The organism is Rhizobium sp. L43, from assembly GCF_002531725.1.
GTDB lineage: Bacteria > Pseudomonadota > Alphaproteobacteria > Rhizobiales > Rhizobiaceae > Rhizobium.
Genome location: NZ_NWSQ01000006.1, coordinates 173,015 through 230,685, shown reverse-complemented (window position 1 = coordinate 230,685; position 57,671 = coordinate 173,015). Strand labels below are relative to the sequence as shown.

Here is a 57,671-nt window from a genome sequence, read left to right as displayed (position 1 = left end):
CGCGTCCTGCTCCGGCGCGCTCGACGCCGCCGATCAATCCGTCGACCCCCAATCCTTTCAATCCCGAGCAGGAGCGTTAAGCCATGCTGGCGAAGATCGTCGCCGAACTCGGTCCGTGGAGCTGGTGGGTCGCGGGCCTCGTGCTGCTCGCCGCGGAAATGATCGTTCCCGGCTTCTTCCTGGTCTGGATCGGCCTTGCCGCCCTGATCGTCGGCGCGCTGTCGCTGCTCTTCTGGGACAGTGCTTTCTGGGTCTGGGAGTTGCAGGCGATCCTCTTTGCGCTGCTCGCCGTCGCCACGACCTTCGCCGGCCGCCGCCTGACGCTGCGCAACGCCGAAACCGACGAGCCCTTCCTCAATCAGCGCGGCGAGAGCCTCGTCGGCCGCACGGCAACGCTGCACGAGCCGATCCGCGAGGGCCGCGGCCGCATTCGCCTCGACGATACGCTATGGCAGGTGATGGGACCCGACCTTCCCGTGGGAACGCAGGTGAAGGTGGTTTCGTGTCACGGCCGCGACCTGAGGGTCGAGCCGATCTGATCAAACCAGCCTGATCAGGCGACGCCGATCCGCAGCAGGTCGTGGAAATGCACCAGTCCAACCGGCCGGCGCTCGTCGTCGACGACGATCAGCGCGCCGATGTGATGCTGGTTGAGCAGCGCCAGTGCGGCGGTCGCCAGCACCGTCGGCTTCACCGTCTTCGGCGTCTTCGTCATGATATCGTCGACGGCAAGCTCGGCCAGATTGCGTGTCAGGTTGCGCGCCATGTCGCCTTCGGTGACGATGCCGCAGAGCCGCCCATCGTCATCCAGCACGGCGACGCAGCCGAAATGCTTGCGCGACAGCACCGTGATCGCCTCCGGCATCGGCGTGCCCTTGGCAACGAGCGGCAGCCGCTCGCCGGTATGCATGACATCGGCGACATGCGTCAGGCTGGCGCCCAGCTTGCCGCCGGGATGGAAGACGTGGAAATCCGTGGCGGTAAAGCCGCGTGCTTCGAGCAGCGCCACCGCCAGCGCGTCGCCGATCGCAAGTTGCATCAACGTCGAGGTCGTCGGCGCCAGGCCGTTGGGGCAGGCCTCCTGCTCGTTCGGCACCAGCAGGATGATATCGGCGGCGGTCGCAAGCGAAGACCGTTCGCTGCAGGTGATCGCGATCAGCGGAATGGAGAAGCGCCTGGTATAGGAGATGATGCTCTTGAGCTCGGCGCTCTCGCCGCCCTTGGAAATCGCCAGGACGACGTCGTCCTGCGCGATCATGCCGAGATCGCCGTGATTGGCTTCAGCCGCATGCACGAAAAAGGCGGGAGTTCCCGTTGAAGCGAATGTCGCCGCGAGCTTTGCGCCGATATGCCCGCTCTTGCCGACGCCGGTGACGATAACCCGTCCGGAGATGTCGCCGACGACTTCGACGGCCCGTGTGAACGGCCCGGCCAACCCGTTGTCAAGGGCCTGTTCGAGCGCTTCGAGACCACGTCTTTCGGTCTCTATCGTGCGTTTTGCCGATTCAAGCACGCTGTTTTCGACGAGATTGATCGCTCTTCTGTTCATGAAGTTGCGTTAGACCTTTTCACTTTCCAAGTCCACCCCGCACTCTTTCCGACCCGCACTCTTTCCAAATTGCAAACAGCGCCCGCCGCCGGCAACGAATGATTAACCACGAGGCTTTACCTTTGGGTAAGAACCGAAAGCATGTCAGGCGCGAATTGCATGGGCCAACCAAAACAGACGAGCAGTGTGACGCCGCTCCGCGCCATGAGCCGTGCCGTCTCTTTTGCTGCGTTCGGCTGCTTGCTTCTCGGCCAGACGGCAGCCTTAGCGCAGTCCGCCTCGGCAGGCACGGCAAACAGCCGCTCCGCGGCCTCTGAGAACAATCGCGCCACGAACAACGCCGCATCCACGACCGGTTTCGATGACGAGACCGGCGATACCGCCATTCCCACGGCAAACGGCACGACCGCGAATGCGGACGATGCCCAAAAGCCCGCCATCGATGCGCAATCCGGCGACGACATTACCGGCTCCATCCTCGACGAGGATATCCGCCGGCTGAACACCCGCGAAGCGCCGATCGACGAGACGCTGCCGCGCCGCAGGTCTGCCGAAAGCGCCTCGACAGCCGAGACGCCGGGCATTCCGATCGGCACGTTTGTGCTCCGCCCGAGCGTCACCCAGAGCATCAACACCGAGACCACCAAGGACGGCAATACCAGGCAGCGCCGAGCCTTCCTCGAAACCGATGCGGCCGCAACCCTGACCTCGGACTGGGGTCGGCACCAGCTGAGCGTAACCTCGGAAGGCGCCTGGCAGCGGAATATCAGCGGCGAAGGCGAAGAGCAGCCGTCCTTCAAGATCAATGGCGACCTCAGGCTGGACCTTGCCGACGATACGGTTGCGCACATCACCGCCGGTTATAATTTCTACCGCGAAGATACGGACGACCCCGACGCCATTGCCGATGCCGCGCAGCAGTCTGACGTCCAGGAGTTCACCGCCGGCGCCTCCGTCCAACGCGATTTCGGCATCCTGCGCGGCACGACGGCCCTGGCGCTGAGCCGCTCGATCTATTCCGATGCCACGCTTTCGAACGGCACGACCGTTGCCCTCAGCGACCGCGATCAGACGACGGGCACGCTGCGCGGCCGCGTCGGCTATGAGCTGTCACCCGCGCTCATCCCCTTCATCGAAGCCTCGATCGGCCGTACCCTCTATGACGAAACGCGCGACTCCGCCGGTTACGAACGTTCCGGCCATAGCTATGGCGCCAAGGCGGGCGTCGAGGTCGATCTCGGCGAAAAACTGAAGGGTGAAGTCGGCGTCGGCTACGAGATGGCTGACTTCGAAGACAGCCGCCTGTCCTCGATCGACACGGCCACGCTCGATGCGAGCCTGCTCTGGTCGCCGATCCGCGGCACCGATGTCAATCTCGACCTGCAGACGAGCATCCAGCCCTCGACCACGGCAGGCGAAAGCGGCTACGTCTCGCACGCGCTGACGACAACGGTCACCCATCAGCTTCGCGACAATCTGGTCGGGACGATGATCGGCGGGGTGACGTGGCGCGATTATCCCACCGACAGCACCATCAACGACGAACTCGTCTATACCGCGTCGACCGGACTGACCTGGAATATCAATCGTTATCTCGATCTGACCAGCACGCTCGGCTACGAGCTGACGACGCGGAAGGAAGGCACCGATTCCCAGCAATGGCGGGCCGGCGTCGGTCTCAAGCTGAAACGCTGATGCATGTCGGCCAAAAGTGCCAAGCGGTTTTGGAACAAGGACAGGCATAAAACAAAAAACCAAAACGCCGCGCATCTGGCAGGATGCGCGGCGTTCGATCACTTATATGCTGTGCGGGAAGCTTACTTCAGACCGGCCAGCAACTCCTTGAAGCCGCCTTCGACGGTCGGGCGGATATCGGCGCGTTCGAGGGCGTAGGCGACGTTTGCCAGGATGAAGCCGTCCTTGGCGCCGCAGTCGTAGGTCGTGCCGCGGAAGTGATAACCGGCAAAATCCTGTTCCTTCAGCAGCTTCAGCATGCCGTCGGTGAGCTGGATCTCGTTGCCGGCGCCGCGCTCCTGGGTTTCCAGAATCCTGAAGATCTCCGGCTGCAGGATGTAGCGGCCGTTGATGAAGAAGTTGGAAGGCGCCGTCCCCTTGGCGGGCTTTTCCACCATGCCGGTGATTCGGAAGCCCTCGCCGATCGCTTCACCGACGCCGACGATGCCGTATTTATGCGCCTGATCAGGCGCGCATTCCTCGACGGCGATGATGTTGCCGCCGCTCTGGCCGTAGAGGTCGATCATACCCTTCATGCAGCCCTTGTCGCCCTTCATGATCATATCGGGCAGCAGCAGCGCGAAGGGCTCGTCACCGACGATCTCGCGGGCGCACCAGACGGCGTGGCCGAGGCCGAGCGGCTCCTGCTGGCGGGTGAAGCTGACCGTGCCGGCCTTCGGCAGTTGCTGGGCGAGAAGGGTGATCTCCGCCTTCTTGGCGCGTTCGCGCAGCGTCTGTTCCAGCTCGAAATGGATGTCGAAATAATCTTCGATGACGTGCTTGTTGCGCCCGGTGACGAAAACCAGATGTTCGATCCCGGCTTCGATCGCCTCATCGACGACATACTGAATGATTGGCTTGTCGACGACGGTCAACATTTCCTTCGGAACAGCCTTTGTCGCCGGCAGGAATCGCGTCCCCAATCCGGCCACCGGAAATACTGCTTTACGAACTTTGTTGTGTTGAGCCACACCGGCCTCCTGCTTCGATCATATCGCTTTGGAAATAGGGCTTTTTAGCCTTAACTAGTATAGAATTGCTACTGTTTTGCAATGGTGACCGCAGCGGATCGCTATGGTAAAGAATTTGTTGACTCCGTTCCTGTAGTCTTGGGTCTGGCGCGGACATGATGCCTCGCTGTCCCCGGAAACTGAAGATGACGGATACGACTGTCGATGACCCAGAATCACAAAAACTCCCTTCGTGGTCTTGCTCTCGCCCTCATTGTCGCCGCCCAGGTGGGGCTGGTTCCCGACAACGCTAGAGCTGATTCCCGGTTCCAGAAATGGATCGCGGATTTTTACCAAACAGCCGCTCAGAGTGGCATCAGTAAGGCAACCTATCAAAAGGCCTTTTCCGGGGTGAGCGAGCCTGATCCGACCGTGCTCGAAAAGGCGGCCTATCAGCCGGAATTCACCTCGAAGATCTGGGACTATGTCGATTCCCGCGTCAATCCCTACACGGTCAAGATCGGCCGCCAGATGGCCGCCAAGCACGCAAGAACGCTCGATGCGATCGAGCAGCGATTCGGCGTCGACAAGACCATTCTGCTCGCCATCTGGTCGATGGAATCGAATTATGGCGCGATTCTCGACAAGGACGACCGGCTGCACTACGTGCCGCGCGCGCTGGCAACGCTGGCCTATGCCGATCCGAGCCGCGCCAAATTCGCCAAGAAGCAGCTGGTCGCCGCGCTGAAGATCCTGCAGAACGGCGACGTGCCGGCCCGCGAGATGACCGGCTCCTGGGCCGGCGCCATGGGCCATACCCAGTTCATTCCGACAAGCTATCTGCTTTATGCCGTCGATGCCGACGGCAACGGCCACCGCGACATCTGGAACTCGGTGCCCGATGCGCTGGCGACCTCGGCCAATCTCTTGATGAAGAACGGCTGGGACACCGGCAAGACCTGGGGCTACGAGGTCGTCGTTCCCGCCGCAGCCGCCAAGCAGGTCGGCAAGACCCACACGCTGGCCCAATGGGCAGCACTCGGCCTGACGCGCCCGAACGGCAAGGCCTTCCGCGAAAGCGCCAGCAAAGCGGTGCTGAAGATGCCGGCCGGGCCTGGCGGCCCGGGCTTCCTGATGACCGCCAACTTCTTCACCATCAAGAACTACAATGCCTCGGACAGCTACGCGCTTGCCGTTGGCCTGCTGGCCGACCAGATCGCCGGCTACGGCGGCATGCAGCAGCGCTGGCCGCGCCCGGACGGCGCCCTCGATATCACCGAGAAATTCGAGTTGCAGACCCGTTTGAAGACGCTCGGCTATTATAATGGCGAGGTCGACGGCAATTTCGGCTCGGGCTCGAAGGCGGCAATATCGGCCGTCCAGTCGCGCATCGGCATGCAGCCGGACGGCGAGCCGTCGCTGCCGCTGCTGAACGCACTTCGTCGCTAGAGCAGACGCCAAAAAAGCAAGTGCTGGTTGGAAGCGGGAGAACCGTGACCTAGATAGTAGCGGGAGTGGACGCTGGCCTACCCCGCGTGCAAGATGCCGGCAGATGCGGAACTGCCCATGACGACGAAAACAGATCGCACCCCAATCCGTTGGCTTGCGCTCGCCCTGGCGGCGGCTTCGCTATGCCTCAGCGTGTCTGCGCCGCTGCATGTCGCCCAAGCCCAGGAACAGCGTTACCAGCGCCGTTCGATCCTCGATTTTTTCCTCGGCCGGCGCTATCTCGACGACGGGCCGCAAACCCCGGACGTCCAACAACCGAGGCGCCAGCAGCGCAAGCGCCCGCCGGCGCAGAAAGCCATCGTCAATACTCGTACCGCGCCGCCGGTCCGCGCTCCCGTACAGGAAGAGCCAACCGTCCAGAAGCTGGGCGACGCCCGCAAGATCCTGATCGTCGGCGATTTCCTGGCCAGCGGCCTCGGCGACGGCCTTACCGCCGCCTTCGAGACCTCGCCGGGTGTCGTGGTCGAAGCCCGCGGCAATGTCTCATCGGGCCTCGTCCGCGACGATTATTACGATTGGCCGGAACAGCTGCCGAAGATGATGGACGAGCTGAAGCCTGCCATGGTCGTCGTCATGATCGGCGCCAACGACCGCCAGCAGATGGTGACCGATACCGCCAAGGAGAAATTCCGCACCGACGGCTGGTTTGCCGAATACCGCCGCCGTGTCCTCTCCTTCGGCAAGGAGGTCACCGACCGCAAGATCCCGCTGCTCTGGGTCGGCCTTCCCGCCTTTGAATCCGATCAGATGACGGCCGATGCCGTCCAGATGAACCAGCTCTACCGCAACCAGGTGGAAAGCATCGGCGGCGAATTCGTCGACATCTGGGATGGTTTCGTCGATGAAAACAGCAATTTCATCGTCACCGGTTCGGATGTGAACGGCCAGCAGGTGCGTCTGCGCACCTCCGACGGCATCAACCTGACCCAGGCCGGCCGGCGCAAGCTCGCCTTCTATGTGGAAAAACCGGCGCGACGTCTTCTCGGCACGCAGGCCAGCCCGGATCTGGTGCGCCTGGACGAAAGCAACCTGCCCGGTCTCGGCCTTCCCGCCAATCCGGTCGAACATACCGTGCCGATCAGCCTCTCCGATCCCAATCTCGACGGCGGCGCCGAGCTTCTCGGCGCCAGGCCGCCGCCCATAACGTTGACGCGGTCGCCGCGCGACCTGCTGGTCGAGCAGGGCGAGATGACGGCAGCCCCTCCAGGCCGCGTCGACGACTACCGCCTGCCTGCGGCAAAGACACCGGCCGAAGTCTCGGTCAAATGAAGGGGCCTCTTCGTTCCGTTTACGCCGTCGCCTGCGGCCAGCTCAGATAATAATAGTCCGAGCCGATCAGGCCGAAGTAGGCATTGCTGTCGTTCGTCTGGTCGACATAGCTGCCGTTCTCCTTGACGAAGGCAGCGTCGGCGCCGCGCGCGAGATGCGCATCGAGGAAGTCGCTCCAGCCGCTGACGTCGATCGCCTTGCCGGTCTTGCTGTCCGTATCGGCCTCATCGGGATCGTCGACGTCCCAGGCGGCGATCGATACGCCCTGCGTCGGATCGGAGATGGTGAGCGTACCGGCTTCCAACGCAGCCAACATATCGTGAGGCTTGCCGCTCTCGCCTTCCGCCGCAGCCGCATCCTGCAGCTGCTTCTTCAGCATCGACATGAAGGAGGCGCTGGTCACGTCGGCGCCGTCGCCGGTCGCTTCGGTCTCCTCAGACGTATCGCTTTGGGATGAAAGCGTGTCGAGCAGCCCTGACAGGGCGTTGTTGGAAAGCAGCGAGGCCGAGCTCGAATCAAGCCCGTAGCTGCTCAAGATACTGGCCGCCGACGAACTCTGCTTGTCCTGCGAATTGTCGTCGGAGGTGCGAAGGTTTTTCAGGGCATATTGGGCCGAAACCAGCCGAGTGCTGTCAAGTGCGGAAACCATTTGAAAAATCCTGGTAAAATGCCGTGCGGCCGAAACGGCCGGGCACGTCCGCTTCGGTCGCCGCCGGCTCTTCCTGAGCCCGCGTCCAGTGGGAAATCTCGCTTCCCGGCATTGCTTGAGGCTTGCGGCGCAAGCCGGCGCGGCAAGCGGTCGCACCTACCCTGCAAACAAAAAACTCCGCCGGAAAGGCGGAGTTTTGTCTCGGAAACTTTATGCAGTCTGCGATCAGTTCGGCAGAACGGTTGAGCCCATCAACGCCTCGTCGATGGCGCGCGCCGCCTGGCGGCCTTCGCGGATCGCCCAGACCACCAGCGACTGGCCGCGGCGCACGTCACCCGCCGTCCAGAACTTGTCGACCGAGGTCTTGTAGTCGCGGTCGTTGGCGACGACATTGGTCGAGCCGCGCTTGTCGGTGTTGAGCGTCAGCTTGCCCTCGAGTTCCTTCAGTACGCTTGTTGTGAAGGGCCCGCGGAAACCGATGGCGATGAAGGCGAGATCGGCCCGAATGACGAATTCCGTGCCGGGAACCGGCCGCCGGCGCTCGTCGACTTCGCAGCACTTGACGCCGGTCAGCACGCCGTCTTCGCCGACGAATTCAAGGGTTGCCACCTGGAATTCACGCACCGCGCCCTCGGCCTGCGAGGAGGAGGTGCGCATCTTCGTCGCCCAGAAGGGCCAGACGGCAAGCTTGTCTTCCTTCTCCGGCGGCTGCGGCCGGATGTCGAGCTGGGTGACCTTGACGGCGCCCTGGCGGAACGCCGTGCCGACACAGTCCGAAGCCGTATCGCCGCCGCCGACGACGACGATATGTTTGGCGCCGGCCAGGATCGGGTCCGACGGCCAGCCGACGCTGTCGATGTTCTCGCGCCCGACGCGGCGGTTCTGCTGCACCAGATAGGGCATCGCATCATGCACGCCCGCAAGATCCGTGCCCGGAATGCCCGCCTCACGCGGCGTCTCGGAGCCGCCGCAGTAAAGAACGGCGTCGTGATCGGCGAGCAGCTGCTCGACCTTGACGTCGACGCCGACATTGACGCCGCAATGGAAGGTGACACCCTCGCCCTTCATCTGCTCGACGCGACGGTCGATGAAGTTCTTCTCCATCTTGAAATCGGGAATGCCGTAGCGCAGCAGGCCGCCGGGCTTGGTCTCGCGCTCATAGAGATGCACCTCGTGGCCGGCGCGGCCGAGCTGCTGGGCAGCCGCCATGCCGGCAGGGCCCGAGCCGATGACGGCAACCTTCTTGCCGGTATGGACCGTCGCCGGTTGCGGCCTGATAAAACCGAGCTCATAGGCCTTGTCGGCGATCGCCTGTTCGACCGTCTTGATGGCGACCGGCGCATCCTCGAGATTCAAAGTGCAGGCTTCCTCGCAAGGAGCGGGACAGACGCGGCCGGTGAACTCCGGGAAGTTGTTGGTCGAATGCAGGTTCTGGATCGCCGCTTCCCAATTGTTGTTGTAGACGAGGTCGTTCCAGTCGGGGATCTGGTTATGAACCGGGCAGCCGGTCGGGCCGTGGCAATAGGGGATGCCACAGTCCATGCAGCGCGCGGCTTGTTTCTGCACTTCCGGGTCCGACATCGGGATCGTGAACTCGCGGAAATGACGGATACGATCCGACGCCGGCTGGTACTTCGCCACCTGCCGGTCGATTTCCAGAAACCCTGTTACCTTGCCCATCTCTTCGTCCCTTACCCTCATGACCGCCTCACCGCGGCCAGTTGTCTGTCGTCAGTCCCCGGTGTTCCGGGCGGGTTGCTTGTCTTGACCGTCATTGGAACAGATCTCCTGAAGGACACCGCGCGATCCGGACGGCCTATCGCCGTCGTCATGTTCGTCACGAGTCATCGAGATGCTTCCGTCATTCGCCACCTGCGGTCGCAGGTGGCGAATGCTCCGGTTCAAATCATTCCGCGGCGATGCCCATCCGGCTGCGCTCCATTTCCTCGAGCGCACGCCGGTATTCCACCGGCATGACCTTGCGGAATTTCGGGCGGTAATCGGCCCAGTTGTCCAGGATCTGCGTGGCGCGGGCCGAGCCCGTATAATGCAGATGGTTGGAGATCAGCTGGTAGAGGCGCTCCTCGTCATGGCGCGTCATGTCGCCGGAGACGTCGACGCGTCCCTTGTGCATGAGGTCGCCGCCGTGATGATGCAGCTTCTCCAGCATGTCGTCCTCCTCGGGCACCGGCTCGAGCTCGACCATCGCCATGTTGCAGCGGCTGGCGAAATCGCCGGTTTCATCGAGCACGTAGGCGACACCGCCGGACATGCCGGCCGCGAAGTTGCGGCCCGTGGCGCCGAGCACGACGACGACACCGCCGGTCATATATTCGCAGCCATGGTCGCCGACACCTTCGACGATGGCGATCGCACCCGAATTGCGCACGGCAAACCGTTCGCCCGCCACGCCGCGGAAGTAGCATTCGCCCTCGGTCGCACCGTAAAGCACGGTGTTGCCGACGATGATCGAGTTTTCGGCGACGATCCGCGAATTCTCCGGCGGCCGGATGATGATCTTGCCGCCCGAAAGCCCCTTGCCGACATAGTCGTTGCCGTCGCCGATCAGGTTGAAGGTGACGCCGCGCGCCAGGAAGGCGCCGAAGCTCTGACCCGCCGTGCCGCGAAGCGTCACATTGATCGTGTCTTCCTTCAGCCCGCGATGGCGGTAACGCTTGGCGACCTCGCCGGACAGCATCGCGCCCGCCGAACGGTCGACGTTCTTGATGTCGACCTCGAAGGCGACGGGCGTCTTGGCGGTCAGCGCCGGCTGTGCCTGCTCGATCAGCACGCGGTCGAGAATATCGTCGATCGGGTGCTGCTGCCGGCTCGTCCAGAAGGTCTCCTCCTTGGGAGCGTCGACCTTGTGGAAGATGCGGCTGAAGTCGAGGCCCTTGGCCTTCCAGTGCGCCAGCATCTCGTCCTTCTCCAGCAGCTCGGAAGCACCGATGATCTCGTCGAGCCGGGTGAATCCGAGCGAGGCGAGGATTTCGCGCACTTCGTTGGCGACGAAGAAGAAGTAGTTGATGACGTGCTCCGGTGTGCCCTTGAAGCGCTTGCGCAGCACCGGATCCTGCGTCGCCACGCCGACCGGACAGGTGTTGAGATGGCACTTGCGCATCATGATGCAGCCGGCCGCGATCAGCGGCGCGGTGGCGAAACCGAACTCGTCGGCGCCGAGCAGCGCCCCGATGATGACGTCGCGGCCGGTCTTCAGACCACCGTCGACCTGCAGCGCGACGCGCGAACGCAAGCCGTTCAGCACCAGCGTCTGCTGGGTTTCGGCAAGGCCGATCTCCCAGGGGCTGCCGGCATGCTTGAGCGAGGTCAGCGGCGAGGCGCCCGTGCCGCCGTCGAAACCGGCGACCGTGATGTGGTCGGCGCGCGCCTTGGCGACACCGGCGGCCACCGTGCCGACGCCGACTTCCGAGACCAGCTTGACCGACACATCAGAGGTCGGGTTGACGTTCTTCAGATCGTAGATCAACTGCGCGAGATCTTCGATCGAATAGATGTCGTGATGCGGCGGCGGCGAAATCAGGCCGACACCCGGCGTCGAGTGGCGGGTCTTGGCGACCGTCGCATCGACCTTGTGTCCGGGCAGCTGGCCGCCTTCGCCGGGCTTTGCGCCCTGCGCCACCTTGATCTGCAGCACGTCGGCATTGACGAGATATTCGGTGGTGACGCCGAAGCGGCCCGACGCGATCTGCTTGATCGCCGAACGTTCCGGGTTCATCGAACCATCGGCCAGCGGCATGTAGCGGTCGGACTCCTCGCCGCCCTCGCCGGTGTTCGACTTGCCGCCGATCCGGTTCATGGCGATCGCCAGCGTCGTATGCGCCTCGCGGGAGATCGAGCCGAAGGACATTGCCCCCGTCGAGAAACGCCTGACGATATCGGCCGCCGGCTCGACCTCGTCGATCGATACCGGCGTGCGGCCGAGCGCCTCGGCGCTCTTCATCTTGAAGAGCCCGCGGATCGTGTTCATGCGCAGCGCCGAATTGTTGACCATATCGGCGAATTCGCGGTAGCGATCCTCGGCATTGCCGCGCACGGCATGCTGAAGGGCCGCAACCGCATCCGGCGTCCAGGCATGGCTTTCGCCGCGCATGCGGTAGGCATATTCGCCGCCGATATCGAGCGTCGTGGCCAGCAGCGGATCGGTGCCGAAGGCCGCATTATGGCGGGCGACGGTCTCTGCGGCGATCGCCTCGAGGCCGATGCCTTCGATCATCGTCGCGGTTCCGAAGAAATACTTGTCGATCAGTTCCGACGACAGGCCGATCGCATCGAAGATCTGCGCGCCGCAATAGGACTGGTAGGTCGAAATGCCCATCTTCGACATGACCTTGAGGATGCCTTTGCCGACCGCCTTGATGTAGCGGTAGACGACTTCGGAAGCATCCACTTCCTTGGGGAATTCGCCCTTGGCATGCATGTCGAGCAGCGTGTCGAAGGCGAGATAGGGGTTGATCGCCTCGGCGCCATAGCCGGCGAGCAGGCAGAAATGATGCACTTCGCGCGGTTCGCCGGTCTCGACGACGAGACCGACCGAGGTGCGAAGCCCCTTGCGGATCAGATGATGGTGGACGGCGGCCGTCGCCAGCAGCGCGGGAATGGCGATTCTATCCGGCCCGATCTGGCGGTCGGAGAGCACGATGATGTTGTAGCCGCCCTTGACGGCGGCTTCCGCACGCTCGCAGAGCCGGTCGAGCATTTCGGGCATGCCTTCGGCGCCGCGCTCGATATCATAGGTGAAATCGAGCGTCTTGGTGTCGAAACGATCTTCCGTGTGACCGATCGAACGGATCTTTTCGAGATCGCCATTGGTCAGGATCGGCTGACGGACCTCGAGCCGCTTGGCGTTCGCCGCACCCTCGTGATCGAGAATGTTCGGCCGCGGCCCGATGAAGGAGACGAGGCTCATGACCAGTTCCTCGCGGATCGGGTCGATCGGCGGGTTCGTCACCTGCGCGAAATTCTGCTTGAAATAGGTGTAGAGCAGCTTCGGCTTTTCCGACATGGCCGAGATCGGCGTATCCGTGCCCATCGAGCCGATCGCTTCCTGGCCGGTCGTCGCCATCGGCGACATCAGGATGCGTGTATCCTCGAGCGTGTAGCCGAAGGCCTGCTGGCGGTCGAGCAGCGACACGTCGCGGCGCAGCGCCCGCGGCTCCACCGGCTTCAGCTCTTCGAGGATAAGCTGGGTACGGTCGAGCCAGCTGCGATAGGGATGCGCCGTCGCAAGCTGCGACTTCACCTCGTCGTCGGAGATGATGCGGCCTTCTTCCATGTCGATCAGCAGCATTTTTCCCGGCTGCAGACGCCACTTCTGGATGATCCTCTCCTCCGGGACCGGCAGCACGCCGGCTTCGGAGGCCATGATAACGCGGTCGTCATCGGTGACGAGGTAGCGCGCCGGCCGCAGGCCGTTGCGGTCGAGCGTCGCGCCGATCTGCTTGCCGTCGGTGAAGGCGACGGCAGCCGGCCCGTCCCACGGCTCCATCAGTGCGGCATGATATTCGTAGAAGGCCTTGCGTTCGGCCGCCATCGACTGGTTGCCGGCCCAGGCTTCCGGGATCAGCATCATCACCGCATGCGCCATCGAATAACCGCCGCGCAGCAGGAATTCCAAAGCGTTGTCGAAGCAGGCCGTGTCCGACTGTCCCTCATAGGAAATCGGCCAGAGCTTGGAGATATCCTCGCCGAACAGCGGCGAAGAGACCGACGCCTGGCGCGCCGCCATCCAGTTGACGTTGCCGCGCAGCGTGTTGATCTCGCCGTTATGGGCGACCATGCGATAGGGATGCGCGAGCTTCCACGATGGAAAGGTGTTGGTCGAGAAGCGCTGATGCACCAGGGCGACCGCGCTTTCGAAGCGCGGGTCCGACAGGTCCTTGTAATAGACGCCGACCTGATAGGCCAGGAACATGCCCTTGTAGACCACCGTCGTCGACGACAGCGACACCGGATAGAAATTGCTCTCCTCGCCGTCGAACTCGTCATAGATGCGGTTGGAGATCACCTTGCGCAGCGTAAACAGCCGGCGCTCGAACTCGTCGTTGTTTTCGGCATCCTCGCCGGCGCCGATAAAGACCTGCACATGATGCGGCTCGGTGGCGGCAATATCAGGCGCCTTGGAGAGCGAGGAATTGTCGACGGGCACGTCGCGGAAGCCGATGAAGACCTGGCCCTCTTCGGCGATGACGTCCTTGATCACCTTCTTGAAATGCTCGATCTGCTTTTCGTCGCGCGGCATGAAGATATGGCCGACGCCATATTCGCCGGCCGGCGGCAGGGTAATGCCCTGCGCGGCCATTTCCTCGCGGAAGAAGCGGTCGGGGATCTGCACCAGGATGCCGGCGCCGTCGCCCATCAGCGGATCGGCGCCGACGGCGCCGCGATGCGTCAGGTTCTCGAGAATGAACAGGCCGTCCTTGACGATCTGGTGCGACTTCTGGCCCTTCATATGCGCGACGAAGCCGACGCCGCAGGCATCATGCTCGTTGCGGGGATCATAAAGGCCCTGTTTCTTCGGCAGGCCGGAGGCGAATTTGGACGTATTGGCCGTAGCGCGCACCTTAGCAGCAGCAAACCGGTCAAATTCCATGGATGGCGTCTTCGTCATCATCTTTCCTCCTGTCGAAACCCGCGGGGCCGCGGGCGGCTTTTCGTCCCGCACCGCAACCAGAATAGGTTCGGCGCATGACAGCGCTGTTGCATTGTGAAGATCGGCCGCAGACATCTGCTTTAGGGAAAGCAAACCGTCGCGTTCCGCGCCTGCCATTTGCCCCCGCACGCCGCCCGTCCACGGGGTTCGACGCTCGCAAGAACTATAGCGTGAAAGCCCGGCTGTTCCAGGGTTTTCGGCGCCTCTTCGGCCGCAAGGGCCAAAATAGGACAGCAACACTGTCCTAATTCATCTGTTCTATGCCAGAAAGCATTCGGCTCCGCAAGAGCGCGCCTTCAAAAAACGTCAATTTGCGACGGAAGATTACCGAATCGGTCGCCGAAGCGAAATAAAATTACGCTGTGAGGCATTATTTTATTTATTGATTGCGTAGTTCAATTTTTGTGATGTGTCGGGAGCAACAGCCTTGATCCTGTGAAGCTTTGGCGTAATCTCCGCTTCGGCCCCGCCAAACCTTTTCTTCCCCATGGTTCCCCTCATGTTCTTTGCTTCCGATAACTGGGCCGGCGCCCATAGATCCATTGCCGAGCGACTGCTCGCGGAATCGGCCGGTTTTGCTCCAGCCTATGGCGCCGGCGATCTCGACAAGAAGGTCGAGGCACGCTTCTCCGAAATCTTCGAGCGTGAGGTTTCGGTTTTCTTCGTCGCCACCGGCACGGCCGCCAACTCCCTGGCGTTGGCAAGCGTGCAGCGCCCCGGCGGCATCACTTTCTGCCATTCGGAGGCCCATGTGATCGAGGATGAATGCGGCGCGCCGGAATTCTTCTCCGGTTCCGCCCGTCTCATTGCCGTCGACGGCGAAGCCGGCAAGATCGATCCGGCCGGACTCTCGGCAAAGATTGCGCATTATCCCGAAGACGCCCTCCGTCATGGCCGCGCCAGCGCGGTGACCATCACCCAGGCAACCGAGATCGGCACCGTCTATTCGCTGCCGGAGATCGGCGAGATCGCCGCAATATCAAAAAAGCGCAACCTGCCGCTTCATATGGATGGCGCCCGCTTCACCAATGCGCTGATCGCGCTCGATGCAACCCCGGCCGAAATGACCTGGAAGCGCGGCGTCGACATGCTCTCCTTCGGCGGCACCAAGAACGGCTGCTGGTGCGCCGAAGCGATCGTCTTCTTCAACCCGGATCAGGCAAAAGAAATGCCCTTCATCCGCAAGCGCGCCGCCCAGCTCTTCTCCAAGTCGCGTTTCATCGCCGCCCAGTTCGATGCCTATTTCGAAAACGGCCTCTGGCTCGATCTCGCCCGCCATTCGAACGGCATGGCCGACCGCTTGCGCGCCGGCATCAGAGACAGCAGCGCCGCCCGCCTCGCCTGGCCGACCGCCTCCAACGAAGTCTTCGCCGTCGTCGGCAAGAATGCAGCAAAGGTCGCGGAGGAAAGGGGCGCGAAATTCTACGAATGGCCGGTGCCGGCGGCAACGCCCGAGCTCGTTTCCGAAAACGAGATCCTGATCCGCCTCGTCACCAGCTTTGCGACGACGGAAGCGGAGGTGGATGGTTTCCTGAAGTGCCTGGCCGCCTGACCGTCACCAAAAGGCCGGCCTCCGGCGGGCGCTTCGAGTGACGGCTGTGGCTTACGCTGCCCTCAGCCTTCTCACCTTTTGCAGAATATCCTCCGAAAGGGCGGCGACCAGCGCCTGATCCGCGCCCTTGCGCGGCACCAGCACGAATTCCACGTCCTCCAGCACCGGAAGTTTTGTCGCGGCGATCTCTCTCAGCCCTGAGGGCGCCATGCTGCGCGGCTGCACCAGCACGCCCATCCCCGCCCGCGCCGCAGCCGTCAATCCGCTGAGACTGCCGCAGGTGCAGACGATCCGCCACGCCACGCCGTTCCGCGCCAGCGCCTCGAGCGCGATCGCCCGCGTGACGCTCGGCGGCGGAAAGGCGATCAGCGGCAAGAGGCCGGAGGCGAGCACATGCTCCGGATCGCGCGCCAGCCAGACGAGCGGTTCGCGATAGACGAGTTTTCCGCGTGCATCGCCGAGCCGCCGCTTGGCGAGCACCAGATCGATCTCGCCATTGTCCTGCATCTCGTAGAGAACACCCGATAATGCCACCGTCAGCTCTAGGTCGACAGACGGATGAGACCGAACGAAATCCTCCAGCACCGCCGGCAGCTGGCTGGTGACGAAGTCCTCCGACACGCCGAGCCGCAGGCTGCCGCGCAGGCTGTTGCTTCGAAACAGCGACTGCACCTGCCCCTCGATCGAAAGCATGCTGCGCGCATGCGACAGCAGCGCCTCGCCATCGCCGGTCAGTATGACCTTATGCGTATCACGCGCCAGCAGCTTGCGCCCGAGTGCCGCCTCCAGCCGTTGGATGTGCTGGCTGACCGTCGACTGGCCGAGGCCGAGCCTTTCTGCGGCAAGCGTGAAACTGCCCATCTGCTCGACGGCGACGAAGCTGCGCAATTGCGAAAGGTCCAGCATGGAGATCCAGTTTCTTAATAACTGTTATTCCTTGCATCCTGGATCATAATGCACGACAAAACAACGATTGTTTTATCACCCGCGAGACTGCCATGCGCCGCTTTCTGCCAGATACCTTCACGATCCTGCTCGTCTGCACGGTCATTCTCGCCTCGCTGCTGCCGGCGAGCGGCACCTTCGCGGGCTATTTCGGCATCGCCACCGATCTTGCCATCGCGCTGTTATTCTTTCTGCATGGCGCCCGCCTCTCGCGCGATGTCGTCGTCGCCGGCCTGTTGCACTGGCGCCTGCATCTCGCCATCCTGCTGACGACCTTCGGCATCTTCCCGTTGCTTGGCCTCGGGCTCGGATTGATCCCCGACACGATCCTGCCGCAGCCGCTTTATCTCGGCATCCTCTTCCTCTGCGTGCTGCCGTCGACGGTGCAGTCGTCGATCGCCTTCACCTCGATGGCGGGCGGCAACGTGCCTGCCGCCATCTGCTCGGCCTCAGCATCCAACATCTTCGGCATGTTCCTGACGCCGCTGCTCGTCGGCCTGCTGTTTTCCGTCGGCGGCCATGGCGGCTTCTCCTTCGACGCGCTGGAGCAGATCCTGCTGCAGCTGCTCGCCCCCTTTGTCGTCGGCCAGATCCTGCAACCCTGGATCGGCGACTGGATTCGCGGCAAGAAGAAGATCCTGATGCCGGTCGACCGCGGCTCGATCCTGATGGTCGTCTATCTCGCCTTCTCGACGGCGGTGGTGGAGGGCCTATGGCATACCTTCTCGATCGCCGATATCGCCGTCGTCATCGTCGCCGATATGGTCCTTCTGGGCATCGTGCTTGTTTTGACGATGTTCGGCAGCCGCTGGCTGGGCTTCGACAAGGCCGACGAGATCACCATCACCTTCTGCGGCTCGAAGAAGAGCCTGGCAAGCGGCGTGCCGATGGCAAACGTCATCTTCGCCGGCCAGTCGATCGGTGCGATCGTTCTTCCCTTGATGCTGTTCCACCAGATCCAGCTGATGGTCTGCGCCGTCATCGCCCAGAAATACGCCGCCGCCGCGGCCCGCCGCGCAACGGAAAAAGAGATAGAGGAAGCCGCCAGCCCGGCCTGAGCCGCAACAAAAAACGGCGCCCCGATCGGAGCGCCGTCCATTTACCCATCAGAGATAATGATCAGCCGTTGATGATTTGCGCTTCGATGGCCTTCGGAGCCTCGACCGGTTCTGCGGCAATCGCGATCTTGCGGGGCTTCATGGCCTCGGGAATATTGCGCAGAAGGTCGATATGCAGCAGGCCGTTCTTCAGCGAAGCGGCGGTCACCTCGACATGGTCGGCAAGCTGGAAGCGGCGCTCGAAGGCGCGCTTGGCAATGCCGCGGTAGAGGAATTCGCCGCCTTCGGCAGGTTCCTCGTTCTTTTCACCCTTCACGGACAAGACATGGGCATGGGCTTCGATCGAAAGTTCGGTCTCGTCGAAACCGGCAACCGCCATGGTGATGCGATAGGTGTTTTCACCGGTGCGCTCGATATTATAGGGCGGATAGGTCTGTGCCTGCTCCGGTTGGGCAAGGCTGTCGAGCATGGTGAAGAGCCGGTCGAAACCGACGGTGGAACGATAAAGGGGAGAGAAGTCTACGTGACGCATGATGTCCTCCTGTGGAAGCGACGTGTTGCGATAAAATGCCCCTGAAACCCCATCTTTGGCGGCCTCGGAGCGGTTGCGCAGGCCCTGTCTGGCGCCTGCAGAAAGGAGATGGTGATGAGATTTGGCGAGTTCAAGACCTTTTTGGAATCGCCTTGATCGGCCCCATGAACCCGGCATGAACGACCGGTTCGGAACGCATTCAGGCGCATCCGCCTAGAGATTGCAGCGTCGGGTGAATCTGGTCCCGATGGCTGAAGTGCATCGTCCCTTCTTCTTCAGTCTCAACTTCGGCCGGCCGCGAGCACCCTCATGCTCCTGCCGGCCCTTTTCTCGCCGCCCGCCTTGCGGGCGCGCCGCTTTCCAAGCCGGATGCCATGCGCTATCCCTGAAGGCGAAACAGTCAGCAGCGGCGCATTGGCAAAGTCATGGATCAGGTTCTCTATTCGACGCCGGACAATCCCGCCCCGGAAAACCGCGCGGAGGGGTTCTTCGAAACCCATGACGGCCACCGGCTGCGTTACGCCGTTTTCCGCTCCAGCGCCCAGGTCGCCAAGGGCACGGTCGTCATTATCCATGGCCGCAACGAATATATCGAGAAATACTTCGAAACAATCCGCGACCTGACGGCCAAAGGCCTCTGGGTCGCCACCTTCGATATGCGCGGCCAGGGCGGTTCGCCGCGGCTCTTGAAGCGCCGCAACCACGGCCACATCCGCCGCTTCGCCGATTACGAGCGCGATCTCGACACCTTCCTCGAAAAGGTGGTGCTGCCGGACACCCGCCTGCCATTCTACCTGCTCGCCCATTCCACAGGCGGTCTGATCGCGCTCTCGGCCGCGCCCTATCTCACCACTCGTATCGATCGCATGGTGCTGTCGGCCCCCTTCATCGGCCTGACCGGCCAGGCGGCTTCGCCCCGCGTCATCCGCACCCTTGCCGGCACGCTGAACGCCGTCGGCCTCGGCTTCCTGCCGCTGACGTCGAAACTGAAGGAGCCGGATTTCCGCGACAATCCGCTGACCTCGGACGAACATCGCTTCGAGCGCAATGTCGCGATGATGAAGGCCCATCCGGAGCTGACGCTCGGGCCGCCGACGGCCCGCTGGCTGATCGAGGCTTTTCGCACGATGGACCGGGTCACCTCGCCCCACCATCTCTTCTCGATCACCGTACCCACAATCGTCATTGCCCCGACGCGGGACGGTGTCGTGCCCTACACGGCGCAGGAGCGGCTCTCGCGTTATTTCCGCGCCGGCCAGCTGGTGCCGATCAACGGCGCCCGCCACGAGATCTTCCAGGAACGGGATACCTACCGCGCCGCCGCCCTTGCCGCCTTCCACGCCTTCATTCCCGGCAGCGATGCCGAAGAAAACCAGGACGTTGCTGCCCTCGGCACGTGACCGGCCAGCGTGATCATCTAGCCGGCCGATGGGATCCAATGACAAGCTTCGCTATAGGCGCGAAGATTGGGCACTTTGAGAACCAGCGCGCGCCGTAACAGAGAGCCAGAAACCTATTCCGTCAATCACGAAAGCCGTGGGCCATTCGTTGCGCTCACAAGTAAATTGCACCGCCTCGTTCTTCTTATCCCATGATTGGATGGCCGGGCCCATCCCGAAGAGAAGCAGGGGGGCTGTAAAGGACATCAAAGGCCGGCGAAGGGAAACCTTTGAAAATGCTTGACGCAACCACGCCAAATAGAGAAGACAACATTCCGCAAGACTGACTATTTTACGAGAACTCGAGCCTTACTCCATAGCTCGCAGCACAACGACAGATGACAACACCTCTCGCCGAGTACCGCTTGCCGCCCAATGTATTTGGCATCGCAGAGAGCACCAAAATTGATAGAGTATGCTGCACAGTCTGATATTCCGTGAAACAATGGATGTCTCTTTTCGTAACGAAAGCCATCGTATGCCCGACATGAAAATTATTTGGAAAAGAGTTGAATTACAGTTGTTTTCTATTTACGCGACCACCCATCTTCCCATTTTTCTCTTATCAGATGCCAGGTATTGGGATGACTGGAGCCTTTCTGGTGCCAGTAAAGATATGCTTGTTTCTGTGTTTACGCAGGCTGGACTGCCGATTATCGGATACTATCACTATGCTATACAGCTGGTCGGCTGGTGGCTTTACGCTATCTCTACCTTTTCGCTAGGCTTTCTTATCGTTCACGTATTTTATCTCATTCTAAAAGCCTTCAATTTTTCGAAATTTGACGCAATGGCCCTATCGTTTCTTGTGGCGGTCCTACCTCTCAACCATGCTAGAATTGCAGCAATCAATAATCCCGGGCTTATTTTCATATTGATCTTCGTCTTTGCTATTTATATTTTTGTTATATCGGTAAAGGAGAATAATAAGTATAAAGAATACTTTTCATATGCATTGTTTATGCTTTCATTCCTGTTAAATTCCTTAGTCCCGGCGTTTTTGCTGGTGCTATTTTTAGCTGCTTACCTCCTTTACAAAAAGGAAAATGCTTTGGAGGATGCATTTTATCAGCGAAAATATTTAAAAATAATCAAATATATCACAAAGAATACATATTTTATTATATTACTTCCGTTCATTTATGCTATAATTCAGCATTTTTTGTTAAAAACAAGCGGCATGTTTGCGGCTGATTACAACATCATCGAGATAAAATTCTCGACGCTAATCTCAGATATTAAGGTAATATTTTTTTACTTATTTCCACTTGATGGAGTTTATCTTGGGAAGAGGCTTCTCTTACTAGTTTTCGTAGCTGTCCTGATGGTGGTTTATTCCATCACCTCTTATCAAGTGTCCAGCAGCCCCGAGGTCGAACACAGTGGAAGAGGACTGATCGGCATGGGTGTCGTGCTGCTGGGGCTTGGCGCGTCGGCCTATGTGATGGTCGGGAAGGAGCCATCCTATGAGCCTTGGACCGCGACCCGTTTTCAGGTACTGCTTCCGTTCGGAGCGGCCTTCTCGACGCTGGGTCTATTCAAGATCATGTGTGCCGTTTTTCCGGCGATGAATCCCGATAAACGTCATCGGATGAAAGTGGCCTCTTTTGGCGGCTTAATCGCGGTGTTCATTGTGAATTGGTGGTTCGTCTATGGCACCTTTTACCTGGACCACCTTTGGCAGGAAGCTTTTGCTGACACCATCAGGAACACTCCTGCCCTGCAGAGCCGCAATTCCGTGATCCTCGACCGATCGGGCCTGCAAGCCTTCGATACCACAGCCGGATTGGGCGAATACGCCGGGCTGTATGAATCCGCGACCGGGAAGCGTGATACATTGATCCTGAATTATGATTCCATGATCGCTTATGGCGGCTGGTCTGGATTTGTGAGTAAATTCGGAAGGTTCTTAGGCGCCTGGGCGAAAGTCGAAGACGCGGCCTTTGATGTTCCAGGATGCCTCTATATCATTCACCGCGGACGCGCCGGGCAAAACAAATGGTCCTATGCGGCCAATGCTTTTATTGTCAAGATAACGTATCCTGAACGCTACATGGCAAGAGATCTCTTGAGTTTTGACGGTCCCTTTTGCCAATCGACCCGGTGAAAATTGAAGGCGATGCGGCGGCAAGTGCTCTGACAGATCCGGACCATCTGTGCGCTTCCTTCCAATCCAGCGGTAGAAGCCATCGGCTATCGAATCTGCCCCAGACGTCCGCGCTTATATCTGCCAGCCTGTACACATTTGCACCAATCGAGTTTGTCGAGATACCAGTGACCTGCAAGCTTAATTCTGTCGATCCGCTCGCCTATCTGACCTCCACGCTCAAGGCTATCGTCAACGGCCACAAGCAGGGCTATATCGACGATCTGTTACCATGGGCATATACCGCAAAGCTCGAACCCGCAGCCAAATAGAACCACTTGGGCTTCACTCGCCGTAGATGCCAATTCCAATGGTGGCAGTGGCGACGTAGACGCAGAATCCAACGGCTACCCCAGCAAAAACTCCAGCAGCCAAGCTTGTCCTCTTGGTGACAACGATGGCGGCAGCAATGGTCCAAGCAGCAAGCCGAGCGTTTGCGCAACACCTAGCGCTCCATAGTTCATAGTGTGGACTGTCTGCTGGACAACACAAATCCAGACAAATATGCCCCCGAAGACGATTAAGCCGGCACAGGCTCCCAAAATCCAGCCATGCCGTCTCCACACAATCCGTAATTCCCAAAGAGCGGGAGGCAGCGCAAACGTCCACGGTATAAGATCAGTTATGGTCCACATTTACGAAACTTCACATGAAGATGTTTCTAGTCTGTGAACCAACCGTTCGAAGACGTGGCCTGGGAACAGCGTTTACTTTCGACAAAGGCTGCCGGGCCGTCGATGGAACGGTCCACGTGGCTCTCCGCGGCCAGGTGCATGATGGCATCGGACTATGCTGAGCAAATATCCGTTCCAACTCGGTACGGTTGCATATATCGGCTGCTCCAACGCATAGCGGTCTGAGCCATCGCCATCGCCCAGTTTTCAAGCATAGGTCAGCTTGTCGACGTTGATGATCGAGCCGCCGGTCTTCTGGATGATGTGACGGATAACTGCCGACCCGATAAAGCCGGCCCCGCCCGTCACCAGAATTTCCATTCCCGTCGATGCTCTTGATGGGTCAGCCGATGGCATCTTCCAAAACCCTTACAACGCGTTCCTGCTGCTCAGCAGTCAGATCAACCCACAAGGGCAGACGCACCAGCCTTTCTGACTGGATGTTGGTCACCTGCAAGTCGCCCTGTGTGCGGCCATACCGTTTTCCGGCGGGCGAGGAGTGCAGGGGCACATAATGGAAGACCGAGAAGATATCGCTCCTCTTCAGCTCACTAAGTACCTTCTGACGATCGATCTCCGGCGCCAGCAAAACGTAGTACATGTGGGCATTGTGCTGGCATTCGTCCGGGACGATGGGCCGGCGAAGCAATCCTTTTGCCTCGAGCGGTTCAATAAGCGTGTGATAATGTTGCCAGATGCCCAAGCGATGATTGGTGATGCGCTCGGCTTCTTCAAGCTGGGCAAATAGGAAAGCCGCGATCAGTTCGCCCGGCAAGAACGAAGAGCCCACCTCCTGCCAAGTGTATTTATCGACCTCTCCCCGGAAAAAACGACCACGGTCCGTGCCTTTCTCGCGGATGATTTCGGCGCGCACCGCCAGAGCGGGGTCGTTTACCAGCAGGGCCCCGCCTTCCCCTGAAATTACATTTTTGGTTTCGTGAAAGCTGTAGGCCCCGAGATCACCAATGCTGCCCAGTGCCCGGCCTTTATAGGCTGCCATCACGCCCTGTGCCGCATCTTCCACGACCCTGAGGCCATGGCGTTTGGCAATGCTCATGATAGCGTCCATCTCGCAGGCGACACCCGCATAATGAACCGGGGCGATAGCGCGAGTGCGCGAGGTGATCGCCGACTCGATCAGGCGTTCGTCCAGGTTCAAAGTGTCTTCCCGGATGTCGACGAACACCGGCACACCGCCGCGCAGCACGAACGCATTGGCGGTAGAGACAAAAGTATATGAGGGCATGATGATCTCGTCACCAGGCTCGATGTCGAGAAGCAAAGCCGCCATCTCCAGCGCGGCGGTGCATGAGTGCGTCAGCAGCGGTTTTGCACATCCACTCTTATTTTCCAGCCACTCGTGGCAACGCTTCGTGAAAGGCCCGTCACCAGCAAGCATGTTGCCGAACTTCGCTTCCGCGATGTAATATAGCTCTTTACCGGTCATGAACGGCCGGTTGAACGGGATTTTCTCGCTCACTGCTTATCCTCTTGAAGCCTGTGCCACTCGTCGGCGACGCCGCGCAGATAGTCGCTGTACTCGCATGCCGGCATGCGCCCAATCAAGGTTTCAAATTGGGCAATGCTGAGGAACCCTCGAACCAGCGCCGCCTCTTCCGGACAACCGATTTTTACGCCTTGCCGTCGCTCTATTGCCTCGATGTAGGAAGAAGCTTCGTGCAGCGCAGTACTGGTACCGGCGTCAAGCCAGGCAAAGCCGCGGCTCAAGCGCCGCACCTGCAGCTTGCCCAGCCTCAGGTATTCCAGATTGATATCCGTGATTTCCAGTTCCCCCCGGATGGACAGCTTCACGGCCTTCGCAATGCCCAACACGCTGTTGTCGTAGACATACACGCCAGGCACGGCGTAGTTGCATTTGGGGTGCTGGGGCTTTTCTTCAATGGAGATTGCCTTTCAGTTCCGGTCGAACTCCACCACGCCATAGCGCTCTGGGTCCTTGACATGGTAAGCGAAAATTGTTGCGCCACCCGTAAAGCTGGAGACTGCCCGGGGGAAATCGTCCCCACCGGAAAAAATATTGTCGCCCAGCATCAGGATCACATCATCGGAGCCCACAAAATCCGCCGCAATCAAAAATGCCTGTGCAATCCCTTCGGGTCTCGGCTGCTCGCGATACTGGATTGCCACTCCCCATTGTCTGCCATCCCCAAGCAAATTCTGATACCGAGGCAAGTCATGCGGCGTTGCAATGAGGCAGAATTCTCTGACCCCTGACGCAATCAGAACGGTCAAGGGATAATAGATCATAGGTTTGTCGAATACAGCCTGGAGCTGCTTACTGGAGACTTGCGTCAGAGGATACAGGCGCGACCCTGCGCCGCCAGCAAGAACAATCGCTTTCATTCATGTCTCCCCACACGATAGCCTCGCCGCGATCGGTGTCCGTTAGATGAATGCTCTTCCACTCGACAAAATGGAAAGGGACAACATCAGCCTCACATCTTTCTGGCGACGAGCAGTCGCGAACCACCTAAAGGGAAATCCAAACCAGTTCCGATGAGAGCGCTTTCCGCACGCAATATCCATCTGAAAGCGTTATTGAGCAGGCTTGGCAGTTGCATCTCGGTTCGAACGTCGATTTCGTCAACCGATTTATTTCGGCTTAGCAAACGCGAAGCAAGCATCGCCGGCAGCAGGAACGAGACGAAGGAGGTGTTGCGAAGGATGGTGAAACCCGCGGCAGTAACTTTCCTGCTCAATTCGCTGGCCGTATAGCGGCGGCAATGGTGAGCATAATCGTCAAGAGGGCTCCACAGCCATGGATGTTGCGGAACGGTCACCAGCAGCGTCCCTTGGGGTTTCAGTGCAGCATGCATTTGCTGCAGGACGGTTTCATCTTCCTCGATGTGCTCAAGGACATCAAATGCGCCGATGGCATCAAATTCCTCCGCGAATGGAATTGCCCTTGCATCCATTTGCATGAGCCGTGCATTAGGCAATCTCTGAGAAGCGAATCGCAGACCCTCGATAAATATCTCGCTTCCGAAAATCTCAGCTTCAGGATATTTCCCGGTGACGCCGGAAAGAACAAAACCCGTCCCACAGCCGATTTCCAGAAAAGAGCGGAATTTGGGATGGTACTTGCGTAAAGCCCACAGGATAAGATCGTTTCGGGACCGGAACCAGAAATTTCTGGCCTCTAATTCCGACAGAACTTTGAAATAGGAAGCCTCAAATCCACCTCCTTGGTTAGCAAACTGTGGAGCGTAAGCTGCTATTCCGCCTATTTCTTCAGGCTCCCAGCGGCAAGCGGGGCAACGAGGCCTGCCGGCTTCGCTGTCGAATTTAGTTCCACAACCCAAACAACGGGAGCTCACGGGTTTTGTTTTCTCTTGCTAGTGGACGGGAAGGCATAAATGTTGGACGCCAGATATACGAATGCGGCCACAGCAACTATACCAAATGCTTGCACATAGAAGTGCGCGTAATGGAGCCTATCCACAAACACGTAGAGGATGCTGTAGTTCAGCGCGTAACCAATGCCATAGATGATTCCATATCGGACTAGGGCCCCCTGCTGCTCCGCAGCCTGAATAAAAACCCAGCGCCGATGGGCGGCAAAGCTCATCAAAACTCCGACCAAATAAAGTATAGTCATCGCCAACTTTGGCGGAACCCCAGAAAAGGTGACAATGAGGTAAAGGATATATCCGAAGCCGTTGGTCAATAAGCCGATAAATCCAAAACGGGCCAGCTGCAACATACTATTTCTAGACAGAATCAGATCTCTCCACCTTATTGTCGTCCAGAACAGCCAAGCCAAAACCCGTTTTACCGTAGCCATCGCCATTGTATAGCATATAGGTATTGTCCTCGTGCCGAAACACGTAAGGGTACTCGATCATCGCGCTATCCCAGCCGTTTTCGGAAACGTCTATACCCACCTGGTCCAATTTCAAGATCCACGCGATTCCGTCCCGGCTTTCAGAATACCCGATCCGGTAGGCTTCGCCCTGACCGCTGCGATAAGAAAACCACATCCGGTAACCACACGCCGCATCAATGAGAACCGTGGGCCTGGAGAAGGCTTGCGCCCTACCAATTTCATAGGGAATTGCCACACCTTCCTTGTGCCATATATGGCCATCCCTTGAACTTGCGGACTTGATAACATGGAGCATTTCACCGTTGCCCGCGTCCCAGGTTACGGTGGACCCATACCACATCCTGAACGTTTCACTATCCGTCTTTTCAACCCATGGATAGGAAAGACTGACTGAATCTTCCTCATCCGAAGCCATGAACGCTACGTCGGCGTCCAGCTCAAGCGTTAGATCGGGTCGAACCTTTATACGGCCTATATCGCCACGCCAGTGCCCTCCCGGAGGCCTCTGCCATCCCATGAATAGCATATAGCGCTGCACCCCCGCATAATAGCAGTTACCGATGCTGATACCCGCTTCAAAGAAACTGCCGCCAGCACCGTGTACCAGAAAGGGCTGCTTGTGTTCGTGAACGACTTCTCGCGTCAAGAGATTAATATCAACGGCGCCCACAGAGGAACGATTCTCGCTGTCGCGCCCGCTAAAAAACACCCTGTATGTGTCACCTTCAAGGTGGAGTGCGAGCGGGTTGGCAGCGTGACTCCTCAGCTTCGGGTGCAAACCGGACGGTTTGAAGAGCAGGCCGGTTTTAATCCATGCGCCGGTCATATCTTGCGCAATTTTGAGCTGGGAACACGCGAGCGTTCAGAGGCGCTAGCTACGTAAACTCCATCAGCCTCGGCATCGGACAGTATGAGTGCTGCGGCACCGATAACGCACTTTGCCCCGATACTAACGTGATCACGAAGAGTGGCATTGACCCCTATGAAACATTGCTCGCCGATCCTGACACCACCGGACACCACAACATGGGAGGATATGAACGTGTGACTTCCGATATCCGAATGATGACCTATGTGGTTACCGCTCCACAACGTGACATTATCGCCGATATGCGAAAATGGTTGGATCGTATTGTCTTCAAGAATAAAACAATTACGCCCGAAGGAATGCCCGTTGAGGACTGTTGCGCTAGAACTGATATAGCTTGCAAGATCGTAACCGAGAGCCAGTCCGGCCTCGAATTTCTCCTTGCGGATTTGGTTCAGCTTGGAGTAGCTGAGTGCGACGAAAAGGGCATGGTCGGCCGGTGGATAGAGATCAGCGACGTTTTCGAAGGCAACGACCGGCAGGCCACAAAACTCTCGATCAGTTAAATAGGCTTCGTCCACAGTGAACGCGACCACATCATAATCGCTGTCATTTTGGAAATAGTAATGCGCGAGTTGGGCGATATCACCAGCCCCAAAAATGACGAGCTTCCGCATCATAGCAACTTCCTCACGATCATCGTAAACTCGTATAGCTCATAGTCATGCAACAAAGCTACCTGCCGTGAATAGCGCCGTTTGCAAAGATCGAATAAGTCCAGCGGGTTGGCGTAGAAAAGATCACCCCGCATCCGGTCTGCGTCAGAATAGGATGTTAGACAATTGAAAGAAAAACCTGTCTCGCTGGATATGTTCATCATGTCCAGTGTTTCCACCAGATACGCAAGCCACTCCTCGTCCGTCCGACCAAGCCGCACATTGAAAATTCCCGACGCTACAGAATAATCGACGATCTCACCTGGCGAGTTACCCAACCTAAAAGTCACGTCCGGCGACGCGGCGATACGCGAACGGGCGGCTTCAATCATCGGCAGAGCAATGTCGACACCTATATACCGAGCGGCGTGTCCCAACTGCGAGAGGTGGTCAAGCAACGCTCCATATCCGCATCCTATATCGGCGATAGAATATGGTTGCGAAGAATCGACCACTTTGAGAAGTTGATTGAAGCGCATGATTTGGCCGGCTTGGCTGTTCCAGTCAACACCTGCTGCGGTTTGGCCATGTTCAGCGATCCGTCCCGAATAATAGTTAGCCACATCCTTCAGGATGTCATCACTCGATTCAACCATGAATGTCCCACCACGTGTCAGGGCGCTGATGTTTAGCGGCGCTAATTGTTCTCAAAAATCCTATAAACACACTACCAGCCCGCCACTCAAAGAAATATGAGCTCTTCCTCCGATCTTCGTTATCGCTTTCAGCGCTCGCATTTGTGAGGGACCAGCAACATCTCGTATCCCAATTTTGGTCATTTCCCGTGAGCCGGTTACCGCGTCCGAATACTCACGTGACGGGTATCTGCGATTGACTCGGGCGATCGTCAACATGAACTCCAGGTAGGTCACGCCAGGTGGTAGCCATTCCAGCAATATCTACTCCAACACCCGCGACACCATATACCGCCCGGCTGACGACGTTGGAACGCCCCTCCAACTTTTGTAAAGCGCGTGAGTATTTTTCGGAATAGATCGGCTACGTCTCTGAGGAATTCCTTTTAGAATAGATGTCTTGAATGATTGAGCGGGGTCTATCCTTCACCTCCTCCAGGATCTGTTTGACATAAAGGCCCATCAGCCCGGTAAAAACAGCATTCAAGCTGAAGAAAAAGACCACTACGGCCATGAGTGACGCCCATCCGTCTTGGACCGGTCCGATCAGCGCGCGCACCACAACAAACCCGCCGTAGACGATACCTAAGAAAGCCATCATTAAGCTGAAGCACAGCATCAATATCAGTGGCTTGGCTGAAAACGTCGTGATAGCAAGGGCGGTCAGAGCAATCCGCCTTCCTAGCGAGTAGGTCGTATCCGAGGTGCTGGCTTTGACAAAAGGGAACGATGCCTGGGGATAGCCAACAAGAATGCTTAGTGGAACGAAGACTGGATTTTTGTCTCGAAATTTAAGTAGAGCGGATACATAGCGACGGGTCATCAATCGCATCGTTGATACGTTCTGGGGTATGCGTACCTCGCTTAACGCGGAGAAAAGCCAATAAAAAAGGTGCCCCGATATCCGCTCCATCCGGCCGCCTTTCCGACGTTCCTGCAGCCCGTAGAGACAATCAACAGCTTTTCCCCGCAAAACCTGCGCCATTTCCGAAAGCAACTCGGGAGGCTCCTCGAGATCGCTGTCAATCAGGAATATTAGGTCGCCTTGAGCATGCTCCAAACCCACGAGCATCGCTTTATGATGCCCGAAATTTCTGCTCAAGCATAATAGCGAGATCCGAGCGTCGCGCTCAACCCAATTTCGCACGATGTTCGCCGAACCGTCTGGACTGCCATCATCGACAATCACGATTTCAATATCATCCGACACCGCCTCTCCCGCGGCCAAGGCACGTTGGATGAACTCATCGATTGTGTCCATTGACCTGTATAGAGTGGTAACAATGGATAACTTGCGTGTCATGGAACTCATTTGACTTTCGGCAACCGAGACTTGAACCAGTCGCCAACTGAACGAAATTCATCTAGGCCATAGCCCAGTATTTTCTTTTGCTGCTCTGTAAAATCTGGAGCTTCACCTAGCACAGAAGGAATATGGAACTGCTGACGCAGCATAGGAATCGTGAAGACGTGATTAATGGCGCGACGATTTTTATCGGTCTTATTGGTGCTGCCGGCGTGATAAACCATGCAGTCCAAGACAATGAACGTCCCCCGTTTCACGGTGACGTGGGTCTCCAAACGCCGAACAACTTCGTCAGGTGGAAACGCTTCACGATGATGTGTTCCAGGGATCACGCGCGTGGAGCCATTTTCGATAGTGAAGTCGTCTAATGCAAAGAGTGCATTGATAGCGAGCGGCCGAGAGCTAGTGAAATGCTGATACGGAAGATCTCTGTGATACTGGGCTTGGTGGTATTTGCTTTGGTGGCCGCGGTTTATCAGGCCGTTCACCTGGTTCAGGATGAAGTAACCGCCGAGGAGCCGCGACAATAACGCATGAAGTGGCCCATTGAAAACGACCTCCCAGAAATTGGGGCACACCATCGGAAGGAGGCGAATCGTATCACGCTCATTAATCTTGCTAAGATCATAACCTCGGTCTGTTGCCTCGGTATCGTATTCTAACTCCGCTCTATTGAACAACTGCGAGAGTTCATCGAGCTGAGCCCCGGCCAGTCCGGAATCTAGCGTAGTGTATCCCAATAGCCTGACCTCCTCCGCGAGGATGTCGTAAATGTCGTTTGCTTCGGTTGTCGCAATAACGCCGTAGCGAGAAATTTCCGTCATAGGATGGCATCCTGCCTAGCAATTTCAAGAGAATGAAAGATCGAAACATTCTCCGATCCAAAACGATCTCGGATAAGCGACCAGCTTCGCTCATGCACAGCCGCGATCAGGGGCATTCTTGGAAAGCTCAAGAAGTCTTTGACCGATACAACAGGTTTACCATAGAAATTCGCCTCTATCGGTTGATCCCTAACAAAAAACTCTGCGTTTTCGATCACGGATGGGCTATAGGCGTGAAGAAGATCCGAATACTCACCCGTGCCGAAGATGCCATACTTCCGGCCCTTAAGCACCCGGTTGGTCGCGTCTCGTATCTTGCTCCAGGTGTTCACATACTCTGCGCGCTCCTGAGAAAGAAAGGCGAAGCCGCGGGTCTGACTGTCAAGGTCAGCGTCGCCGAACCGCAACAGGTAAATCCTAAATCCCTGCAGGCTGCCCGTTAAGGGGGAGTTCGCAACCATCCGCAGGTTTGCACCCGCTACAATCATTGCCAAGGAAGCGGACGTAAAGTTGGATATATGATCGTAAAAGAGCAGCTCCGACCCTACGATTTCTCCATCCGGACAAATGACGACAATATTCCCCGTTTTATCAATGACGCGTCGGCATGCTTGCAGAAAACCGAGGGGATTACGTGTGTGCTCTATCACGTTAACGGACAGGCAAAGATTGTAGCCGGGGGGGGAGGCCTCGAACTGCTCAGCAAAACCCTCGTGGATGGAAATTCGACCTCCCACGTTTGAACGCGCATTCGCGGCTATCCGGGAACTAGGCTCCACTCCGGTTGAAATTTGAGCGCCAAGCCTATTGGTCAGATGACCGAGCAACGTACCGCTACCGCATCCAAACTCTATGATTTTGGAAAAATTGGCTTCAATCCCCAGATGATGCATCAAGAAAGCTTCTATCTGTCGGCTATATTCGGCGGAGCGCGCAGCCTCCGCCACCGCGTCTCGCAGGCCGATCGAGTAGTCGGCGCTATAAATCTCTTTTATTTGCTCTTCTGAAAAATTCTGGGTGTGGAAGCCATGGCCGCAGTTGTTACAAGAACAGCGCTTAAGAGGATTCGATACCACCTTGCCGTCGCTAACCATCGAGCGGGCTGCATGCGGAATAGGTAGATTTCTACAATCCGCTGATCCACATGCGGGACACCTAGAAATATATTCCGTCAAGCGAAGTCCCCCGCCGTGCTTGCTAGCGGACCGCAATAACGCAATTTTGTCACCACGCGCAAGCCTTAAAAATGTGGAGGATTGGCCCAGTATCCGGTACGCTTTCTTCTTTCTGCACACACGCACCAATGCTCCAAAGGGCGGTGCGGCACCGGAGACCCACGCCAAAGGTTCAAGTGTTAGTCAACTCATGATGCCTCTCCCAAGGATCAAAACTGCCCCACGCTATTTACATTGCAACCCCCGGGCTTCAGAGAGAGCGCCGATCATCCACCCTTCGTTCCTTGTTCCCGGGAGTTGGCAAGAGTGTCGAAACACCGAAACACCTCCAGCGGTGCCCAATCATTTCCGCCACTCTCACAAGCGCAATTCACTAGCGGACCAGAAATTTGGCGCTGTGAAAGTTTCATTTCAGGTATCTCATGTGATTTCGCGAGTCCCTACCACAATTAAAGAGAAGATCGAGGATCGTCACTCCATGAACGAATTCACCCCAGAGCTGGGGGTATTTAGGATAGCCGGCATAGTCGAACCAGGTAAGCCTAATTCCTCGTTCTTTAAAGACTTCTTCATCTACATAGTCTTTTGCCGCGGGGCCAGATACGTACTCTGTGCCACCCGCTTGAGCACAAAGCGCAGCCAGACGCTCTGTCTTTCCTTCCACTAACGTGTAGTCCCATGAATGGGAAATTACAGTTTCGATTGAGAGATAATTGCAGATTGCTTCAATGAATCGGCGATTGAGCGGCGAAAGGTGACTTGGCGGTTCATTCAGGTAAAGGGGCTCCAGCCACACAGCGATTTCCTCAAAGTGTGCAGCACGACGATAGTTCTGGATCAGGCTCTTCCAATGGGCGCTCGCCCATTCGGTGCCTTCTATCTCAGTTTCTCGGATTTTCTGGTGGTACTTTCCCTTTACCTGAACGGGGACTGTGAGCCATTGAATCCCCTGAGGCGTCTTGATCTGATTGCGATTGCGCCAATCACGTCGCGTATATTGCATGTCGTCGTAGAGGATAAACTCATCCACGGCAGCGATCATATCGAAATAACCCTTCCACGGGATATAGTTTGACTGGACGATAGCCACCTTCTTCACTTCACTTCATTTCCTTCGCTCGAATGGCTCGGCAGGCGTTCAAAGCCTCACTCGCTGCCGTCGGTTTGTAAAGCTCTTCAGTGCGGCTTGCATCATAGCCGCCTGCGCCTGCGGCTGTACATCATTGTTTGTTGGGAGATCGTCAACACGCCGGATCGGGGCATCCTGGTAAATGTGGAATGAGGGGCTGAAAGAAGTCATCAGCGCCTTTCAGTGGGTTCGCCGTGTCTGGTCAAAGTATGTGGTGACAGTTCAAGAAGATTGGCAGCGCCTGCTGATCGTCCATGGGCTGACCAGAGTCTCGGAACAATCAGATGGTATGGTTCGCGTCTTGATGAACCCCGCGATGATAGGAGGCCGATACGGCGGCGTGCTCCCGAAGGAGCCCTGGGTTGAACTGAACCAGTCACGTCATAGGGCAGCAGCTCGACGGTTCGCCGGAGCCGCCGACGAAGGACGATAATCCTCTTGACCACGAGGGTTTTAACAAGAAGCCGGAGCAGAAAAAGTCCTTTTGGTCATCGCAGCAAAAACGGTTCAGGATTAGCGAACTCGCCTCCCTAGTCCTGATGAAAGATGATTGTATATGGACGGCCGCCCCTCAAACGTTGACAGTTCCGCTAAAACGTCACTTCGCAAACCAGTCGTCTCTCGCTCGCCATATATCGGCCCCGCAGTAGCAAATCCACGCTGGGTAGCGGCTCCACGTACTGACGATAAATGAGGGTCTCACCGTTTAAATGTCCGTTTTCGCCAAGGTAGCTGACCTGCTGGCGAAACGCTTCAAATTGGCAGCCCTCCTTCCCGATTACCCCGCGCCTGAACGCCACAGTGTACCCAAAATAGACCCGGTCCGATCTGTGAGCAGCTAGACGTTTCCCGTCCTCGGAGAATATTGGAAGAAGCTGTTCGAGGCCGTCCTTGGTCTTCTTGCTGAGGGTAAACCAGTTCTCAGCCATCCGAAGATCGGTAGAATTAAACACGTCGATTGGACCGACCCCGTAGATAGCAGCTGCGTTCGTCGGCGCCGCAACGGATCTCTGGATTTTCCGCAGGACCGTCGGAGGGTTCTTCACCAGGTACGGCAGAGGAAGCGAGATAACAAAGCATGCCAGCAAAATCATTACATGACAGAAGACGGTGGAGATCGGATCACCCGGGACGATGTCCTTGTGGACCATCTGGCCCGTTGGCAACAGCGTATACTCTGGCTTTGGCGTAGGGATTTGACAGACGCCGAACATCCTCGTCCGACGCTCGGCAACGAACCTGTACACTGCCGGTCCGCCCAAATATCGACCGACTATGAGCAACGGATGAAGCGGCAGCAAAAGGAACACGTGCTTCGATAAAAGCACATAGAACTCGTAACCTTTGACGGCATTCCCGCTGCTGACGTCGACAGCGTAAAGGTCCTTTCGTGCATCATCTGGATCGATGCCGACTTCGATAAGCCAAGGAATGTTCTTGGACAACGGCTTAAGGTGGACTCGCCTGAAGAGATCGACGGCCTTTACGAACGTCACCGTTCTATCGCACAGATTGCAGCGGTCATCGTACGCCACCTGCAGCCTGTTTGCGCCACTGATGAATGTCTTGGTCCAAAACAAGGCGGCCAGGAACAGGAACTCGAATTGGGCTAGCCACCCGAGCTGGAGGAGGAATAGGCTCAACCCGAAGAACAGCAAGCCCCACATGATTACATATTTGCGAAACACTCCGCCGAGAAGCACAAACGGAAGCAGCAGAAGATACCACGGCAACATCGCCCAGAGCGATACGCGCGCCAGGAAAACCGGGATCGGGCCTTGCGAAAGCAGCCAGCTAAACTCACTCGAATATCTGGACATGAAGTTATTGGTGAGCAGCAGTGGGCCAGCCGAACCTGACATCCAGGCAGGCTCGCCCAAATGGATCGAAAGCGAGTACAGGCACACGCACCAGTAACAGGCGAGCGTCATCAACTTTGCGAGCTGCAGCCCGGATTCACTTGGCAAACCGTTGTCATAGTAGAACGCTGAGATGACCTTGCACGCGAACGTGCCTCTTTTCATAAGCAGCCGGTCCAGCGAAAAATTCGCTCCGGCGTTTGCGAAAATCAGAAGCACTGAAAGCATCGCTGCGATCCAGTTTCCCAATGTGGATGTGCGGAGCAGTATGTCTCCCATCTGCCACTGAAAAACGATCAGGTACACGAGAGCGTACTGCGTCAGCAGACCCGCTGTCACCAAGACGCCGCAGAGCAATCCCATCATAGCAGTCAACCAAATCGATGGCTGCGCCCAGTCCGAAGGCTCAAGATAGGAGATCACCCAGAAGGCGCGCTCGATCATGAAGAGCCCAAATACTATTCGGATCAGCGCGAATTTCGGTGCTTCCTCCTCTGGATTTGATACGAAGGCCCCGCGTCTAGCGAGCCAATCCGCAAGACCACTTAGGACGACTGCGGCCTTCACTCTAACTACGGGGTGGATGCCGAGTACGAACAAACCGATCAGCAGCGGGAAAAAGCCAAAAAAGCGCTTCGCGAACCAGTCCCAAGTTCCGGTAAGAGCGACCAGGGAAAGAGCAATGATGAATATCAGGCTGGTTACGAGGATCCCTTTGCTGCGGCGCACGTTTGAAAGGGACTCCACGCCCGCTGATATATCCGTCGCATCAACCATGCCCAACCGTCGCCTTCGATTTCTTCGCTAAGTTCTCATTTGGGGCGTACCGTTCAGCGCCCTGGAGCTTAGCGCCTCCTGCTTCCATGACCTCTGTCCAAGCGAACGCTTACTTTAGAATCGAGCGAAGCTCAAGGCACGACCGCGGAAGCCAATCGCCGCCAAGTGGCCAACTACGGCAACTAAGCCGGACTGGTGGCGAACTCGGCCGGGATCGGGCCCTTCCTCTTTAGCAGGCTGTTGAAGAAATCTCTGCTTTTGCTTTGAGAATGGCCACGTCGCTATATTTGTATGCGAAAGTGATCTCGATCGAGCCATCATCGAGCAGTTCGGCATGACCGTCGCCCGAGACCTCGTCCATTTCGTCAAATCCGGACCATGTGAATGAGATCATGGACTGACTGTAGCCGAGATCCAGCGTGGCTTGCATTGCGCCAAAAGCAATTTCGCCATGTCCATTGGCCCCGATGATGATCGTGGCGGGTTCGCAGAGGTCGATATAATCCCGATCCCACAGATCGGCCTCAATGATCCGCCAGCGGCCAAGCAGGCGGTAGTTCGAGGCCGCGCTCATGAGTCCGCCTGAAGAACGACGATTAGCCGAGTGGGGGATCGAGTTTGACGCTTTGGGTAGCCAGAACTGCCCAGATAATGGCGATGCAAAAGCTGATCCATGCGAGGATGCGGCGGAAGTTATAACCCACGGCTGCGAGGACGGCGTTGGCGGCGTCGCCGATGGTTCTGCCAAGATGATTGCGGCCCATTCGGTGGTCTTCTTTCAAATGTCCGATGACAGGCTCGATGGCTGAACGTCGTCGCATCTGACGTTTGATGAGGTTGGTCATGCCGCGTTGCATTCGACCTCCGGAGCGTGCAGGCTGAAGACACGAAGGTCCGCGTCCTCGGCCATGCCCTTGACGCGGTTGAGGTTGCGGTTTCTGGCATGGACCCGTCTGGCCAGCATCAGTTCGTGGGCGACCGCCGCTTCAAAGCTCAGCGTCGCCGTTTGTCTTGCGCACCATGTCGCGAATGACCCGGCCGAGATAGGTCTTGAGGGTTCTCAGCGCCTTGCCTGCCCGCTTGAACTGCTTGGCGCGCGCATATCTCTGATGCTTGATCAGAGCGATCTTGCCGACCCGGGCGTAGGACTGGCGAAGCTCGATCCCAAGCGTGTTGGCCAACCGCACCAGCCGCTCACGCGAGCGATGCATCAGCCGGGCATCGGTCGGATGGGCGACGGCCTTCGGCTGGACCGTCGTATCGACGATCGCCGCGGTGAAGTCGACGGGCTTGGCCGCTCCGGTGCGCACCGCCGCGGCAAGATTTTCCTGAAGCAGGGCGTTCAGTTTCTCCTCGCCCATCCTTTGGCGCCAGCGCGTCATCGACGAACGGTCGAACGGCAGGTCGTGACGGAAGAACCCCTCGCCGCAGAACAGTTGGTAATAGGGATTCTCTACCCAGCGTTCGCACAATGCCTCATCAGACAGGTCGTGCATCGATTTGAGAATGGCAAGCCCCCGCCATCAACCGGGTGGGCAGCGGCGAATGGCCGGGGGCATCCGTATAGACCTCCCCGCAGCGCTCTTCCAAAAACCGCCAGTCGATCGCCCGACGGAGCCGAGCCAGCGCATGTTTCATATCGACGATCTGATCGAGCCGTGCCCGGAAAAGATCATTCTGCCCGCTGTCTCACCACTCCTTCGGAAGCATCCCAACGCTCCATGAAACCACCGTCCGAACAGAGAGAATCACGTTTTTCCCGGGAGCGCAATTTGCAAGTTTCTCCGAAAGCAAAGCTCACAAACTTGCAAAAACCAATACTTCGGAACGTCCCAGAAGACCGCCAGGTCAATGCGTTACGCATTCTCACAGGCGACGCAGGCCGGGATCAGCGCGTTGTGGCAAGGCATCCGCGCGGCCGACGCCGGGATCAGCGCTGCAGGATGGCGATCGCCTGCTCGTAGACCGCCCGGCTTCCGGCGGCTATGATCGAGCCGCCATTCTCAGGCCGCCCCCCGTCCCAGGTGGTGATGATGCCGCCCGCCCCCTCGATGACGGGAATGATCCCGCCGACATCATAGGGCTTCAGGCTGTTCTCGATGACGAGATCGATATGGCCGGCGGCAAGCAGCGCATAGGCGTAGCAGTCGCAGCCGTAGCGGAAGAGCCGCACCTGGCTCTCGATCTCGCGGTATTTCTCCATCTCCTCGCCGGCAAAGAGATGCGGCGAGGTGGTGAACAGGATGGCATTCGAAAGCGCATCGCATTGGCGCGTCTTAAGCCACCGTTCCCCCTCCGGTCCGGTATAGATCGAGCCGTTCTGGTCGGCGAAATAGCGCTCGCCGGTAAAGGGCTGCTCGATCATGCCCATGATCGCCCGGCCCTGTTTCTGCAGGCCGATCAGCGTCCCCCACACCGGCACGCCGGAGATGAAGGCGCGCGTACCGTCGATCGGATCGATCACCCAGACATATTCGCGGTCGAGCCCGACATTGCCGTGTTCCTCGCCGAGAATGCCGTGGCCGGGGAAATTCTCCTCGATCAGCGCCCGGATGGCGAGTTCGGCTGCCCGGTCGCCCTCCGTCACCGGATCGAAACCGGAGGAAAGCTTGTTCGTGACATCGAGACCGGAGCGGAAGCGCGGCAGCGTCTCGGCTCGGGCGGCCTCCGCCAGGCGGTTGAAGAACGAACGGTCAGGAAGCATGATTTATCCGTTTGGCTGGCGGGAATGGTGCTTTTCATAGCGAAAAGCAACGGGAATGCAAACGCAGCAAGCAATTCCAGCGACGCTGCCCAAAGATGTCGCAGCGCAATATATTGCTTGACATTTGTGCAATGCAATAGTAGCGTCCTTCGTACAGTCTTCTGACTGTAAATACCCTCCTTGGGTGTTTCCTCCCTAGACTTAGGCCGCCTCACGGCGGTCTTTTTTTGGCCGGGAAGACGGCGGCCAGGGGTCAGGGAAATCGAAAAAGAGATTTATTCGGCTGCCAGCGCCCGATCGCCGGCGAATTTCTCGACGTAATCCGCCATCTGCTGCATGAAGGCGGTGACGGCATCGGCCACTGCGGCAAAATCCTCGCGTTTCTCCAGCGTCACTTCATCGACATAGATCGCCCGGTTCACCTCGATCTGCAGCGCATGCAGGCCGCGCGAAGGCCGGCCGTAATGCTCGGTGATGAAGCCGCCGGCATAGGGCTTGTTGCGGATCGCCGCGAAGCCCATTTCCTCGAGGATAGCGATGGCCGCGCGAGACAGTTCGGCCGAGGCGCTGGTGCCGTAGCGATCGCCGATGATGAAATCGGGCCGCGCGGTACAGCCGGCGACGCGCACATTGCCGGGCATCGAGTGGCAGTCGATCAGCACGCCGAAGCCGAACTGCACATGCGTTCGCGCGATCAGCCGGCGCAGCGTCGCATGATAGGGCTTGTAGACCGCTTCGACCCGATCGAGCCCCTCCTGCACCGGCAGGCGTCGCGCATAGATCTCCATGTTCTCGGCGACGATGCGCGGAATGGTGCCGAGCCCGCCGGCGACCCTCAGCGAATTGACATTGGCATAGGGCGGCAGCAGCCCGTCGAACATGCGCGGATCGAGCTCGTAGGGCTCGCGATTGACGTCGAGATAGGCGCGCGGAAAGTTGGCTGCCAAGAGCGGCGCACCGAGTGCGACCGCCGAGCCGAAGAGCTCATCGACGTAATGATCCTCGGAACGGCGGATGGCGATGCCCTCGAGCCTGGACTGGGCAATAAATTCCGGTGGATAAATGCGGCCGCTATGGGGAGAATTATAGACGAAGGGAATGGTCTGCGACACGGGCTCATGAACCTCAAAAAGCTCGTATTCGCGTATTTCCGGCACTTTCGGCCCTCTTTACCATGTCATGAACTGACTGCTTTGCCCATGTTGCCAGTTGCCCGGCCTCAAGTCCATACTATGTAGAAGGGATGGCGGTCGCGCACAGGCAATTCACCGGTTGTTTACCGGGCAAAGACTAGTGTAAACGGCGGGCAAGCCCACCCAAAACCTATTGATCAGCGGTCTGGATTGATGACTCAGAAGATACTTCTCGCCGAAGACGACAACGACATGCGCCGCTTCCTGGTGAAAGCGCTCGAAAAGGCCGGTTACAAGGTCCTTTCTTATGACAATGGCGCCAGCGCCTATGACCGGCTGCGCGAGGAACCGTTTTCCCTGCTGCTGACCGACATCGTCATGCCCGAGATGGACGGCATCGAGCTGGCGCGCCGCGCCACCGAACTCGACCCCGACCTGAAGGTGATGTTCATCACCGGTTTCGCCGCCGTGGCGCTGAACCCTGATTCGAAGGCGCCGAAGGATGCCAAGGTCCTTTCCAAGCCTTTCCACCTGCGTGATCTCGTCGACGAGGTCAACAAAATGCTTGCCGCGTAAGGCTTGCCGGCCGGATGTCACAAAACTGAAAAAAGCCTATTGACGGCTCCGAAGGTTTTGTGATCTATGCGCCGCCATCGGATGGGCGTGTAGCTCAGCGGGAGAGCACTACGTTGACATCGTAGGGGTCACAGGTTCGATCCCTGTCACGCCCACCATCCGATCTCCTTGACCCGCAAGGAGAATTTGCCGAGAGGCTGATCGATGATATCTCGTCTTTCATAGCCTTGCCCATTTATCGCCCACGAAACCGCGATTTTGCGGCTTCCTTGCTGCCGGTTGAGTGGTGTCCGTAAGTGTCTCTGATCACCTTCTCCGAGGTGCCCAGGAAGCCGGCGACATCCCAGATCGTTTCACCCGCATTCAGTAGCCAGGTCGCGCATGTGTGCCGCAAAACATGGGGCACGACATCCCGGCCGAGGCCAGCACGATCGCGAGCATTGTTGAAGCCCGTCTTCATCTTGGCGATCATTTCGCCGTTGTATTCGATCGGACCCGAGATCGACTGCTTGCGCCAGATGTGAAGATGATTGAGCAGCCGGAGCGGGATACGCAGCGGCGGGCGGCGCTTGTTTGTCTCCGCTTCACCATCGGCTTTGCGGTAAAGAATTTCGTCGTCGAGGTCGATCCAGCCGCCGGCGCTGTTCGTTCGCTGCCAACGAAGCTTCAACGTCGCATCGTGCCGCGTGCCTGTGTAGAGGCAGATGAGGATAAAGCGCGCCACGTGATATTGCGGCCGGTGCATCCGGCACCATCCGCCTGGCTGGCGTGTGACAACATCGCAATAGGCCGGTACATATCCCAGCGCACCGCCGATGAGCCGGGCGACTTCGGTGCGCGAAAGATAACGGACCCGCGCCGGCGCCTTCTTCCCGAGGTTCAGCTTGACGGGATAGAGCAGTTTTTTCTCGTCGTAGGCAAAATTTAATGCCGACTGAAGCGTCTCCAGCTCCCGCCGCGCGGTCGACTCTTGCACCGGCCTGGGACCAATTTGTCCGGACTGGCGAAGTTTGCGATAGTCGCGACACGCCTTCGCGTCGACCTCTGAAACCATCTTGCCGCCGAAGAATGGGTTGAGCCGCAGCATATGATACCCGATCAACTTGGGATTTTTCGTGGAATCAGCGTGCTCCTCGACGTAGTAGAGCATGACATCCGCCACGGCTACGGTCTCTGGCTCGCCCTTCCGGAAGTCCGGCTTGTGCCGCCTTGCGAGGTATTGCTCGAGCGCCCGGTCAGCGCCAGCGACATCCTCTGCAGGGCATCCTGTGCTGACTTCGTTTGATCCGTCGAGGATGACCCAGACGGCCGGCCGGCCGGCGCGTTCGCGGAGGTACTTGCGGACCCCGAGTGATTTTCGCGGCATTCGTCCCTCATCCGCTTGATATAGTTCAACGTGGTGTAGACCTTCCCGGCGATGCGCTCGAACGCCAGGCGGCCGCGCTCTATTTCCCGTTTGAGGCCATGCTCGGTCATCGAGCCATCTGGAAACGCCAGCTCGGCAGCGACCTTCAAACGGAGAGGCGCGTCATCGTCGACGCGCCCGATTTCAGCGGAGAGTTTCATTTGGGAGGTTTCCTTTCATCCGCCAGGCGCAGCGCATCGAACTCAGGCAACGCATCTTCGATCTCGGATACGATATCGCTCAACAGGCGCGAAGAAGCGTCTGTGATCCGCGACAACCGGTGGAGCTCGTCGGGATCTTGAGCGCCAGACTCCGCCAGGCGCTCGAGCTGACCAGAAAGGATTGTCAATATCGCCTGGACTTCCAAGCTGATATTGATCGCCTCTCTCAGAGGATCGTGCGGCGCCGTCATGTTGCACCGCCTTCCAGCTTCCGGAGGATGGTGGCGGGGGCGATCATCTCCCGCGGGGCAATCCGTTTGCCGTCCCAGATGAAGGAGCCCCAGAGTGTGAACTGCTTGTTGTACTTGGATTGCACACGCTCGATCCAGTAGACACCCGCCGCATAATAGTGACCGTTCGCCTCGACCTCATAGAGGCCGTCGCCGTCAAAGACATTGCGCGGCGGTTTTTTGACACTGACGAAAACGGTGGAGCCACCATCGGCATGCAACATCCGAATCCCATCCACGATCGGGAAATCCGGATGCATCCGCGCAAGGATGTTCTTCAGCTGGCCGATGCAGGCCTCGGCCTGCTGCTCGAGGGTCAGCGTCACCTGGGGGATGTCCCCAGGTGACGCTTCAGCCGCGGCCGGCAATGCGGCGGCGATGCCGGCGGCGGCGAACTGGAAGAGGTCCCGGCGGGAAACGCTTGCGCCCCGGCCGTCACCTGATGTATATTCGTCCTGCATTTAAGATCCTTTCTTATGCAAGAAAAAGCCGAAGCGGAGTTTCCTAGGCCCGCGCTTCGGCTTTTTTCGTTTCTGGGTTTTCGTCGAAGATCCTGCTTAACTGAAACACAATCTCGGAATTCATCGACCGTCCGTTCCGCTGAGCGGAAGTTTTGATCTGGGCTCTAAGATCGCTCGGCAACCGAAGAGGATATTGCTCTGAAGTGCGGCTCTGCTGTATCACCGAACCCTCCCATGGATAATATCACGGTGAATGTGATATCACGGTGAAGCGATTGACGTCAATGCCGTCGTATCACAGTGATACGGAAAACTTTGGGGAAAACCATGGCAGAGAGCAGACCCGGCCGAGGCGCAGATCAATTCATCCTTCGTTTTCCCGATGGGATGCGTGACAGGATTCGAGCCGCCGCAGAGGTTAGCGGGCGATCGATGAACTCGGAGATCGTCCAGCGCCTGGCGTCGTCTTTCGAGGCCGCCGATACACTCAGGCTGGACTTGCCTGGGGACCTCTGGAACGCCCTAATGGCGGACGCGGCAATGAACGATCGCCAAATGGACGAGCGCGCAATTCAGATATTGATGGCGGCCTATGACGAAACGTCGGAATACACGACAACGCTGAGCAAGGTGTTGGCGACGACTGAGGAAAACACGAACCTCTCCGAACGCCTCGAGCAGTTGAGACAACAGCAGGATGTCGACTTTCTGCTGTACTACAGCAAGGTTGTCCAGCTCGGCCAGTTCGCAAAGTCTATTCTAAATGTGGACAACATCCCGGCCGAGATCCGGGAGACTGCGCGCCAGCTTGGCGACCTCGCCGGCGCGGAAGTGACGACGCTGAGGCAGCGACATGAAGAGGCCCTCTTCAAGGAAAAGCGGGCTGGTCACTCGCGAGATTTGGACCGGGAAACCGCAGGGCGGCTGCGCGATGAGGAACTCAAATTGAGCGGCCAGAAGAACCTGGAGAAGGTGCGAGAGCGGGCAAAGCAACGGCGCGAAGCGGTGTATGCGAGAGCCGAGAAATCCAAACCCAAGAGTGCATAGGTCGGGCACAGTAAGGGAGGTAACAGGTGACGGAAGAGCGCTCTTCGTTTAGTTTTCCAACATACGCTTCGGCAGTCGAAAGGATGGGTACAAAGAGCATTCTTTCCCCGTTGCTGTGGATAGCGGTTCCATCCTTCGCTTTCACTATCATCGGCGCATATCTCATGCCTGACATGCGGACTTTGCTTGTGTATTCGGCAATTGGCCTCCTGGTCTATGTCCTTCTCGCTTACATGTATTTTGCGCTCCGAGAACCCGATCGCCTTCAGTCGGAAGAGTTCAGGATCGATTCACGTCGGATTGAGCTACTAGGCCAGCAAGGCAGCGATATTCCGGTTTTAGATCTGCAAGCGGAGCAAGTGAAAAACACTTATCTACCGGAAAATACGGAGGAAAAAGCCCATGGAGGTTAAAGCCTACATTCTGACCTTCTTCGCTCCCGGCCTAGAAATTTCGAGAGTGAATGGAGCGATCCTTAACAGCCCTTATTTGCTCAAGTATTGGAACTATCTTCCAGGCGTCTACTGCCTGACGAGCGCTCACCCGATCGGCGAGCTTCGTGCGCATTTCGAGCCGCTCTTTGGCTACTCAAATTTCCTGATCGCAGAAATCAACCCGTTCAATATCGACGGCCGCCTTTCTAGTTCGGAGGCCTGGAAATGGTTTTACACCGCGTTTGAACCAGTCGGGCCACCACAGCAGGCTTTACCCGGTAGCGAAGCGAACCGGCTGATAGTCGAGGCCTTGAGGAAAAAGTAGGCGTTAGTTTCGGGTCCGCTCGTCTCGCCGAAAAGCGTTTCAGCCGAGAACGCTTTCTGCAAATTTCCAAAGCGCGGACATTTGCGGCGGTTTTCCGCCTGAAACCGTTTTCGTCATCAACGGTTTTCGGGCGACGAAAAAAGGTATGAGACGAAAACCTTTTTTGCGTCTCGACGCTAATTTCCTAATTTAGCCCTGAGAGCCGCGCGGGCGCTCCCGGCGCCTCCGGCGCGAGGCCGAACATGTAAACGATGATTGCGCTTTGCTCCAGCATCGTGAGCCGCGAAGCAGCCTCCTCCTCTACAGGGTCGCCGGCACGTCCAAGGCCGGCCGCGATAAGGGCATTCAGAGCCGGTTCGGAGCTGTCGAGCAGCTGGTCGGTCGAAATGGTTTCATCCAGGAAGCACATGAAATCTGGAAAGCGGCGGACCAGCGCCATCGCCAGTTGAGGTGACAAGGGTCTGACCTCGAGCTTCACGCCTCGCAATCGGATTCTCTTCCTTCCGTTGCGCCACTCCTTGAGTATCTTCAGATCGAGGTTTTTTAACGTAAGGTCGAGCGCCGCCCCGATAATCTCAGCCTGTTCATCCCGCGTCAGCCGGTCAACCGCGGCCTCCTGCGCCGGATCGCCGCCATGGCCGAGGCAGGTCGCGACCAGGGCGTGTCGCGATGCCGGCGAGGTCGAAACAAGCGGCATTCCCGGCACCTCTTCCCGCCCCAAGACCTTCACCAGATCCAGGTGAGGGAAACGCCGCCCCAGCCGTTTTGAATCGGCGATCGTCAACGCCCGGGCCGTCAGCTCGGCGCCGCGGATATAGAACGGATGCGTGAGCTTGCTCAATTTCGAAAGGGTCATTGCAGATCAGCCCCGCTATGCCCAGCTCGGCTTCTTGCCGGCACTGCGCAGGCCCTGTCGGGCCACATGCTTCGCCAGGCGGTCGGCGACATCCTCAGGCGCCATCAGTTGGTAGGTCTGGTTCGCAATCGTGAGGTTTATCGGCCGCCCGCCAGATGCTGCCACGGCCCCGCCCTCGGCAAAGGCCGGCACCAGTTGCGGCATACTCATTCCGCTGGTCAGCCCGGAGACGAACCCGCCACCTGCAAGCTTCAGGCCATCGAACAAGTCGGGCGGCAGCCGCATGCCGTTGAGCAATGCAAAGAGCCTGGAGCCGTATCTCCGCACCGCGCGCGCCCGGACCACGAACTCTCCGACGGACAACCGGGCCGGTATCGAGTCACTGGTCGACGTGCCGGGACCACTCACGCGGCCGCCGCTCGCAAATCGCCCGACAAAGCCGCCAGTCGCCAGTCCATTGCCGGCATTCGACGACGCTGCCTTCGCCCTAGTGGCTGCCGCCTCCGCCCGCGCCGCCAAGGATTCCAGCGTCGCAACGGCGCTCTGCAGCTGCGCCACCGTCGAGCGCACCGAGGCCAGCATCGCGTCGAACTGAGAGCGGACGGCCGAGGTCATGCGCTCCAAGATCTCGGCAATCTTCGTCGCCAGATTTTCGAACGGCGAAACCAGAGAATCGCCGAGCGCGGCGCCACCCTCGGCCGCCGCCGTTTGGACAGTCTGCAGCGCCGTGGTGACGGACACTGGCACGGCGACGAGAGCCGCCGCGATCCGGTCGCGCGCCTCTTCGAAGGGCTTGGCCAGCGTATCGGCAATGCCGCCCGTCGGCTGCGCCTGTTGCTGACCGGCGCCATCGGTGCCGCCGGCGCCGCCCTGGCCCTGCTGGACGCCGCCCGAGATCGCCCCCGACACCGCCTGCGGCACTCTGGAAACCTCGGCAATCACGCCGTCGGCCGCCGCTTTCGCCGCAGCAGGAACATCCGACAGCCCCTGCGTCATCGCATCGGCGACGGTCGGCTGGCCCTTCAGCTCGTCGGGCACATGGATGATCAGGTTCGAAACGTCATCATTGACCTTGGCGACGTTCTCGCCGGCCTTCGCGGCACTCTCCGAAACGCCGTCGAGCGACTGCTTGCTGGCATCGGCCGCCTTGGCGACGCCGTCGACCAGGTCGAATGTCTGCTGCACCGGCTTGCCGCCGTCCGAGGAATGAACGGTGATCGTCTTGCCGAGCGCCTCGACCTTCTTCGTCGTCTCGGCCACTTTCTGGCCGGCATCGGCAGTGGCATCGGCAACGACTTTCTGCTGGCCGGCAAAATACTTGGCCCGGAACGCCGCGTCGGTCATCCTGCCTTCGAGCAGCGCGATCGTGTCACTGTCCTTGCGAACCGAGGCGCTCAGTTTTGCGGCGCCGTCGGTGGCCTGCAGCATCTGCCCAGCCAACTTACTCAAGCGCGGGTCGGCAGCACCGAGACGGCTGATACCTTTCTGGAAATCCTCAACCGAAATCGCGCCGGCCTGAAACTGGCGCACCAGGTCGAACATAGGGTCGGCAAGCCGATTGATCAGGCCATCAAAATTTTTGAGACCAGCGCCCGCTTCCTTGAGCACACCCGCGAGAGCCTTCGCCGACTTGTCGAGAGACTCACGCGCTTCCAGCAGCAGTCGGTCCCGCACCTCCTGCGTCATCTTGGCGACCTCAAGGCCGGCCTGTCGGTAGGCCTCCTCAACGCGGGCGACGACGCCTTCATGCTGTTGCATCGCCGCCGTCGCGGCATCGGTCCGCGTCGCCCAGAGCGCGATGCCGGCGGCGACCGCCGTGGCCGCCGCCAGGATCGGATTGCGCATCAGGAGCAGCAGCGCGTCCTTCGCCAGAATGATCGCGGTGTAAAGCACACGGAAGGCGCCGGTTGCCTGGCCCACAGCCAGCGCGATCGCCAGCATCGTGCCGTCGATGTTGATGCCGGTGAAACTTCGCATCGCATCGGCCGCCGTGTCGAGCACCTTCTTGAAGGCCTGCATGGCAGGCACGAAGATATCGGTGATCGCGGCCTTGGCCGATTTGCCGAAGTTAACGACCGCATCGCGCCATTCGAGGATCCAGATGTTCCTGACCGCCTTGTCGTCGCCGGCAAGCGCCGAGATGAAATCCTGGACGATCGGCAGTGCCGTATCGGCAAGGCTGCGGGCAAAGCCGAGGATCGCGTCGCGGTTTGCGATCAGCACGTCGCGCAGCCGCGCCGCCGCGGCGGTGATCGTCGGTGCGAACAGCAGGCCGAGCTGGTTGCTGATCCCCTGGCTGGCGCGGGAAACCTCAGACAGCGTGTCGCCCATGGCGTCGCCGATTTCCTTCTGCGCGTCGCTAAAGACGATGCCGAGCTTTTCGGCCTGCACCCCCGTGTCGATCAGCCCCTGCTTGCCAGAGTTGAGGAAGGGTATCAGCGATGCACCGGACTTGCCGAACAGATCGATCGCCAGCGCTGACTTCCTGGCGCCGTCCGGCAGCTTCGCGAACGCGCCGGCGAGATCCTGCACGATCGCCTCGGTCGGCCGCAGCCGCCCCTGCGCATCTTTGATCGATACGCCGAGCGAGGAGAACTTGGCCTGCGCATCCTTGCCGCCGGCCGCTGCTTCTATAAGCGCCTTGTTGAGCTTCGACATCGCCGCGCCGAACGCCTCGGCCGCCACATCGTTTTGCTCGGCGGCGAAGGCGAGGCGGCCATAGGCGTCGATCTGCAAACCGGCCGCCTGGGCTGCCTTGCCGGCAGCGTCGGCAGCATCGGCGCCGCTCTTGGCGATGTTGGTGAGGCCGGCGGCCGCGGCTGTCGTCACCGTCGCAACCCCGGCAAAGGCGAGCGCCAGGCGCCGCCCCGCAGCCTGCAGGCTATTGCCGAAGGCATTGAGGCTTTGCCCGAACTTGGCGAAATCCGCCTGGGCGGCCGCCTTGCTGATCCTGTCGAACGCCTTTTCGCCGGCATCGCCGAGCTGCTTGAGCTGCGCCTTGACTTCCTTGCCGCCGTCGAGGGAGATGCGCTGTTTGATCGTCTTACGTGCCATTGATCAATCCACCTTGAATTAGCGTTAAAACCGGAGGGGCAGGTTTCAGGACGAAATGAAACGAGAAGGCCAGCCCACCGAGATGATCCCCAAATATCGAGTGGCCGCCCGATCGCTCTGAGGGCACATCCTGAAACTGGCCGCCTTGGCCATCTTTCGTCAGCGCCTTCAACTGAGCGTCGGTCTCGATCGCGTTGATCACCCCCGCCCTGACCTGGTTGACATCCGCCCAGTTCGCGACGACTGCATAGGCTTTTGGTGTCATGGTCACGACACCTGGCGTGGTCGAAATCAGATCGCTGCCGGCAACCAGCTCGTCGTCGGTAGCGACGAACCATTCCTTGGTCACGACAAACCATTCCTCGACGCCTTCGACCGCGGCGCCGACCGCCACCAGGCGAGCGAGAATCTGTTCGCGTCTGTCGATCATTGGTAATTAACCCCGCTTCACCAGAATGTGGGGCTTCTGACTTGGGCCGCCGTTTTGCCGCCGGCAGCCTTGAGGGATTTCAGGCGGGCAACCGTCTCGTCGAGTGTCGCCACGCGGTCGGCCATGCCGAGCTGGACAGCCTTCTTTGCTCCGTACATGCGGCCGCCGCCGAAATGCTTTCCGCCTTTTTCAGGATCTGCCCGAACGACGTTCGGCGACACCCCCCGCCCGCGCGCGACATCGGCGACGAACATGCTGTAACCATCCTTCACACGCTCCTGCAGCGCACCTCGCGCCTCATCGGAGAGCGGCTCAAACGGGTTGCCCTCAGTCTTGCGTGGTCCTTCCTTGACGAAGGTTATCCGTACGCCTTCCTTTTCGGCGGCCGCCGACACATCTTGGTGGACCATGTAGACGCCGATCGAGCCGACCTCGCCCGACGGCGTGACGACGATCTCATCACAACCGCAAGCAATCCAGTAGGCGGCCGAGGCGGCGTAGGTATTGGCCACCGCGACAATCGGTCGACCATTGCGCCGCGCCTTGCGGATCATCGCGACTGTTTCCGGCACGAAATCGAGGTTCCCTCCCGGCGAGTCGATGTTGAGGATGATGCCCGCGTTGTTCGGCCGCGCGGCCGCAGCCTGGAAGTCTCTTTGAAACCGCTCGAGCGAGACGGTCTGTTGCGAAACGTCGTCAAGCGCCGTCGCGCGCTGGCAGATGATCCCAAACAGGTTGAGGACATCGACGGGTCCCGGTGCGGCGCCCTGTGACGATCGCGGCGCGGCACTTTCGCGGTACGCCTCCGCACGCGGGCCGAACGCCGCGCGTAGCTCCAGCATTCCGACGATCTCCTCGGCCTTGCGAGGTTCGATAAACCAAGCCTGGGAGGCGAAGGCGCGCAGCACGCGCCGGATCTCATGTGTCATGACTTTCGTTCCTTTTCGTCCTTAGTGGTTTTCCGAGGTGCCCGCGTGCGCATCGAAGAGGTCAGACTTTTCCGCGACTCCTTCTCGCATCGGCCGCTCCCGCCAAAAGCGGTCGATCGCGTTGCGTACGTCGGAAACAACGTCGTCACAGGTGTCCAACAGGTCATCTACTATCTTCGGGTGCTCGGCGAGCGCGCTGCGCCGCTCGATGATATCCGGTGCGGCGTTCATCCGGTCGCGAATGATGCCGAAGACGACTTCGAAGGTCTCCTGCACATCATCACGGCGCATCAGCTGGTTGCGATCCCGCTGGAAGCGCTCCTGCTCAATTTGCGCCGCAATGATTTCGCGGCGCGTCTTCGGATCGAGCGCTTCGATCGTCTCGCCGGCCGAACCGCCAACCAGCGCCAGGCGCATCGCTGCCTGCGCCCGCTTCACCTTCTCGGAGCGAAGATCCTCGTCCGCCTTCTGCGCCTGGCGCCAAGCAAAGCACGCCGAGAGCTGCAGCTCGTATGCCTTGCCGTTGCCGCCCTCTTGGACCATAGGCATGCCTTTCGACAGCCAGGATGTAACAGTGTTGAGCGACGTTTCGAGCGTTTCCGCCAGTTCTTCGCGTGACAGGACGCAATCCTCGACGCCCTCGGGCAATGGATAGCGTTTGCACAGCGCCTCAATCTCGTTTTCGGTCATCATCGCTTTCCCGCTTTCAAAACAACAACAACAAGGACATCAATCACCCATCTCACGCCCTTCGCAGCCCAATCGCCTGCGCTGCCGCCTTACCCGCTTTGCGCTATCGCCTGGGGAGGACCCGCTTGTCCGGGAGACCAGACCGACAGTTGACCGAAGGCGGCGGCGCCTCGAAGAACCGCCGCCCTCGTCTCAATTGGCTCACTCGAAAGGAGGCATGAGCGCCAATTGCCGGTGTTGTTTTGGCCACGTCACCGCCGGCTGGACGTGTGGGGAGGGAAACAGGGAAACCTCCCCACCATGAACCTCAATCTTCGTGCGGATCCGGCCCTTCGACGCCGAGAAAGGCGCGTGGGTCGATGTCTGCGCGATGTTCGATTGCCCCGCCAGACGCGTCCACCAGCGCAGCCTCGATGCGCTGGTTTGCGAGAATGCGGGCGTCGATATCCTTGAGCTTCGCCACTCGCTCTTCAGTCGAGAGCGCGTGTGCGTCTTCGGAAAATTCGGTGAGCTCCGCTTCGAGCGCCTTCAGGAGTTGGTCCTTAAACATCCAGGCAATCAACGGCAGGTGCGGCGCATCGACAGCGCGCGTGAAGCCTATGTCGCCGGGAAGCCGCACACCGATGCCTGCGCCGCGCGTGATCGTCTCGTAATTCGGCCAGATAATCCCTGCAGTCGGCCCATGGTCGATGAGCTGCAGGACATTCGGCCTTCCAAGGCGCGCCAGCTCCTCGACTTCGGCTTTCATACGCGGGAAAATTTCGCTCGATGGGAAAGCGGCAGACAGGATCTCATGACGGTCCGCGCGCAGCGTGGCCCCTTCGTTACGGAACTTCTCGATTTCCGCCGGCAGGCGATCGACAGCGGGAAATTTGATTGCTGGCTTTGCCGCAGGCTTGAGTGCGCCAGCCGCCACTGCCTCCTTCTCCTCCGTCTCCACCGGAGCCCATGGCCTCGCTCGCCGCGCGCCGTGTTTCTGAATGTACTTTTCGACTTTGTTCAGGAGCGCCTTTGGCCCGTGATAACGCTCTCCGGCAGCTTCTGTTTTTGCGATGCTGTCGCGATGTTTCTTCGCTTTTTCGTCAAAGGCCCCCTTGCGACTTTTGTAGACGGGGCTGTCTTCCTCATAGATAAAGGCCTGGCCATAGCGCATCGCCACCGAAGGATCGGTAATTATCTGAAACTGCAACTTAGCGTCGGAATGTTCCTTGCCTGCCTCAAACATCTTGTCTGACAAACGGGTATAATCCGCGTGCAGAGCATCGACATGCTCCCGCAGCGCATCGAGCTTGTTGCGCACGTCGGCGGATAGCGCCTCATCCTCTACATAGGATTTCGGGCCTGCGTGGTATTCGCCGTCGGAGGTCGGCATGCCAGTGGATAGCACCTCGCCGTCGATGATGGTTGCCATGGTGGAGAAATCCCTTTCTAGGTGTCGTTGGAAAAATCATCCGAGATCTGCTGGCTGGTTGAAAGGCCACCTCCACCAGCCAGCAGATCTCGTATTCTGGCGGCGCTAAGCGGCCTATCTATCGCTTTGAGAATTAACCAGAATTTCGCCTTAAGCCCCTGTGGAAAAGGGTTGGTCTCCGCGTTTCTGAAACGGCGCCAGTCCACGCCTGAGTGGAACCGATCGAGCCCTTTCGCGATTTCCCTGGCAGCCTCCCGAGTCGGCCGATCTGCAAAGAATTCTGCCTCAATTTCACAGATCAACCTGTCGCGCTCGGCCCGCGCCAGGTCCGACCGCCAGCTCCGCCAGCCCCGCCCCTCGCTGAGCGCCGCATCAAGGCTGTCCTCGTCGCCGTCGAGCACGCGCTGCACGGCAGCGCCGATCCGCGCCGCCGCCTCGTCGCCAGGCTGCGCGGCCAGTATCCGGGAAAGCTCCTGCAGGGGATGATAGGGCGCCGTCGTCATATTAGGCCCTCAGTGCATCGATGCAGCATGATCGTTGCTTCCCTCAAGGCGATGCAGGATCATCAGCCTCCGGAGTTCACGAAGACCCGCTCCAGCGAACGCAATCTCAGCGCGGATGACTTGGCGCATGCCGCGGCTGCGCTCGCCGAGTTCCGAGGCGAACGCCCAGACGGCGGCAGCATCGTCGCCGTTTAACCGCCTGATGCTTTCCCAGATCGCGGCGGAGGCCGCGTGCCAGTTGGTTCGCCTCTCTTCAACCGGGGCGTGAGTTTCGGTCTCAATCGATTGGTGTTTTCGATCGCTTTCCGCCTTCTCCTTCCTCCCAAGCAAATCTGCACCAGAGACACACTCAACGGCATCGGAGAGAGATATGGGTTCTTCAAATGGGTTTATAATATTAGTTTCCCGGACATTTCTGTCCGGTTCTACCGGACATTTTTGCCCGGTAGCTTGGACAGAAATGTCCGGTTCATCATCGTCGTAACCGGACATATTTGTCCGGTCGCCTTTCCAGCATTTCTCAGGTCCGGAACCCGACGCCATACGCCGGTCCCAATCCGTGACGATCTCCCGAAAGTTGTCCCATTGAGGAATATAGCTGGCTCGGCCGGACATGCCGCCGTGGCTCTTCTTGACGAAAAGGCCACACCGTTCACTGCAGATTGCATTGGTTGCCCGGCGGACGGATCTTTCATCGATCGACAACATCCGCGCGAGCCGATCAATGCCTGGATCACAGCGACCATCGCGTTTGCTGTAGTGGCTGAGAATCGCCGCGGCGACAAGGCGTTCCGTGTTATTCAAGCCGTTGGCGATGCAGAGCGCCTTGTAGGCAATGGCGATATCGTTCTTCTCTCGGACATCGCTCATTCGCCGCCCCTCGCATATCGGATGCCGTGAGCGCGTTTGCTGGCGGCGACGGCATCGTGGATAGTGAGGTTGAACCGAGCCTTCAGCGCGACCAGCGGGTTTCCTTGGATGGAGTCAAAATTTAAGCTCAACCAGAGCGCAGCTTCGTTTACGGCGCCGTCGGCGTGGCCCAAACTATGCCCAAGCTTCCCCTCTTCAAGCGGGGTTTTTGCTTGATTTTCGGGGGGCGTCGGTGCATCACAATCCCGTAATTCCGGGATAGCTACCGTGTTGACATCGTAGGGGTCACAGGTTCAATCCCTGTCACGCCCACCATCCGATCCCCCTGACATCGTTGAGAGATCCCCGACCTGGGGATTTTCGTTTGCCGAGACGGGCAGGCGCCCGAATCCGCTCCTTGGCAGCGCAAGGGGCTTGCGCGTGATTGGCTCAGACCAGACCGGGTCGGACTTCAAGCGGCTGCAGGATGACCATCCACGTGGGAGACAGGGGACGGATGACGCAACGGACGCGGACACGTAAAGCGATATCCATAATCCGCGGCCTCACCGTGGTTGGAGCTGGCCTCTTCGGTTTCGGCTATATGCAGTTTCATGTCGTGGAACCCATCAGCATCAAGATTTGGCTGATCCCGGTGACGATATTTGCGGCTGGGATAGCGATCCTCTGGGACGACTTCAAAAATCCCTAGCGAGGCTGTCCCCGTCTGAGCGTGTCGCGATCGTTCAGATTCGTTCCCTGCTCCAATCGATCGGCATGTCCAGGCAGCCCGGCTGTTTGCCTCCCTCCGACTCGCGCAGCAGATGGCAGTTATGGCATGCTCGTATATGAGGATGCACTCATTCGAGCATCAATTGCATCCCCGCCGCCGAGCGTTCAGCCCCTCGTTGCGCACCCGTCCGGAAGGGCCGTTTTGTGACGGACAGATGACGAGTTTGTGACAAAACGCGTGTTATTTCAGCAACATAGCTATGCCGGCCTGCTGTCATGATCGAGATCATTATTGCGGCGCAACATCCCCTGTGTAAGTTCCGCGGCGAGGCAGGCACCGAGCCAAAAAGGTGCCGCTTCGGTCACACGGGTTGAAGATCGTAGGGACTGCCGATGGCAACGGTCTTCATCCTCTTGCATCTGAACTGGAGGTTATTCCATGAACATCAAGAGCCTTCTTCTCGGCTCCGCTGCTGCTCTCGCAGCAGTTTCCGGCGCCCAGGCTGCTGACGCTATCGTTGCCGCCGAGCCGGAACCGGTTGAATACGTCCGCGTCTGCGACGCTTACGGCACCGGCTACTTCTACATCCCGGGCACCGAAACCTGCCTGAAGATCAACGGCTACATCCGTTTCCAGGTTGACGTTGCTCCGAACGCCAGCTCGATCGGCGCCGGCGGCGGCGGTTCTGTCGCCAACGATTCGGATTGGGACGCACGTACGCGCGGCCAGGTTCAGTTCACCGCCAAGAGCGACACCGAGTACGGTCCGCTGACCGGCGTCATCGTCATGCAGTTCAATGCTGACAACGCTTCGGCTCAGAAGGCCCAGCTCGACTCGGCTTACCTCGACATCGCCGGCTTCCGCGCCGGTCTGTTCTACAGCTGGTGGGACGACGGCCTCTCCGGCGAAACCGACGATATCGGTTCTCCGGTCACGCTGCATAACTCGCTGCGTTATCAGTACGAAACCGACGCCTTCTACGCCGGCATCAGCGTTGACGAGCTGGAAGACAGCCCGTTCTACAATGGCGAAACCGCCAACAACGTCGGCGTTGCCATCGGCCTCGGCGGCAAGGCTGGTGCATTCAGCTACCAGATCACTGCCGGTTACGACACCGACAACGAAGAAGGCGCCGTCCGTGCTATGGGTACGGTTGCTGTCGGTCCGGGCACGCTCGGCCTCGCCGTTGTCTACGCCAGCAACCCGAACGCCTACTACAACAAGGCTGAATGGGCGATCGCTGCCGAATACGCCATCAAGGCGACTGACAAGCTGAAGATCACCCCGGCTGTTCAGTACTACGACAACTACGGCATCACTGCCGGCGAGTTCAACGATGACGTCAACGCCTGGAAGGCCGGCGTAACGATCGACTACCAGATCGTTGACAACTTCTCCGCAAAGGTTTCGGTTCAGTACCTCGATCCGGACAATGCGACAGACGTGACCTCGGGCTACTTCCGCCTGCAGCGCTCGTTCTAATAAAAGGCTGCCGGCAATCAACCACAGCGTTCTTTGCGCATCTGCAAAGACGCGCGGCGCTGTGGGCCGGCGGCTGCAAATTCCTGATCTGACTTGACCTCCGATCGGGAAAGAATGGGCCTGGACTTCCCTGCCTGGGCCCATTCCCCTTGACCAGAAGTGCGTCCAATCCAGAAATACGGTCAAGACGGCAGGCGCTCGATGAGCGCCTTGCCACCGTCATGTCACATCGGTTCGTTGTCGATATCAGGCATGCCATCTGGGCCTTGTATCCCGTCAGTTCAACAAACCTTCCGCTCATCCGCCACCGATCGCCGATCCGGCCGTCGACGAAATCCCGGTGCCGTCGACAACAGAGCCAAATTCGGACACAGAACCATGCCATGGCGAACCGAGGCTGAGGCACTGATTCGCTTCGCCAGGATATGGGGCCATGACGTGGCGCCAGGACATGGGGTTTGAGATCGAAATGAAATTATCCGCGCTTGTTGCCGCCGCAATTTTTTCCACCGCCCTCGCCTTGCCGGCCTCGGCAGCGCCGGCTGCTCCTGCCGAGACGTTCCCCGGCGCGCCCGGCGTCATTACGCTTTCCGGCAAATGCGCCAAGCTTGTTGTCGCCAAGTTCGACGCCACCAAGGGCTGCAAGAACGAGCTTGCCAGCGTCACGCTGGCCAACGGCGTGGTGACCTTCATCTTCACTTCGGATGGCAAGGCGCTCGGCTTCCAGGGCGATGGCAGCGGCATCAAGCCCGCTTCCAACGGCAATGCCCGCCTGCCGCTCAGCCTCGTCACCACGGGTGTCGGCAACAAGATGACCGGGGAGGTCAAGGTCGCCGGCTTCTGCACCTTCGGCAATCCCTATTCCGGCAAGCCGATCGCGATCGAATGCACGGCCGAAAGCAAGGATTCCTCCTTTACCGGCAGCTTCCGCACCGGCGGCAAGCTCGTGAAAAAGGGCAAATAGCCACCGTCCCTCAGGCGCACCAGGCGCCGCCGGCAGCCCCCGGCTTGCGTGCCAGCCCCTCATTGATCAGCTGCGCGCCGAAAGAGCGCCCGTCACGCGAGACGACGCGCGGTGCGCCCGAGGGATCGGTCTTGCCCGCCGCATTCATGGTGAAGGGGCCGGCGTTCAGGAGCCCGAGCAGACGCGACTTGGCGGCAAAGGCCACCCGGCGCTCGCCGTCACAGCGCGCCTGGTCGACGACAGGGCTTGCCATGTCGGCGATGACGATCTTCTCGCCCTTGTACCAGAAGACGCCGCCGTCGCCGACGCAATTGATATGGGCGCCCTGCCCGCAATAGCCGAAGGCGACCGTCCCGGTTTCCGCAACGCCGGCAGGGGCCGGAGCCACCGCCTTGACCGACTGGATGGTCGGCGTCGGGATCGTCGCCGGTGGCAGCAGCTGCGACTGTGGCGCCGGCGGTGCGGTTTTCGGCGTGGGTGTGGCCAGCGCCACCTGCTTCGGCGGCACATCCTTCCTGACGGGAGGTTTCGGCTCCGCCGTTTCCCGCATGACCGGCGCCGATTGCCTTGCAAGCATCGGCTGGATCTTCTTCCAGTTGTCGTGGGCAAAGATGCCGCCGATTGCTGCAATGCCGATCACCGCCCAGGGCAATAATCCGCCGCCGCTGCTGCGCGCTTTGCTCTTTCCTCTCGCCGGCGCCTTGCGGCGGCCGCGTGTCGCTGTCTTGGCCATCTGTCCGATTCCCGTGAGGCCGCAATTATCGCCGCCCAATCCTTTCTGAAAGGTTGGCGCCGCAACAGGATGATGCCTGATCCCCGATCTTTGGTTCGACGGCATGCGATCGCCGGCCTGCGTCGAAAAAAGACGCGCGCCGCGGGAGAGCGACGACCGACGTCTTTGAGTGAAAAAAGCTGAACAAATTCCGCGCCCATACGTTAGCCAGCGAAAAATTCCGTATGTTCTGGGGAGAAATCCATGGATCTGATCATCGCCGACATAATACCGGCGTCGCGTATCCACTATCCCGTCATCTTCGCCCGCCTGCTCGGCGCCATCGTCTTCGGCGGGCTGATCGGCTTCGAGCGTGAGGCCCGCGACCGCCCGGCAGGCTTCCGCACCCATATTCTGATCAGTCTTGCCGCGGCCCTCTTCGCCATCATTTCGATCGAGGCCGTGCACATGCCGGGTTTTTCCGATGACGAGCAGGTGCGTATCGATCCGCTGCGCGTCATCGAAGCCGTAACCGCCGGCGTCGCCTTCCTTGCCGCCGGCATGATCGTCTTTGCAAGAGGCCGGGTGCACGGGCTGACGACGGGGGCCGGCATGTGGCTTTCCGGCGCGATCGGCCTCGCCATGGGCTTCGGTTATTGGCCGATCGCCTTCTTCACGACGCTGGCGGCCATCTGCGTGCTCTTCGCCTTCGGTAAGCTCGAACAACGGTTCGGCTACAATTCCGGACAGCGTATCGATCGGGATAAAGA

Annotated in this window: 50 protein-coding genes, 2 tRNA genes and 4 pseudogenes (2 of these 56 running past the window's edge); 20 read left to right on the top strand and 36 right to left on the bottom strand. The window is 59.0% G+C overall.

Features of this window, described 5'->3' with window-relative positions; all coding sequences use genetic code 11:
- Positions 1-80, top strand: the 3' end of a protein-coding gene (locus CO667_RS10340; protein WP_097618288.1) for an SPFH domain-containing protein. 961 nt of this gene lie to the left of the window's left edge; the window shows 80 of its 1,041 coding nt (coding positions 962-1,041); its start codon lies off the left edge, out of view; it ends in the stop codon at positions 78-80.
- Between the two features lie 3 nt (positions 81-83).
- Positions 84-539, top strand: coding sequence for an NfeD family protein (locus CO667_RS10335; protein ID WP_097618287.1), 456 nt, complete (start codon positions 84-86; stop codon positions 537-539).
- Between the two features lie 14 nt (positions 540-553).
- Here the strand turns inward: CO667_RS10335 and CO667_RS10330 are convergent, their stop codons facing one another.
- On the bottom strand, positions 554-1,549 hold the full coding sequence (locus CO667_RS10330; protein WP_097618286.1) for a KpsF/GutQ family sugar-phosphate isomerase: 996 nt from the start codon (positions 1,547-1,549) through the stop codon (positions 554-556).
- Positions 1,550-1,708: 159 nt separating this feature from the next.
- Between CO667_RS10330 and CO667_RS10325 the strand changes: the two genes are divergently transcribed.
- A complete protein-coding gene (locus CO667_RS10325; RefSeq protein WP_097618285.1) occupies positions 1,709-3,244 on the top strand; it encodes an outer membrane beta-barrel protein in 1,536 nt (511 codons plus the stop codon).
- 122 nt (positions 3,245-3,366) lie between these two features.
- Here the strand turns inward: CO667_RS10325 and galU are convergent, their stop codons facing one another.
- On the bottom strand, positions 3,367-4,254 hold the full coding sequence (gene galU, locus CO667_RS10320; RefSeq protein ID WP_097618284.1) for a UTP--glucose-1-phosphate uridylyltransferase GalU: 888 nt from the start codon (positions 4,252-4,254) through the stop codon (positions 3,367-3,369).
- Positions 4,255-4,458: 204 nt separating this feature from the next.
- Here galU and CO667_RS10315 point away from each other — a divergent pair, with 204 nt between their 5' ends.
- Together CO667_RS10315 and CO667_RS10310 are read left to right on the top strand one after the other, a co-directional pair.
- Positions 4,459-5,682, top strand: coding sequence for a lytic murein transglycosylase (locus CO667_RS10315; RefSeq protein ID WP_097618283.1), 1,224 nt, complete (start codon positions 4,459-4,461; stop codon positions 5,680-5,682).
- A 93-nt stretch (positions 5,683-5,775) separates the two neighbouring features.
- Complete coding sequence (locus tag CO667_RS10310) at positions 5,776-7,011, top strand: DUF459 domain-containing protein (protein WP_179874108.1); 1,236 nt, start codon at positions 5,776-5,778, stop codon at positions 7,009-7,011.
- Positions 7,012-7,030: 19 nt separating this feature from the next.
- Here the strand turns inward: CO667_RS10310 and CO667_RS10305 are convergent, their stop codons facing one another.
- From CO667_RS10305 to gltB, 3 genes are all read right to left on the bottom strand, one after another.
- A complete protein-coding gene (locus CO667_RS10305) occupies positions 7,031-7,660 on the bottom strand; it encodes a hypothetical protein (RefSeq protein WP_097618282.1) in 630 nt (209 codons plus the stop codon).
- Positions 7,661-7,885: 225 nt separating this feature from the next.
- On the bottom strand, positions 7,886-9,340 hold the full coding sequence (locus tag CO667_RS10300; RefSeq protein ID WP_097618281.1) for a glutamate synthase subunit beta: 1,455 nt from the start codon (positions 9,338-9,340) through the stop codon (positions 7,886-7,888).
- Positions 9,341-9,566: 226 nt separating this feature from the next.
- Positions 9,567-14,291 (bottom strand): glutamate synthase large subunit, encoded by a 4,725-nt coding sequence (gene gltB / locus CO667_RS10295; protein ID WP_179874107.1) that lies wholly within the window; start codon positions 14,289-14,291, stop codon positions 9,567-9,569.
- Between the two features lie 538 nt (positions 14,292-14,829).
- Between gltB and CO667_RS10290 the strand changes: the two genes are divergently transcribed.
- Positions 14,830-15,882: a low specificity L-threonine aldolase gene (locus CO667_RS10290; protein WP_097618280.1), complete on the top strand. Its 1,053-nt coding sequence runs from the start codon at positions 14,830-14,832 to the stop codon at positions 15,880-15,882.
- Positions 15,883-15,933: 51 nt separating this feature from the next.
- Here the strand turns inward: CO667_RS10290 and CO667_RS10285 are convergent.
- Positions 15,934-16,825 (bottom strand): annotated as a pseudogene (locus CO667_RS10285) (LysR substrate-binding domain-containing protein).
- A 55-nt stretch (positions 16,826-16,880) separates the two neighbouring features.
- On the opposite strand from CO667_RS10285, the gene CO667_RS10280 reads away from it, so the two are divergent.
- Positions 16,881-17,885 (top strand): bile acid:sodium symporter family protein, encoded by a 1,005-nt coding sequence (locus CO667_RS10280; RefSeq protein ID WP_097618278.1) that lies wholly within the window; start codon positions 16,881-16,883, stop codon positions 17,883-17,885.
- 61 nt (positions 17,886-17,946) lie between these two features.
- Here CO667_RS10280 and CO667_RS10275 read toward each other — a convergent pair whose 3' ends face one another.
- Positions 17,947-18,417 carry an Hsp20 family protein gene (locus tag CO667_RS10275; RefSeq protein WP_025570464.1) on the bottom strand — a complete coding sequence of 157 codons (471 nt, stop codon included), beginning with the start codon at positions 18,415-18,417 and terminating at the stop codon, positions 17,947-17,949.
- 425 nt (positions 18,418-18,842) lie between these two features.
- Between CO667_RS10275 and CO667_RS10270 the strand changes: the two genes are divergently transcribed.
- The 3 genes and pseudogenes from CO667_RS10270 to CO667_RS10260 all read left to right on the top strand — a co-directional run.
- Positions 18,843-19,817, top strand: a complete 975-nt coding sequence (locus CO667_RS10270; protein WP_097618277.1) for an alpha/beta hydrolase — start codon at positions 18,843-18,845, stop codon at positions 19,815-19,817.
- Between the two features lie 454 nt (positions 19,818-20,271).
- The gene (locus tag CO667_RS10265; RefSeq protein ID WP_245433105.1) at positions 20,272-21,963 is read left to right on the top strand and encodes a hypothetical protein; all 1,692 of its coding nucleotides are present in this window, start codon (positions 20,272-20,274) and stop codon (positions 21,961-21,963) included.
- A gap of 170 nt (positions 21,964-22,133) precedes the next feature.
- Positions 22,134-22,274 (top strand): annotated as a pseudogene (locus tag CO667_RS10260) (transposase domain-containing protein); the annotation flags it as partial.
- 609 nt (positions 22,275-22,883) lie between these two features.
- On the opposite strand, the gene CO667_RS35795 reads toward CO667_RS10260, so the two are convergent.
- From CO667_RS35795 to CO667_RS10170, 17 genes and pseudogenes are all read right to left on the bottom strand, one after another.
- Positions 22,884-22,997 carry an NAD-dependent epimerase/dehydratase family protein gene (locus CO667_RS35795; RefSeq protein ID WP_245433101.1) on the bottom strand — a complete coding sequence of 38 codons (114 nt, stop codon included), beginning with the start codon at positions 22,995-22,997 and terminating at the stop codon, positions 22,884-22,886.
- Between the two features lie 22 nt (positions 22,998-23,019).
- A complete protein-coding gene (gene rffA / locus CO667_RS10245; RefSeq protein ID WP_097618275.1) occupies positions 23,020-24,156 on the bottom strand; it encodes a dTDP-4-amino-4,6-dideoxygalactose transaminase in 1,137 nt (378 codons plus the stop codon).
- Positions 24,153-25,040, bottom strand: a pseudogene (gene rfbA, locus CO667_RS10240) (glucose-1-phosphate thymidylyltransferase RfbA). Before rfbA ends, rffA begins: the two are co-directional and overlap by 4 nt.
- A gap of 92 nt (positions 25,041-25,132) precedes the next feature.
- Complete coding sequence (locus CO667_RS10235; protein ID WP_097618274.1) at positions 25,133-26,014, bottom strand: class I SAM-dependent methyltransferase; 882 nt, start codon at positions 26,012-26,014, stop codon at positions 25,133-25,135.
- Positions 26,011-26,400, bottom strand: coding sequence for a GtrA family protein (locus CO667_RS10230; protein WP_097618273.1), 390 nt, complete (start codon positions 26,398-26,400; stop codon positions 26,011-26,013). The genes CO667_RS10235 and CO667_RS10230 overlap by 4 nt, the downstream gene beginning before the upstream one ends.
- A 7-nt stretch (positions 26,401-26,407) precedes the next feature.
- Positions 26,408-27,349: a hypothetical protein gene (locus tag CO667_RS10225; protein WP_097618272.1), complete on the bottom strand. Its 942-nt coding sequence runs from the start codon at positions 27,347-27,349 to the stop codon at positions 26,408-26,410.
- Positions 27,346-28,011 (bottom strand): acetyltransferase, encoded by a 666-nt coding sequence (locus CO667_RS10220; protein ID WP_097618271.1) that lies wholly within the window; start codon positions 28,009-28,011, stop codon positions 27,346-27,348. The genes CO667_RS10225 and CO667_RS10220 overlap by 4 nt, the downstream gene beginning before the upstream one ends.
- Positions 28,008-28,643, bottom strand: coding sequence for a class I SAM-dependent methyltransferase (locus tag CO667_RS10215; RefSeq protein WP_097618270.1), 636 nt, complete (start codon positions 28,641-28,643; stop codon positions 28,008-28,010). The genes CO667_RS10220 and CO667_RS10215 overlap by 4 nt, the downstream gene beginning before the upstream one ends.
- Before the next feature lie 403 nt (positions 28,644-29,046).
- Positions 29,047-29,994 (bottom strand): glycosyltransferase family 2 protein, encoded by a 948-nt coding sequence (locus tag CO667_RS10210; protein WP_097618269.1) that lies wholly within the window; start codon positions 29,992-29,994, stop codon positions 29,047-29,049.
- A complete protein-coding gene (locus CO667_RS10205; RefSeq protein WP_097618268.1) occupies positions 29,991-30,812 on the bottom strand; it encodes a phytanoyl-CoA dioxygenase family protein in 822 nt (273 codons plus the stop codon). The genes CO667_RS10210 and CO667_RS10205 overlap by 4 nt, the downstream gene beginning before the upstream one ends.
- The gene (locus tag CO667_RS10200; protein ID WP_097618267.1) at positions 30,809-31,906 is read right to left on the bottom strand and encodes a class I SAM-dependent methyltransferase; all 1,098 of its coding nucleotides are present in this window, start codon (positions 31,904-31,906) and stop codon (positions 30,809-30,811) included. Before CO667_RS10200 ends, CO667_RS10205 begins: the two co-directional genes overlap by 4 nt.
- Positions 31,907-32,393: 487 nt before the next feature.
- Positions 32,394-33,086 carry a WbqC family protein gene (locus CO667_RS10195; RefSeq protein ID WP_097618266.1) on the bottom strand — a complete coding sequence of 231 codons (693 nt, stop codon included), beginning with the start codon at positions 33,084-33,086 and terminating at the stop codon, positions 32,394-32,396.
- A 620-nt stretch (positions 33,087-33,706) separates the two neighbouring features.
- Positions 33,707-35,752, bottom strand: a complete 2,046-nt coding sequence (locus CO667_RS10190) for a DCC1-like thiol-disulfide oxidoreductase family protein (protein ID WP_097618265.1) — start codon at positions 35,750-35,752, stop codon at positions 33,707-33,709.
- 229 nt (positions 35,753-35,981) lie between these two features.
- On the bottom strand, positions 35,982-36,326 hold the full coding sequence (locus tag CO667_RS10185; protein WP_097618264.1) for a hypothetical protein: 345 nt from the start codon (positions 36,324-36,326) through the stop codon (positions 35,982-35,984).
- A 22-nt stretch (positions 36,327-36,348) separates the two neighbouring features.
- A pseudogene (locus CO667_RS10180) lies at positions 36,349-37,399 on the bottom strand (transposase).
- A gap of 283 nt (positions 37,400-37,682) precedes the next feature.
- Entirely contained in the window at positions 37,683-38,456 is a 774-nt protein-coding gene (gene hisN, locus CO667_RS10175; protein WP_097618263.1) for a histidinol-phosphatase, read from the bottom strand.
- A gap of 275 nt (positions 38,457-38,731) precedes the next feature.
- Entirely contained in the window at positions 38,732-39,613 is an 882-nt protein-coding gene (locus tag CO667_RS10170; RefSeq protein ID WP_097618262.1) for an N-formylglutamate amidohydrolase, read from the bottom strand.
- A gap of 189 nt (positions 39,614-39,802) precedes the next feature.
- On the opposite strand from CO667_RS10170, the gene cpdR1 reads away from it, so the two are divergent.
- Together cpdR1 and CO667_RS10160 are read left to right on the top strand one after the other, a co-directional pair.
- Positions 39,803-40,165, top strand: a complete 363-nt coding sequence (gene cpdR1, locus CO667_RS10165; RefSeq protein WP_003542883.1) for a response regulator CpdR1 — start codon at positions 39,803-39,805, stop codon at positions 40,163-40,165.
- An 83-nt stretch (positions 40,166-40,248) separates the two neighbouring features.
- Positions 40,249-40,323: transfer RNA gene (locus CO667_RS10160), tRNA-Val, on the top strand.
- A 77-nt stretch (positions 40,324-40,400) separates the two neighbouring features.
- Here CO667_RS10160 and CO667_RS10155 read toward each other — a convergent pair.
- The 3 genes from CO667_RS10155 to CO667_RS10140 all read right to left on the bottom strand — a co-directional run bounded on the left by CO667_RS10155 (position 40,401) and on the right by CO667_RS10140 (position 42,482).
- Positions 40,401-41,531, bottom strand: a complete 1,131-nt coding sequence (locus tag CO667_RS10155) for a site-specific integrase (RefSeq protein WP_097618261.1) — start codon at positions 41,529-41,531, stop codon at positions 40,401-40,403.
- 196 nt (positions 41,532-41,727) lie between these two features.
- Entirely contained in the window at positions 41,728-41,982 is a 255-nt protein-coding gene (locus tag CO667_RS10145) for a hypothetical protein (protein WP_097618260.1), read from the bottom strand.
- Positions 41,979-42,482, bottom strand: coding sequence for a hypothetical protein (locus CO667_RS10140; RefSeq protein ID WP_097618259.1), 504 nt, complete (start codon positions 42,480-42,482; stop codon positions 41,979-41,981). Before CO667_RS10140 ends, CO667_RS10145 begins: the two co-directional genes overlap by 4 nt.
- A 327-nt stretch (positions 42,483-42,809) precedes the next feature.
- Between CO667_RS10140 and CO667_RS10130 the strand changes: the two genes are divergently transcribed.
- From CO667_RS10130 to CO667_RS10120, 3 genes are read left to right on the top strand one after another with little or no spacing between them, the layout of a single operon-like run.
- Positions 42,810-43,529, top strand: a complete 720-nt coding sequence (locus CO667_RS10130; RefSeq protein ID WP_097618257.1) for an Arc family DNA-binding protein — start codon at positions 42,810-42,812, stop codon at positions 43,527-43,529.
- 26 nt (positions 43,530-43,555) lie between these two features.
- Positions 43,556-43,942 (top strand): hypothetical protein, encoded by a 387-nt coding sequence (locus CO667_RS10125; protein WP_143540708.1) that lies wholly within the window; start codon positions 43,556-43,558, stop codon positions 43,940-43,942.
- Complete coding sequence (locus tag CO667_RS10120) at positions 43,932-44,288, top strand: hypothetical protein (protein WP_097618255.1); 357 nt, start codon at positions 43,932-43,934, stop codon at positions 44,286-44,288. The genes CO667_RS10125 and CO667_RS10120 overlap by 11 nt, the downstream gene beginning before the upstream one ends.
- A gap of 184 nt (positions 44,289-44,472) precedes the next feature.
- On the opposite strand, the gene CO667_RS10115 is transcribed toward CO667_RS10120, so the two are convergent.
- The 8 genes from CO667_RS10115 to CO667_RS10080 all read right to left on the bottom strand — a co-directional run bounded on the left by CO667_RS10115 (position 44,473) and on the right by CO667_RS10080 (position 53,031).
- The gene (locus CO667_RS10115; RefSeq protein WP_097618254.1) at positions 44,473-45,144 is read right to left on the bottom strand and encodes a hypothetical protein; all 672 of its coding nucleotides are present in this window, start codon (positions 45,142-45,144) and stop codon (positions 44,473-44,475) included.
- Positions 45,145-45,159: 15 nt separating this feature from the next.
- Positions 45,160-48,198: a hypothetical protein gene (locus CO667_RS10110; RefSeq protein WP_097618253.1), complete on the bottom strand. Its 3,039-nt coding sequence runs from the start codon at positions 48,196-48,198 to the stop codon at positions 45,160-45,162.
- Positions 48,188-48,628 carry a hypothetical protein gene (locus CO667_RS10105; protein ID WP_097618252.1) on the bottom strand — a complete coding sequence of 147 codons (441 nt, stop codon included), beginning with the start codon at positions 48,626-48,628 and terminating at the stop codon, positions 48,188-48,190. The genes CO667_RS10110 and CO667_RS10105 overlap by 11 nt, the downstream gene beginning before the upstream one ends.
- A gap of 17 nt (positions 48,629-48,645) precedes the next feature.
- Positions 48,646-49,557 (bottom strand): S49 family peptidase, encoded by a 912-nt coding sequence (locus CO667_RS10100; protein WP_097618251.1) that lies wholly within the window; start codon positions 49,555-49,557, stop codon positions 48,646-48,648.
- A gap of 21 nt (positions 49,558-49,578) precedes the next feature.
- On the bottom strand, positions 49,579-50,247 hold the full coding sequence (locus tag CO667_RS10095) for a terminase small subunit (protein WP_179874106.1): 669 nt from the start codon (positions 50,245-50,247) through the stop codon (positions 49,579-49,581).
- A gap of 307 nt (positions 50,248-50,554) precedes the next feature.
- Positions 50,555-51,658 (bottom strand): hypothetical protein, encoded by a 1,104-nt coding sequence (locus tag CO667_RS10090; RefSeq protein ID WP_097618249.1) that lies wholly within the window; start codon positions 51,656-51,658, stop codon positions 50,555-50,557.
- A 17-nt stretch (positions 51,659-51,675) separates the two neighbouring features.
- Positions 51,676-52,161, bottom strand: a complete 486-nt coding sequence (locus tag CO667_RS10085) for a hypothetical protein (RefSeq protein ID WP_097618248.1) — start codon at positions 52,159-52,161, stop codon at positions 51,676-51,678.
- 9 nt (positions 52,162-52,170) lie between these two features.
- Positions 52,171-53,031, bottom strand: a complete 861-nt coding sequence (locus CO667_RS10080; protein ID WP_097618247.1) for a hypothetical protein — start codon at positions 53,029-53,031, stop codon at positions 52,171-52,173.
- Positions 53,032-53,255: 224 nt separating this feature from the next.
- Here CO667_RS10080 and CO667_RS35340 point away from each other — a divergent pair.
- The 4 genes from CO667_RS35340 to CO667_RS10065 all read left to right on the top strand — a co-directional run bounded on the left by CO667_RS35340 (position 53,256) and on the right by CO667_RS10065 (position 56,189).
- Positions 53,256-53,346 (top strand) — tRNA-OTHER (locus CO667_RS35340).
- A 181-nt stretch (positions 53,347-53,527) separates the two neighbouring features.
- Positions 53,528-53,722 carry a hypothetical protein gene (locus tag CO667_RS10075; RefSeq protein ID WP_097618246.1) on the top strand — a complete coding sequence of 65 codons (195 nt, stop codon included), beginning with the start codon at positions 53,528-53,530 and terminating at the stop codon, positions 53,720-53,722.
- A gap of 459 nt (positions 53,723-54,181) precedes the next feature.
- Positions 54,182-55,225, top strand: coding sequence for a porin (locus tag CO667_RS10070; RefSeq protein ID WP_097618245.1), 1,044 nt, complete (start codon positions 54,182-54,184; stop codon positions 55,223-55,225).
- Between the two features lie 469 nt (positions 55,226-55,694).
- The gene (locus CO667_RS10065; RefSeq protein WP_179874109.1) at positions 55,695-56,189 is read left to right on the top strand and encodes a hypothetical protein; all 495 of its coding nucleotides are present in this window, start codon (positions 55,695-55,697) and stop codon (positions 56,187-56,189) included.
- A gap of 10 nt (positions 56,190-56,199) precedes the next feature.
- On the opposite strand, the gene CO667_RS10060 is transcribed toward CO667_RS10065, so the two are convergent.
- On the bottom strand, positions 56,200-56,922 hold the full coding sequence (locus tag CO667_RS10060; RefSeq protein ID WP_097618244.1) for a hypothetical protein: 723 nt from the start codon (positions 56,920-56,922) through the stop codon (positions 56,200-56,202).
- Positions 56,923-57,165: 243 nt separating this feature from the next.
- Here CO667_RS10060 and CO667_RS10055 point away from each other — a divergent pair, with 243 nt between their 5' ends.
- A protein-coding gene (locus tag CO667_RS10055) for an MgtC/SapB family protein (protein WP_097618243.1) crosses the window boundary here: on the top strand, positions 57,166-57,671 show its 5' portion. The gene runs 7 nt beyond the window's last position; the window shows 506 of its 513 coding nt (coding positions 1-506); it begins with the start codon at positions 57,166-57,168; its stop codon lies beyond the right edge, outside the window.

Bases quoted from the DNA above. Each gene is read 5' to 3' on its own strand.
- CO667_RS10335 (WP_097618287.1), top strand. From the start codon at position 84: ATGCTGGCGAAGATCGTCGCCGAACTCGGTCCGTGGAGCTGGTGGGTC.
- CO667_RS10330 (WP_097618286.1), bottom strand. From the start codon at position 1,549: ATGAACAGAAGAGCGATCAATCTCGTCGAAAACAGCGTGCTTGAATCG.
- CO667_RS10325 (WP_097618285.1), top strand. From the start codon at position 1,709: ATGGGCCAACCAAAACAGACGAGCAGTGTGACGCCGCTCCGCGCCATG.
- CO667_RS10315 (WP_097618283.1), top strand. From the start codon at position 4,459: ATGACCCAGAATCACAAAAACTCCCTTCGTGGTCTTGCTCTCGCCCTC.
- CO667_RS10310 (WP_179874108.1), top strand. From the start codon at position 5,776: ATGCCGGCAGATGCGGAACTGCCCATGACGACGAAAACAGATCGCACC.
- CO667_RS10305 (WP_097618282.1), bottom strand. From the start codon at position 7,660: ATGGTTTCCGCACTTGACAGCACTCGGCTGGTTTCGGCCCAATATGCC.
- CO667_RS10300 (WP_097618281.1), bottom strand. From the start codon at position 9,340: ATGGGCAAGGTAACAGGGTTTCTGGAAATCGACCGGCAGGTGGCGAAG.
- gltB (WP_179874107.1), bottom strand. From the start codon at position 14,291: ATGATGACGAAGACGCCATCCATGGAATTTGACCGGTTTGCTGCTGCT.
- CO667_RS10290 (WP_097618280.1), top strand. From the start codon at position 14,830: ATGTTCTTTGCTTCCGATAACTGGGCCGGCGCCCATAGATCCATTGCC.
- CO667_RS10280 (WP_097618278.1), top strand. From the start codon at position 16,881: ATGCGCCGCTTTCTGCCAGATACCTTCACGATCCTGCTCGTCTGCACG.
- CO667_RS10275 (WP_025570464.1), bottom strand. From the start codon at position 18,417: ATGCGTCACGTAGACTTCTCTCCCCTTTATCGTTCCACCGTCGGTTTC.
- CO667_RS10270 (WP_097618277.1), top strand. From the start codon at position 18,843: ATGGATCAGGTTCTCTATTCGACGCCGGACAATCCCGCCCCGGAAAAC.
- CO667_RS10265 (WP_245433105.1), top strand. From the start codon at position 20,272: ATGCTGCACAGTCTGATATTCCGTGAAACAATGGATGTCTCTTTTCGT.
- CO667_RS35795 (WP_245433101.1), bottom strand. From the start codon at position 22,997: ATGGAAATTCTGGTGACGGGCGGGGCCGGCTTTATCGGGTCGGCAGTT.
- CO667_RS10230 (WP_097618273.1), bottom strand. From the start codon at position 26,400: ATGTTGCAGCTGGCCCGTTTTGGATTTATCGGCTTATTGACCAACGGC.
- CO667_RS10225 (WP_097618272.1), bottom strand. From the start codon at position 27,349: ATGACCGGCGCATGGATTAAAACCGGCCTGCTCTTCAAACCGTCCGGT.
- CO667_RS10220 (WP_097618271.1), bottom strand. From the start codon at position 28,011: ATGATGCGGAAGCTCGTCATTTTTGGGGCTGGTGATATCGCCCAACTC.
- CO667_RS10215 (WP_097618270.1), bottom strand. From the start codon at position 28,643: ATGGTTGAATCGAGTGATGACATCCTGAAGGATGTGGCTAACTATTAT.
- CO667_RS10210 (WP_097618269.1), bottom strand. From the start codon at position 29,994: ATGAGTTCCATGACACGCAAGTTATCCATTGTTACCACTCTATACAGG.
- CO667_RS10205 (WP_097618268.1), bottom strand. From the start codon at position 30,812: ATGACGGAAATTTCTCGCTACGGCGTTATTGCGACAACCGAAGCAAAC.
- CO667_RS10200 (WP_097618267.1), bottom strand. From the start codon at position 31,906: ATGGTTAGCGACGGCAAGGTGGTATCGAATCCTCTTAAGCGCTGTTCT.
- CO667_RS10190 (WP_097618265.1), bottom strand. From the start codon at position 35,752: ATGGTTGATGCGACGGATATATCAGCGGGCGTGGAGTCCCTTTCAAAC.
- CO667_RS10185 (WP_097618264.1), bottom strand. From the start codon at position 36,326: ATGAGCGCGGCCTCGAACTACCGCCTGCTTGGCCGCTGGCGGATCATT.
- hisN (WP_097618263.1), bottom strand. From the start codon at position 38,456: ATGCTTCCTGACCGTTCGTTCTTCAACCGCCTGGCGGAGGCCGCCCGA.
- cpdR1 (WP_003542883.1), top strand. From the start codon at position 39,803: ATGACTCAGAAGATACTTCTCGCCGAAGACGACAACGACATGCGCCGC.
- CO667_RS10155 (WP_097618261.1), bottom strand. From the start codon at position 41,531: ATGCCGCGAAAATCACTCGGGGTCCGCAAGTACCTCCGCGAACGCGCC.
- CO667_RS10145 (WP_097618260.1), bottom strand. From the start codon at position 41,982: ATGACGGCGCCGCACGATCCTCTGAGAGAGGCGATCAATATCAGCTTG.
- CO667_RS10140 (WP_097618259.1), bottom strand. From the start codon at position 42,482: ATGCAGGACGAATATACATCAGGTGACGGCCGGGGCGCAAGCGTTTCC.
- CO667_RS10130 (WP_097618257.1), top strand. From the start codon at position 42,810: ATGGCAGAGAGCAGACCCGGCCGAGGCGCAGATCAATTCATCCTTCGT.
- CO667_RS10120 (WP_097618255.1), top strand. From the start codon at position 43,932: ATGGAGGTTAAAGCCTACATTCTGACCTTCTTCGCTCCCGGCCTAGAA.
- CO667_RS10115 (WP_097618254.1), bottom strand. From the start codon at position 45,144: ATGACCCTTTCGAAATTGAGCAAGCTCACGCATCCGTTCTATATCCGC.
- CO667_RS10110 (WP_097618253.1), bottom strand. From the start codon at position 48,198: ATGGCACGTAAGACGATCAAACAGCGCATCTCCCTCGACGGCGGCAAG.
- CO667_RS10105 (WP_097618252.1), bottom strand. From the start codon at position 48,628: ATGATCGACAGACGCGAACAGATTCTCGCTCGCCTGGTGGCGGTCGGC.
- CO667_RS10100 (WP_097618251.1), bottom strand. From the start codon at position 49,557: ATGACACATGAGATCCGGCGCGTGCTGCGCGCCTTCGCCTCCCAGGCT.
- CO667_RS10095 (WP_179874106.1), bottom strand. From the start codon at position 50,247: ATGACCGAAAACGAGATTGAGGCGCTGTGCAAACGCTATCCATTGCCC.
- CO667_RS10090 (WP_097618249.1), bottom strand. From the start codon at position 51,658: ATGGCAACCATCATCGACGGCGAGGTGCTATCCACTGGCATGCCGACC.
- CO667_RS10085 (WP_097618248.1), bottom strand. From the start codon at position 52,161: ATGACGACGGCGCCCTATCATCCCCTGCAGGAGCTTTCCCGGATACTG.
- CO667_RS10080 (WP_097618247.1), bottom strand. From the start codon at position 53,031: ATGAGCGATGTCCGAGAGAAGAACGATATCGCCATTGCCTACAAGGCG.
- CO667_RS10075 (WP_097618246.1), top strand. From the start codon at position 53,528: ATGACGCAACGGACGCGGACACGTAAAGCGATATCCATAATCCGCGGC.
- CO667_RS10070 (WP_097618245.1), top strand. From the start codon at position 54,182: ATGAACATCAAGAGCCTTCTTCTCGGCTCCGCTGCTGCTCTCGCAGCA.
- CO667_RS10065 (WP_179874109.1), top strand. From the start codon at position 55,695: ATGAAATTATCCGCGCTTGTTGCCGCCGCAATTTTTTCCACCGCCCTC.
- CO667_RS10060 (WP_097618244.1), bottom strand. From the start codon at position 56,922: ATGGCCAAGACAGCGACACGCGGCCGCCGCAAGGCGCCGGCGAGAGGA.